Source organism: Micromonospora sp. I033 (assembly GCF_053890995.1).
In genome coordinates this window covers 1-43,565 of record NZ_JBSSLX010000029.1, presented here as the reverse complement: position 1 = coordinate 43,565, position 43,565 = coordinate 1, and the positions used below count along the sequence as shown (strand labels likewise).

Genomic DNA, 43,565 nt, shown 5'->3' with positions numbered 1-43,565 from the left:
GAGGCGAACGGCAACTGTCCAAGATCTCGTTCGGGCACGAGGAGCCGGCGCGCGCGGAAACCCCGGCGACACCGTCCGCCGCCCGTCGTAGGGTGACCGGCGGCCTGTCGTACCCGAGCGGTAGGAAGGCCGACGTGGGCGGAGAACGGGGGTGGTCCACGTGACCGTGGCGGAACGGTCCGGCCGGGCACTGCCCCGGGTGCCGGCCCTGGCGGTGCTCTCCCACCACCTGGTCGGCTACCGCCGGACCTGGCGGGCGGGGGTCTTCTCGTCCTTCCTGCTGCCGGTGCTCACCGTGCTCGGCTTCGGCGTCGGAGTGGGCGCGTACGTGGACCGGGGCGTGGGCGGCGTGTCCTACCTCGACTGGCTGGTGCCCGGCCTGATCGCCTCCACCGCCTTCCAGGTCGCCGTCGGCGAGTCGACCTGGCCGGTGCTCAGCAACTTCCGCTGGATCCGCACCTACCACGCGCAGGTCGCGGCGCCGCTGCGGGTCGGTGACATCCTGGCCGGCCACCTCGCCTTCGTGCTGTTCCGGGTGCTCACCACCACGGCGGCGTTCCTGGTGGTGACGGCGCTGTTCGGGGCCCTGCGCTCGCCCTGGGCGGTGACCGTCCTGCCGGTGAGCCTGCTGCTGGGCCTGGCGGTGGCCGCGCCGGTCTTCGCGTACGCCGCCGCGGTGCCGGGCGACAGCTACCTGGCGCTGCTGTTCCGCTTCGCGATCATCCCGATGACCCTCTTCGCCGGGGTGTTCTTCCCGGTCGAGTCGCTGCCCGGCGGGCTGCGCCAGGTCGCCTACGCGACCCCGCTCTGGCACGGGGTGGACCTCTGCCGGGCCGCCACGCTCGGCGTGGCTCCGCAGTGGTCGGTCACCGGCCACCTGCTCTACCTCGCCGCCTGGGCCGGCGCCGGCTGGTGGCTGGCCCGGCGCGTGTTCCGCCGTCAGCTCGTCGTCTAGGGGAGGGATGTCGTGGTCGGTCTCGTCCTGCCCCGGCTGGTCAGCTTCGAGGGCGCGCCGCGTCGCAGCGCCTCGGTGGCCGAGCGCAACCTCACCGCCCTGCGCAGCGCGTACTGGCTGGTGCTGCTCTCCGGCTTCCTGGAGCCGGTGCTCTATCTGTTCTCGATCGGCGTCGGGGTCGGTGCGCTGGTCGGCGACCTGAGCCTGCCCGGCGGCCAGGTGGTCTCCTACGCGGCGTTCGTGGCGCCGGCCATGCTCGCCTCGTCGGCGATGAGCGGGGCGCTCGCCGAGACCACCTTCAACTTCTTCGGGAAGATGAAGTACATGAAGCTGTACGACGGGGTCATCGCGACCCCGGTGCAGCCGTTCGAGATCGCTCTGGGTGAGCTGGGCTGGGCGATGATCCGGGGTGGGCTCTACTCGGCCGCGTTCCTGGGCATCATGGTGGCGATGGACCTGACCAGCGCCGGCCGGGCCCTGTCCGCGTTCCCGGCCGCGCTGCTGGTGGGCTTCGCCTTCGGCGCGCTCGGCATGACGGTCTCCACGCTGATGCGCAGCTGGCAGGATTTCGACCTGATGGGCTCGGCCCAGTTCACCCTCTTCCTCTTCTCCGGCACCTTCGTTCCCGCCGAGGCCTACCCGGCGGTGCTGCGCTGGGTGGTCGAGGTGACCCCGCTCTACCGGTCGGTGCACCTGATCCGCAGCATCTGCGTGGGCGCGTCCGGCTGGTCCTGGCTGCTCGACGTGGCCTACCTGGTGGCGCTGACGGTCGGGATGCTGGCGCTCGCCTCCCGGCGGATGAGCAGGTTGTTGTACAAGTAGGTGGTTAACCGGCCCTCCCGCCGGGGCATGTCGTGGGGACGACACCGACGACGAGGGAGGGGCCATGGCCGCCGACGAGTCTTCCGCCCGGCACGGGCGCGACCGGACCGGGCCGGTCGGCCCGGACGAAGGGCCGGACAGCCCCACCGACCTGCCCGGCACGGGGTGGCTGGCGACGCTCAAGCGCACGGTCCGGGAGTTCCAGGACGACAGCCTCACCGACTGGGCGGCCGCCCTCACCTACTACGGGGTGCTGTCGATCTTCCCGGGTCTGTTGGTCCTCATCTCGGTGCTCGGCCTGCTCGGGGAGCGGGCCACCGAGGGGGTCAAGGACACCGTCAACGAGGCCGTGCCGCAGGAGAACATCCGCCAGATCATCGAGAGCGCGATCGAACAGGCGGGCCGTTCCGGCGGGCTGGCCAGCATCGCGGCGATCATCGGTGTGCTGGCCGCCTTCTGGTCGGCCTCCGGCTACATCGCCGCCTTCATGCGCGCCTCGAACAGCATCTACGACGTGCCGGAGGGGCGGCCGATCTGGAAGACGCTGCCGATCCGGCTCGGCGTGACCGCGGTGATCGGGGTGATGCTCCTGGCCAGCGCCGTGATCGTGGTGTTCACCGGTGGTCTGGCCGAGCAGGCGGGCGACGCCATCGGGCTGGGCTCGACCGCCGTGACCGTGTGGAACATCCTGAAGTGGCCGGTGCTGCTGGTGCTGGTCAGCCTGATGTTCGCGATCCTCTACTGGGCCTCGCCGAACGCCCGGCACGGCGGCTTCCGCTGGGTCAGCCCGGGCGGGATCCTCGCCGTGGTGATCTGGCTGGTGGTTTCGGGGCTCTTCGCCCTCTACGTGAGCAACTTCGGCTCGTACAACAAGACCTACGGCGCCGTGGCCGGCGTGATCATCTTCCTGGTCTGGCTGTGGCTGAGCAACATCGCCATCCTGCTCGGCGCGGAGTTCGACGCCGAGCTGGAGCGCAGCCGCGCCATTGCGGCCGGGCACCCGGCCGACGAGGAGCCGTACGTCGAGCTGCGCGACGACCGCAAGCTCAGGAAGAAGCGCAACTCCGCCAGCCGCCGCTGACCGGCCGACCGATCCGCCGCCCCCGCCGCGCCTCGCGCGCCGGGGGCGGCGGTGTGTTGTCAGCGCCGCGGAGGGGGTCGCCGGCCGGTCCGGGCGGGAGTTTCCATGATCCACGCCGTGCTTTTGCTCAGATGGACAAAAGTTTGGACCAGATGTGCCGAAGCTATGGACACGTGACCTCGAAGCCTCCTACTGTGTCGGACACGACACATTGGCGTTGCGTCGATGTGAACGACTCCGATGCGGAGGTGAGTCCCGGTGCGGACGGCGGACCCCCTGCACGTACAGCTCCTGCGAACGCTCCGCGACGAGGGGGCGGTCTCCCGTGCCGAGCTGGGCGACCGGCTCCAGATGCCCCGCCCGCGCCTCCTCGCCGAGCTGGAACGCCTGGTCAACCTCGGCTACGTGGCCGAGGCCGGGCTGGCCGCCTCCCGGGGCGGGCGCCGCTCCACCCTGGTCGAGCTGAGCCCGCACCTGCGCTTCGCCGCGGTCGACCTGGGTGCCAGCTCGATCGACGTCGAGGTGGTGAACGGCCGGCTGGAGCCGGTGGCCGCCTACACCGAGCCCGCCGACATCCGCTCCGGGCCGAAGGTGACCCTGCAGCGGGTCAACGAGCTGCTGCACAAGGCCAAGGTGGACGGCGCGTACGAGCGGCTCGACGCCATCGGCATCGGCGTTCCCGGCCCGGTGAGCTTCCGGGACGGGGTGCCCGTCTCCCCGCCGATCATGCCGGGCTGGGACCGCTTCCCGGTGCGTGAGCTGCTCACCCGCGAGCACGGCTGCCCGGCGGTGGTCGACAACGACGTCAACATCATGGCGATCGGCGAGCGGCACGGCGGGGTCGCCCACTCGGTGGACGACTTCCTGTTCATCAAGATCGGCACCGGCATCGGCTGCGGCATCTACCTCAACGGCGAGGTCTACCGGGGCACCGACGGGTGTGCCGGCGACATCGGCCACATCCAGGTCGACCCGAACGGTCCGATGTGCTCCTGCGGCAACCTCGGCTGCCTGGAGGCGGTGTTCAGCGGGGCCGCGCTGGCCCGGGCGGCCACCGCCGCGGCCCGTGCCGAGGTGTCGCCCGCGCTCGCCGAGCGGCTCGCCGCCCGGGGCGCCGTGACGGCGCTCGACGTGGCGCAGGGCGCGGTCGAGGGGGACGTCACCTGCATCCAGCTCATCCGCGACGGCGGCCGCCGGGTCGGCAGCGTGCTGGCCGGCCTGGTCAGCTTCACCAACCCGTCGATGATCGTGATCGGTGGCGGGCTCGCCCAGCTCGGCCACATCCTGCTCGCCGAGATCCGCAGCGTGGTCTACCGCCGCTCGCTGCCGCTGGCCACCGGCAACCTGCCGGTCGTCCTCTCCGAGCTGGGCCCCCGCGCCGGCGTCGCCGGCGCCGCCGTGCTCGCCAGCGACCTCGCCTTCGGGGAGGCGGCATGAACGACAGCGAGGAGGTCGAGGTGACGAACGAGCCGCTGGTCGAGGCGCCCGCCGACACCGTCGCGGGCGAGGTGGTGCTGCGCCTCAGCGACGTGGTGAAGACCTTCCCCGGCGTACGCGCGCTGGACGGGGTGCAGCTGGAGGTGCGGGCCGGCGAGGTGCACTGCCTGCTCGGGCAGAACGGCGCCGGCAAGTCCACCCTGATCAAGGTGCTCGCCGGGGTGCACCGGCCGGACTCCGGCGAGGTGGTGTGGCGCGGCGAGCCGGCGGCCTTCGCCGACCCGCAGGCCGCCATGCGGGCCGGCATTGCCACCATCTACCAGGAGCTCGACCTGGTCGAGGACCTGTCGGTGGCGGAGAACGCCTTCCTCGGCCACGAGCCGCGCCGGCTCGGCTTCGTCCGGCGCGGGCACATGGCCCGGCGGACCCGGCAGATCCTGGCCCGGCTCGGCCACCCGGAGATCCCGCCCGGGCGGCTGGTCCGCCACCTGCCGGCCGCCGGCAAACAGATCGTCAGCATGGCCCGGGCGCTCTCCCACGAGGCTCGACTGATCATCATGGACGAACCGAGCGCGGTGCTCGCCCACGACGAGGTGGGCAACCTGTTCCGGATCATCCGGGAACTCACCGCGCAGGGCATCGCGGTCATCTACATCTCGCACCGGCTGGAGGAGATCCGCGAGATCGGCGACCGGGTCACCGTACTCAAGGACGGTCGCACCACCGCGGCGAACCTGCCGGCCCGCGACACCCCGACCCGCGACCTGGTCTCCCGGATGACCGGCCGGACCATCGAGTACGTCTTCCCGGACCGCCCCACCGACGACCCGGCCGGCGAGGAGCTGCTGCGGGTCGAGGGGCTGACCCGGCACGGCGAGTTCGCCGACGTCTCGCTCGGTGTGCGAGCGGGAGAGATCGTCGGCATCGCCGGGCTGGTCGGCTCCGGTCGCTCGGAGCTGCTGGAGACGATCTACGGGGCCCGCCGGGCCCAGGCCGGCACGGTCCGGATGGGCGGCCGGACGCTGCGCCCGGGCAACGTCGGCGCGGCCGTGCGGGCCGGCATGGGGATGGCCCCCGAGGAGCGCAAGAGCCAGGCGCTGCTGCTCGGCGAACCGATCTACCGCAACGTCACGCTGGCCACCTTCGGCCGGTACGCCCGCCTCGGCTTCACCGACGCCGGGCGGGAGCGGGAGGCGGCGGACCGGATCGCCGCCTCGCTGGAGCTGCGCCCCCGGGACGTCCGCCGGCCGGTGCGCACCCTCTCCGGCGGCAACCAGCAGAAGGTGGTGGTCGGCCGGTGGCTGCTCGGGGAGACCCGGCTGCTGCTGCTCGACGAGCCGACCCGGGGCGTGGACGTGGGCGCCCGGGCCGAGCTCTACCAGGTGATCCGGGAACTCGCCGCGCGGGGCGTGGGGGTGCTGCTGGTCTCCAGCGAGGTGCCCGAGGTGCTCGGCCTGGCCGACCGGGTGCTGGTCATGCGGGAGGGCCGGGTGGTCCGCGAGGCCCCGGCCGGCGAACTCGACGAGAACACCGTGCTCGACCTCGTCATGGCGGGGTCCCTCATGGAAGGCGCGCCAGCATGAGCGAGACGACACCCACGGCCGCCGCGGAGCGGGCGGCGGACCTGCCGGCCCAGTCGCCGCCGGTCGACCCGGCCGAGACCGCGAAGGCCGACGCGTCGGCCCGGCTCTCCTGGTGGCGCGGCGACGGCGGGGAGGGCGTCAAGCGCAACCTCGGCCTGCTGGCCACCCTGGTGGTGCTGGTCGTCATCGGCATCCTGACCCGGCCCGACCTCTACGGCGACGCGAGCTGGGTGTGGGGCAACACGCTCACCATCCTCAAGCTCGCCTCGGTGGTCGGCGTGGTCACCGTCGGGATGACCTTCGTGATCATCGGCGGTGGCATCGACCTCTCGGTCGGCGCGATCGTGGCGCTCGCCGGGGTCTGGTGCACCACGGTCGCGACCCAGAGCTACGGCGCCGGCGGCATGATCTTCAGCGCGCTCACCGTCGGGCTGGCCGTCGGGGTGGTCAACGGCCTGCTCATCTCGTACGGGCGGCTGGTGCCCTTCATCGCCACGCTGGCCATGCTGGTGGCCGCCCGCGGCCTGGCGGCCGAGATCTCGGACAAGCAGACCCAGGTCTCGAACGACACCTTCATCAACGGCATCGCCAGCACGAACGTGCTCGGCATCCCGCTGCTGGTCTACATCCTCGCCGCGGTGGTGGCGGCCGGCTGGGTGCTGCTCAACCGGACCACCTTCGGCCGCCGGACGGTGGCCGTCGGCGGCAACCCGGAGGCCGCCCGGCTCGCCGGCATCAACGTCCGGCGGCACACCCTGCTGCTCTACGCGCTCTCCGGCCTCTGCTGCGGCATCGCCGCGGTCATGCTGACCGCGCAGGCCACCTCCGCCCAGGCGGCGATGGCCAACCTCTACGAGCTGGACGCGATCGCCGCCGCGATCATCGGCGGCACGCTGCTCAGCGGCGGGCGGGGCACCATCATCGGCTCCCTGCTCGGGGTGATCATCTTCTCCACGATCACCAACCTCTTCGCCATCAACGGCCTCTCCACCGAGGCCCAGAACATGGTCAAGGGCGGCATCATCGTCGTCGCCGTCCTGGTCCAGCAGGTGCAGTTCGGCAGTCTCAGCCAGTTCCTCGCCCGCAACCGGGCCACCACCACCTGATCCCACCGCGACCGCCAGACCGCCGTCACCCGACGGTGGTCCGGCCCACCGCACCCGAAAACACCCCACCACCTCATTTCAGGAGGCCGTCATGACAACGCAGGGCAGCGACCTGTCACGCCGCCGGCTGCTCTTCGGCGGGGCCGCGCTCTCCGCCGGCGTGCTGCTCGCCGGCTGCACCAGCAACGAGCAGACCCCGACCGCCGCCCAGACCAAGGCCGCGGCGACCGGCGCCAACAGCGAGCCGGGCAAGAAGGTGACCATCGGCTTCTCCGCCCCGGCTGCCGACCACGGCTGGATCGCCGCCATCACCAACAACGCCAAGGCGCAGGCCGGCGCGTACTCGGACGTGGAGCTGAAGAGCGTCGAGGCCGGCGCGGACGCGGCGGCCCAGCGGGCGGCGCTGTCCACCCTGATCTCGCAGAAGCCCGACGTGATCGTGCTGCTGCCGCACGACGGCAAGGAGCTCAACGCGTTCGGCCTGGAGGCCATGAAGGCCGGCATCCCGGTGGTCAACCTCGACCGGGCCTTCCCGGACGCCAAGGCGTACCGGCTGCAGATCAAGGGCGACAACTACGGCATGGGCGTCGCCGCCGCGACGTACATGATCGAGCAGTTCAAGGCCAAGGGCGTCAGCAACCCGGTGATCGGTGAGATCGCCGGCATGGACGAGCTGGAGCTGACCCAGGAGCGGTCGAAGGGCTTCGCCGACACCCTGGCCCAGGCCGGGTTCAAGGTGGCCAACCGGCGGGCGGCGCGGTTCACCGCCGACACCGGCCAGCAGGAGGCCACCGGGCTCTTCCAGGCGCTGCCGAAGATCGACGCGCTCTGGAACCACGACGACGACCAGGGCATCGGTGTCCTCGCCGCGGTCAACCAGGCCAACCGCAAGGAGTTCTTCATGGTCGGCGGCGCCGGCTCGAAGAAGGCCATGGAGGACATCGCGGCCGACAACACCGTGCTCAAGGCCACCGTCACCTACAGCCCGTCGATGGCCTCCTCGGCCATCTCCCTGGCCCGCCTGATCGGCCAGGGCAAGGGCATGTCCGACCTGGTCGAACTCCAGGTTCCGAAGGAGATCGTGCTCGCCTCCGAGACGATCACCAAGGAGAACGCGGGCAACTACCTGAAGCTCGGGTTCTGACACACGGGGGGAGACCCACCTTGTCCACTCACGACAGCGTCCTCCGGGTCGGCATGGTCGGCTACGCGTTCATGGGCGCCGCGCACTCCCAGGCGTGGCGCACCGTGAACCGCGTGTACGACCTGCCCGCCCGGGTGCGGATGGCGCTCATCTGTGGCCGGGACGAGCCCAAGGTGGCCGAGGCCGCCGGCCGGCTCGGCTGGGACGGGCACACCACGGACTGGCGGCGGCTCGTCGAGTCCGACGAGATCGACGTGGTCGACATCTGCACACCGGGGGACAGCCACTGCGAGATCGCCCTCGCCGCGCTGGCCGCGGGCAAGCACGTGCTGTGCGAGAAGCCGCTGGCCAACACCGTGGAGGAGGCCCGGGAGATGACGGCCGCCGCCGCCCGGGCCCAGGCCGCCGGGGTACGCGCGATGTGCGGCTTCAACTACCGGCGGGTGCCCGCGGTCACCCTGATGCGGCAGCTCGTCGCGGACGGGCGGCTCGGCGAGATCCGGCACGTCCGGGCGGTCTACCTCCAGGACTGGATCGTCGACCCGCAGTTCCCGCTGGTGTGGCGGCTGCAGAAGGACAGGGCGGGCTCCGGCGCGCTCGGCGACATCGGCGCGCACATCATCGACCTGACCCAGTACGTGACCGGGCAGCGGATCGCCGGGGTCAGCGCGATCACCGAGACGTTCGTCAAGGAACGGCCGCTGCCGGCCGGGTCGAGCGGCCTGGCCGCGCAGGCCGACGGCAACGGCCGGGCGACCGGCCCGGTCACCGTCGACGACGCCGCGGTCTTCGTGGCCCGGCTGGACGGCGGCGCGCTCGCCACCTACGAGGCGACCCGGTTCGCCACCGGCCGCAAGAACGCCCTGCGCGTCGAGATCAACGGCTCGCTGGGCAGCGTGGTGTTCGACCTGGAGCGCCTCAACGAGCTGGAGTTCCACGACGCCACCCGGCCCGCCGGCGAGCAGGGCTTCAGCCGGATCCTGGTGACCGAGCCGGAGCACCCGTACCTGTCGGCGTGGTGGCCGCCGGGCCACATCATCGGCTACGAGCACTCCTTCACCCACCAGATGCGCGACTTCGTCGAGGCGGTCGCCACCGGCGTCGACCCGGCGCCGTCGTTCGCCGACGCGTTGCAGGTCCAGCTCGTGCTCGACGCCGTGAACCGGTCCGCCGAGCGGGCCGCCTGGACGGAGGTGGAGCCCGCACTGGCCGAACTGGCCGCCTGACCGAGCCGCCCCGCGGCGCGCCCGCGCCGCCCGACACGTTGTCCACGCGGCGCGTCCGCGCCGCCCGAACGGCTTCCCGGTGCCGACCGGCGAGGGCCCGCCGCGGTTGCGCCCCGCGGCGGGGACGAGGTCGGCTCCCGGGGAGCGTGCCGCCGCCGGAACCCACGGCCGGCACGAAACCAGCACGGCCGTCCGGTGCGGCCGGACCGGGATTCCCCGGCCGCACCGGCGGACCGGTTCGACGACGGGGAGGCAACACGATGCGTACGGGTGTCTGGCTGGTGGGAGCGCGCGGCTCGGTCGCGACCACCAGCGCGGTCGGGGCGCTCGCCCTGCGGGCCGGGCTCACCGACCCGACCGGCTGTGTCACCGAGCTGCCCGAGCTGCGCGGGCCCGCCCTGCCCGCCTTCGCCGACCTGGTGTTCGGCGGCCACGACGTGGTGGCCACCCCGCTCACCAAGCGCGCCGAGGCGCTCGCCGCCGCCGGGGTGCTCCCCGGCCGGCTGGTCGACGCCCTCGCCGGTGAGCTGGCGGAGGTGGAGGCGGCGCTGCGTCCCGCACCGACCGCCGGCAGCCCGGCCGAGCGGGCCGCCGCGGTGGCCCGCGATCTGTCCGAATTCCGCCGCCGGCACGCGCTGGACCGGGTGGTGGTGGTCAACGTCTCCGCCACCGAACCGGCGCCCGAGCCGCACCCGGCGCACCACGACCTCGCCGCGCTGCGGGCGGCGCTGGCCGGCCCCGCCGAGGTGCTGCCGGCCAGCTCGCACTACGCGTACGCGGCGTTCACCGCCGGCTGCCCCTACGTCGACTTCACCCCGTCCACCGGGGCCCGGCTGCCGGCCCTGGCGGCGCTCGCCGAGGAGTGCGGCCTGCCGTACGCCGGGCACGACGGCAAGACCGGGGAGACCCTGGTGAAGTCGGTGCTCGCGCCGATGTTCGCGATGCGGCACCTGGCCGTGCGCTCCTGGTCCGGGGTGAACCTGCTCGGCGGCGGCGACGGCGCCACGCTCGCCGAACCGGCCGCCAACGCGGCCAAGGTGGCCAGCAAGCAGCGGGTGCTCGGGGAGACCCTCGGCTACGTCCCGGAGGGCGACACCCGGATCGACCACGTGGCCGAGCTGGGCGACTTCAAGACCGCGTGGGACCTGGTCACCTTCGCCGGCTTCCTGGGCACCGGGATGCGGATGGAGTTCACCTGGCACGGCTGCGACTCGGCGCTGGCCGCGCCGCTGGTGCTCGACCTGGCCCGGCTCACCGCCGCGGCGCACGCCGCCGGCCGGACCGGGCCGCTGACCGAGCTGGCCTTCTTCTTCAAGGACGGGATCGACGCGCCCACCCACGCGCTGGCCGGGCAGTGGACCCTGCTCCGGGAGTTCGTCGCCGGCCTGCACGCCGGGGTGGCCCGATGACCCGCCTGGCCGACCTCGCCGAGCTGGTCCGGGCACCGGCCGCGCTCTCCGTGCCGGGGGACGTGCTGTCCGGCGCGGCGGCGGCCGGTGCGCTGGGCCGGCGCACGCCCGCGCTGGCCGGGGCCTCGGTGCTGCTCTACTGGGCCGGCATGGCCGCCAACGACTGGGCGGACCGGCGGCTGGACGCCGTGGAGCGCCCGGAGCGGCCCATCCCCTCCGGCCGGGTCCGCCCGGCCGCCGCGCTCGGCGTCGCGGCCGGGCTGACCGCCGCCGGGCTCGCCCTGGCCGGCGCCGCCGGGGGCCGCCGCGCCACCGCCGTCGCGCTCCCGCTCGCCGCCACCATCTGGGGGTACGACCTGCTGGCCAAGAACACCGCCGCCGGCCCGGCCGTGATGGCCGCCTGCCGGGGGCTGGACGTGCTGCTCGGCGCGACGGGCGGCCGGCCGGTCCGGGCGCTGCCGGCCGCGCTGACCGTGGCCGCGCACACCTGGACAGTCACCGCGCTGTCCCGCCGCGAGGTCTCCGGCGCCGACCGGCGGCTGCCCCGGGCCACCCTGGCCGGGACCGCGCTGGTCGCGGCCACCGCGCTGGGCCGCCCCGACCCGGTGCCGGTGGCGCTCGCCGCCGGCTACGCCGGCCGGTACGGCGCCGCGCAGGCCCGGGTGCTGGCCGACCCGTCGCCGGCCCGGGTGCGCGCCGCCGTCGGGGCCGGCATCACCGGGCTGCCCGCGCTGCAGGGCGCGCTGACCGCCCGGGCCGGCGCCCGGCTGCTCGGCCTCGCCGTCGCCGCGGCGGCCCCCCTCGGCCACCGCCTGGCCCGACTGATCTCCCCGACATGACCGCCGACGCGACGAGCCTCCGCTTCGGGTACGGCACCAACGGCTTCGCGAACCACCGGCTCGGCGACGCGCTCGCCGTCATCGCCGACCTCGGCTACCAGGGCGTCGCGCTCACCCTGGACCACGACCACCTGGACCCGTTCACCCCGGGGCTTACCCGGCGGGTGGCCGCCGTCCGGCGGCGGCTGGACGCCCTCGGGCTGGCCGTGGTGGTCGAGACCGGGGCCCGCTACCTGCTCGACCCGTGGCACAAGCACGCCCCGACCCTGCTGCACGACGATCCCGCCCGGCGCGTCGAGTTCCTCCGCCGGGCCGTCCGGATCGGCGCGGACCTGGGTGCGGAGGCGGTCTCGTTCTGGGCCGGCGTACGCCCGCCGGAGGTGCCCGAGTCCGTCGCCCGGGACCGCCTGGTCGCCGGCTGCGCCACCGTCTGCGCCGAGGCCGAGGCGGCCGGCGTGCCGCTGGGCTTCGAGCCCGAGCCGGGGATGCTGGTCGAGGACATCGCCGGCTGGCGGCGCCTGCGGGAGTCGCTCGGCGCGCCGCCCGGGTTCGGCATCACCCTCGACATCGGGCACTGCCGGTGCCTGGAGCCGGTCCCGGCGCCCGACTGCGTCGCGGCGGTCGCCGCGCACCTGGTCAACGTGCAGATCGACGACATGCGCCGGGGCGTGCACGAACACCTGGAGTTCGGCGCCGGTGAGATCGACTTCCCGCCGGTGCTGCGCGCCCTGGCCGCCGCCGGCTACCGCGGCCTCGTCGCCGTCGAGCTGCCCCGGCACTCGCACGCCGCCCCGGCCGTCGCGACCCGCTCACTCGACTTCCTACGTACCGCCGCCCGGGCGGCGGCGGCCGCCGCGACCGCCCCACCCGACCAGCACCAGACCACCGACTCGGCCCCTCTGCTCCGCAGCCGCGGAGGCAGCACCTCCGGATCGCCGGTGCTGCGTGGGGGGCTGCAGAGCGAAGGCGGTGGCTGACCACCTGCCACCCGGCTCAGAGGGGAGACGGCATGACACCCGACCGACTGCGCGCCGCGCTGCGGGGCGTACCCGATCCGCAGTGGCTGGACGCGGCCCTGCGCCGCGTCGCGACCGATCCCGCGGCGATCCCGCGGCTGTTCGTCATCGCGGCCCGGAAGTGCGGCCGGGGGCCGCTGCCCGACCCGCCCGGCTGGACCGTCGACGAGGCCGCCCGGGCGCTGCTCCTCACCGCGCTCCCCGGCGACCACGCCGCGGCGGCCGAGGCGCTCTACCGGCACGGCGACGCCGCCGAGAAACGCGCCGTGCTGCGCGCCCTGCCGCTGCTGCCGATCGGGGCGGAGTGCGTGCCGCTGCTGCACGACGCGATCCGCACCAACGACACCCGGCTGGTGGCCGCCGCGCTCGGCCCGTACGCCCGGCACCTGGAGCAGCCGGCCTGGCGCCAGGCGGTGCTCAAGTGCGTCTTCACCGGCGTGCCGCTGGCCGTCGTCGACGACCTGGCCGGCCGGGCGGACGGCGAGCTGGCCGCCATGCTGGCCGGGCTCGCCGCCGAGCGGCACGCGGCCGGCCGGAGCATGCCCGCCGACGCCACCGACCTGCTCGACCGGCTCGGCGCCGGCTCGCACCCCACCACCGCCAGGGAGGCGTGATGCGCATCTTCGACCCGCACATCCACATGACGTCCCGGACCACCGACGACTACGAGCGGATGGCGGAGGCCGGGGTCCGCGCCGTGGTGGAGCCGGCGTTCTGGCTGGGCCAGCCGCGCACCAGTGTGGACACCTTCGTCGACTACTTCGACTCGCTGGTGGGCTGGGAGCCGTTCCGGGCCGGCCAGTTCGGCGTCCGGCACCACGCCACCGTGGCGCTGAACCCGAAGGAGGCCAACGACCCGCGCTGCCGCCCGGTGCTCGACCTGCTCCCGCGCTACCTGGACAAGGACGGCGTGGTGGCGGTCGGCGAGATCGGCTACGACTCGATGACCCCGGCCGAGGACGCCGCCTTCGCCGGGCAGCTCGCCCTGGCCGTGGCGCACGACCTGCCCGCCCTCGTGCACACCCCGCACCGGGACAAGGCGCGCGGCGTCGAGCGCACCCTCGCCGTGGTCGCCGAGTCCGGCATCGACCCCGGGCGGGTGCTCGTCGACCACCTCAACGAGGTCACCGTGAAGCTGGTCCGGGACACCGGCTGCTGGCTCGGCTTCTCGATCTATCCGGAGACGAAGATGTCGCCGCCGCGGATGGTCGAACTGCTGCGGACGTACGGAACCGAGCGGATGCTGGTCAACTCGGCCGCCGACTGGGGGCGCTCCGACCCGCTGCTCACCCGGGCCACCGGGGAGGCCATGCTGCTCGCCGGGTTCACCGAGGACGACGTGGACCGGGTGCTGTGGCGCAACCCGGTGGAGTTCTACGGCCAGTCCGGCCGGCTGGACCTCACCGACCTCGACGATTCCGCCGCCACCTTCGCCGGCAACTCCATCCTGCGCGGGGGTGAGTGATGCGGCTGCGGCACGCCGACGGGACGACCGTCCACCTCGGCTACTGCACCAACGTCCACCCGGCCGAGGACCTGCCCGGGATCCTCGCCCAGCTCGACACGTACGCCCTCGCCGTCCGGCGGGCGCTCGACACCGACCGGCTCGGGCTGGGACTCTGGCTGGCCGCCCCGGTCGCCGCCGCGCTCGCCGCCGACCCGGCGGCCCGGCGCCGCCTGCGGCACGAGCTGACCGTACGCGGGCTGGAGGTGGTCACCCTCAACGGCTTCCCGTACGCGGCCTTCCAGGCGCCGGTGGTCAAGGGCGCCGTCTACCACCCGGACTGGACGACACCGGACCGGCTGGCGTACACCCTGGACCTGGCCCGGGTGCTGGCCGACCTGCTCCCCGACGACGCGGCCCGCGGCTCGATCTCCACCCTGCCGCTGGCCTGGCGCACGCCGTGGGACGCCGGTCGGGCCGAGGCCGCCCGCCACCGCCTCGACGCCCTCGCGGCCGGGCTCGCCGCGGTGGAGCGGGAGACCGGCCGGAGCGTCCGGGTCGGCTTCGAGCCGGAACCGGGCTGTCTGGTGGAATCCACGGGACAGGCGCGCGAGGTATTGTCAGCCATGGATACCGACCGGCTCGGGATCTGCCTGGATCTGGCGCACCTCGCCTGTGCCTGGGAGGAGCCGGTCGAGGCCCTGGCGCGGCTGCGCGACGCCGGCCTGCCGGTGGTCAAGGTGCAGGTCTCCGCCGCCGTCGAGGCCCCCGACCCGGCGGGGTCGGCCGGGGCGCTGCGCCGCTGGGTCGAGCCGCGCTTCCTGCACCAGACCCGGGGCGCGGGCTGCGCCGGCGCCGCCGACCCGGCCGACCCGGCGCACGCCGCCGACGACCTGGACGCCGCCCTCGACGCGCGGCTTCCCGGGGCGTGGCGGGTGCACTACCACGTGCCGCTGCACGCCCCGCCCGAACCGCCGCTGCGCTCCACCGTGCCGGTGCTGCGGGCCGCCCTCGCCGCGCTCTACGCCGGCCCGGCCGCCGGCTGCGACCACCTCGACGTCGAGACGTACACCTGGGGGGTGCTGCCGGCGGCGCGGCGACCGCGTACCGACGCGGAGCTGGCCACCGGGATCGCTGCCGAGCTGGCGTTCGCCCGCGACGAGCTGGTCAACCTCGGCCTTGCCACGGCGGCGGGAGTGCGCTCGTGAGCCGGCGGCTGGTGGTGCTCGACGTGGTCGGGCTGACCCCGCGGTTGCTGGCGCACATGCCCCGGCTGCGGGCGGTCGCCGAGGCCGGGTTCGCCGCCGAGCTGGGCACGGTGCTGCCGGCGGTGACCTGCTCGGTGCAGTCCACCTTCCTCACCGGCGAGCCGCCGGCGGGGCACGGGATCGTCGGCAACGGCTGGTACTTCCGGGACCTCGGCGAGGTGCTGCTCTGGCGGCAGCACAACGCCCTGGTCGGCGGGGAGAAGCTGTGGCAGGCGGCCCGCCGGGTCGAGCCCGGCTACCGGGTCGCCAACGTCTGCTGGTGGTACGCCATGGGCGCCGACGTGGACTGGACGGTCACCCCGCGCCCGATCTACCACGCGGACGGGCGCAAGGAGCCGGACTGCTGGACCGACCCGCCCGAGCTGCACGACACCCTGACCGACGCGCTCGGCACGTTCCCCCTGTTCACCTACTGGGGGCCGGGTGCCGGGCTGCCCTCGTCGCAATGGATCTGCCGGGCCGCGGAGAAGATCCTGGCCGACCACGCCCCCGACCTGACCCTGGTCTACGTCCCGCACCTCGACTACGACCTGCAACGCTTCGGCCCGTCCTCGCCCCGGGCCGCCGCCGCGGCGGCCGAGCTGGACGCGGTGCTCGCCCCGCTGCTCGACGCCGCCCGGGAGCGGGACGCCACGGTGGTGGCGCTCTCCGAGTACGGCATCACCGACGTCTCCCGACCGGTGGACGTCAACCGGATGCTGCGTGCCGAGGGGCTGCTGCGGGTCTACACGCAGGCCGGCATGGAGTACCTGGACCCGTGGACGTCGCGGGCCTTCGCGGTTGCCGACCACCAGGTGGCGCACGTCTACGTGAAGGACCCGGCCGACGTGCCCGCGGTGGCGAAACTCTGCGCGGCGCTGCCCGGGGTGGCCGAGGTGCTGGACGCCGCCGGCCAGGCCGGGTACGGGCTGGACCATTCCCGCTCCGGCGAGCTGGTGCTGGTGGCCGAGCCGGACGCCTGGTTCACCTACTACTACTGGCTGGACGACGCCCGGGCGCCCGACTTCGCCCGGCTCGTCGAGATCCACCGCAAGCCCGGCTACGACCCGGCCGAACTCTTCTTCGATCCGGCCGCGCCGGGAGCGGCGAAGCGCCGGGCCGCGCTGGCGCTGGCCCGCAAGAAGCTCGGGCTGCGCTACCTGATGAGCGTGGTGGGGCTGGACGCCGGGGCGCGGGCCGTCCGCGGCTCGCACGGCCGGCTTCCCGCCGACCCGGCCGACGGGCCGGTGCTGCTCTGCTCCGACCGGGCCGCGGCCCGGGACCGGGTCGCCGCGACCGACGTCAAGGCGTTGCTGCTCCAGCTCGCCGGACTGGCCCGGGAGGCGCCATGACCGTGACCGTCGCACCGACCGACCCGGCCCTGCTGCGGGACCGCTTCGACGCCGCGCTCGCCGCGTTCCTGCACGAGCGAGGGCCGGGTCGGCCGGACGACGGTACGGAAGCCGTGCACGACGTGCTCAGCCGGTTCGTCCTGGCCGGCGGCAAGCGGCTGCGGCCCCTGTTCTGCTACTGGGGCTGGCGGGGCTTCGGCGGCGCCGACGGCACCCCCATCGTGGTGGCCGCGGCGGCGCTGGAACTGTTCCACGCCTTCGCGCTGATCCACGACGACATCCTGGACCGCAGCGACCGCCGGCGCGGCCGGCCCACCGTGCACCGGGTCTTCGCCGAGCGGCACGCCCGGGCCGGCTGGCGTGGCGACCCGGAGGCGTACGGCCGGCAGGCGGCCCTGCTCTGCGGCGACCTCTGCGCCGCCTGGTCGGGGCAGATGTTCCACGGCTGCGGGCTCGACACCGAGCGGCTGCGCCGGGGCCACGCCCTGCTCGCCCGGATGCGGGCCGAGGTGATCGCGGGGGAGTACCTCGACGTGGTGGCCGCGGCCGGCGACGGCTCGGTGGAGAGCGCCCTCGCGGTGGTCCGGTTGAAGACGGCCCGCTACACGGTGACCCGTCCGGTGCAGGTGGGCGCCGCCCTGGCCGGGGCGGACCCGGAGGTGGTGGCGGCGCTGGCCGGGTTCGGCGACCCGCTCGGGGACGCCTTCCAGCTCCGCGACGACCTGCTCGGCGTCTTCGGCGACCCGGCGGTGACCGGGAAGTCCAACCTGGACGACCTGCGCGAGGGGAAGCCGACCGTGCTGCTGGCGCTGGCCCGGGCGGCCGCCGGGCCGGCCGGGGCGGCGCGGCTGCGGGCGCTGGTCGGCGATCCGGCCCTGGACCCGGCGGGCGCCGCCGAGGTGCGCCGGATCGTGGTGGCGTCCGGGGCCCGGGCGGCGGTGGAGCGGATGATCCGGTCCCGGGCCGACGCCGCGCTGGCCGCGCTGGACCGGCTGCCGCTGGCCGAGCCGGCCCGGGTGGCGCTGGCCGACCTGGCGGCCCGGGCCGTGGACCGGCGCCGCTGATCGCAACTTTTGTCGCAGATCGACGAAAGTCGTTCCGGAACCAGCGGAAGCTATGGACAGGCAGATCGAAAGGTCTTAATGTCGTGCGCAAGCACAGAGCTGTTTCGTCGAGGTGAACCGCCCGCAATCGGCAACCTCGTCGAGGTGACCGCCGGCCGGCCGCAACCACCGGTGGTCACGGCCCACCGAGCCGCACCCGGCGGGCCGGCGCAGCAACCCCGCACGGCATCCGGCGCGACGCGCGCCCGATCCTGGCTGCGCGCGTCAGGAAGGGACAGCAGAGGCATGTCCAGCCCCCACCACACCCCCACCAGACGATGGCTCCCCGCCGGATCGGCGCTGCTGCTCGCGGCGGCCGCCGGCGCGGTCGGCCTGGCCGCGACGCCCGTCCCGGCGTCCGCGCACCCCATCCCCGCGACCGACTTCCAGCAGGTCGAACTCGCCCGCGGCGTCGCCGAGACCGGCGAGCCGATGTCGCTCGCGGTGCTGCCCGACCGCTCGGTCCTGCACACCGCCCGCAACGGCACGCTCCGGCGCACCGACGCCGCCGGCGTCACCACCGTGATCGGCACCCTGCCGGTCTACACCCACGACGAGGAGGGGCTCCAGGGCGTCGGCGTCGACCCCGGCTTCGCGAGCAACCGGCAGATCTACCTCTACTACGCGCCCCCGCTCTCCACCCCGGCCGGCGACGCCCCCGCCACCGGCAGCGACTTCTCCGCGTGGCAGGGAGTCAACCGGCTCTCCCGGTTCACCCTCAACGCCGACTTCACGCTCAACCAGGCGAGCAAGGTCGACGTGCTGGACGTGCCGGCCGACCGGGGCATGTGCTGCCACGTCGGCGGCGACATCGACTTCGACGCCGCCGGCAACCTCTACCTCTCCACCGGCGACGACACCAACCCCTTCGACTCCGGCGGCTACGCCCCGATCGACGAGCGGACCAACCGCAACCCGGCGTACGACGCGCAGCGCAGCGCCGGCAACACCAACGACCTGCGCGGGAAGATCCTGCGGATCAAGGTGAACGCCGACGGGACGTACGCCATCCCCGCCGGGAACCTCTTCGCGCCGGGCACCGCGCGGACGCGGCCGGAGATCTACGCGATGGGCTTCCGCAACCCGTTCCGGATGAGCGTCGACAAGGCCACCGGCGTCGTCTACGTCGGCGACTACGGCCCGGACGCCGGCACCAGCTCGGCCCGCGGTCCGTCCGGCCAGGTCGAGTTCGACCGGGTCACCGGCCCGGGGAACTACGGCTGGCCGTACTGCACCGGCACCAACACGGCGGCCGAGACGTACGCCGAGTGGGACTTCGCCAGCGGCACGGCGGGCGCGAAGTACAACTGCGCGGGCGGCCCGACCAACAACTCGTTCCGCAACACCGGCCAGAGCACCCTGCCGGCCGCGAAGCCGGCCTGGATCCGCTACGCCGGCGACGCCGGCAGCCCGCCCGAGTTCGGCGGGGGCTCCGAGTCGCCGATGGCCGGCCCGGTCTACCGGTACAACGCCGCCAACCCGTCCACCACCAAGTTCCCGCAGTCCTTCGACGGGCAGTTCTTCGCCACCGAGTTCGGCCGGGGCTGGATCAAGCCGATCCACCTCAACGCCGACGGCTCGCCCGGCACGATCGACACCTTCCCGTGGACCGGCAAGCAGGTGATGGACTCCGCGTTCGGGCCGGACGGCTCCTACTACGTGCTGGACTACGGCACCGGCTACTTCAACGGCGACGCCAACTCGGCGCTGTACCGCTTCGACTACCTCGGCGGCGGCAACCGCGCCCCGGTGGCCCGGGCCGCCGCCGACAAGACCTCCGGCGCGGCCCCGCTGGCGGTAACGTTCTCCTCGGCCGGCTCGTCCGACCCCGAGGGCGGGGCGCTCACCTACGCCTGGGCGTTCGGCGACGGCGGCACCTCCACGGCGGCCAACCCGGCGCACACCTACGCGGCCAACGGCCGGTACACCGCCACGCTGACCGTCCGCGACCCGCAGGGCGCCACCGGCACCGCCAGCGTGGTGATCACCGTCGGCAACACCGCGCCGACGGTCACCGTGAACAGCCCGGGCAACGGGCAGCTCTTCGCCTTCGGCGACACCGTGCCGTTCCGGATCACCGTCACCGACCCGGAGGACGGCACGATCGACTGCACCCGGGTCAAGATGACCTACGTGCTCGGCCACGACCAGCACGGCCACCAGATCACCTCGGCGACCGGCTGCACCGGCTCGATCAGCATCCCGGTCGACGGCGAGCACGACGACGCGGCGAACATCTTCGCGATCTTCGACGCCGAGTACACCGACGCCGGCGGCCTGACCACGCACACCCAGCACACCCTCCAGCCCCGGCACCGGCAGGCCGAGCACTTCAAGACCTCCGCCGGGATCAACACCTTCGACAAGGCGACCGCCGAGGGCGGCAGGACGGTCGGTGACATCCACAACGGGGACTGGATCGCGTTCGAGCCCTACCAGCTCGGCAACGTCACCGGGTTCAGCGCCCGGGTCTCCTCGGCCGGGGTGGGCGGCACCCTCCAGGTGCGGGCCGGTTCGGCCACCGGCACCGTGCTCGGCTCGGCCACCGTCCCGGTGACCGGCGGATGGGACACCTTCACCACGGTCACCGGCGCGGTCGCCAACCCGCCCGCCGGCACCACCACGCTCTACCTCACCTTCGCGGGCGGCGCCGGCGCGCTCTACGACGTGGACTCGTTCACCCTCACCACGTCGGCCGCGCGGACCGGGCCGGTCCGGGGGCTGGCCGGCAAGTGCCTCGACGTGCGCAACGCCGCGACCGCCGACGGCACCCAGATCCAGCTCTACACCTGCAACGGCACCACGGCGCAGAGTTGGACGGTGACACCGAACTCGACGATCCGGGCGCTCGGCAAGTGCCTGGACGTCTCCGGCGGCGCGACCGCCGACGGCACGAAGATCCAGCTCTGGACGTGCAACGGCACCGGGGCGCAGAACTGGGCGGCCCAGGCCGACGGCACGCTGCGCAACCCGCAGTCCGGCAAGTGCCTGGACGTCTCCGGCAACAACTCCGCCGACGGCACCCCCGTGCACCTCTGGACCTGCACCGGCGCCGCGAACCAGAAGTGGACCCTGCCCTGATCCGACGGTGCGGGGCCGGCCGGCCCCGCACCCCGTCCGGCCCTGGAGAGCGACATGAGACTCCTCCGCACCGCACTCGGCGCGGCCACCGCCGTCCTCGCCACCCTCGCCTGCACCAGCCCCGCCAACCCGGCGGCCGCCGCCGACGCCCCCTACGACGTGCTGGTCTTCTCCAAGACCGCCGGCTTCCGGCACGACGCCATCCCGGCCGGCATCCAGGCCATCCGCGACCTCGGCGCGGCGAACAGCTTCACCGTCACCGCCACCGAGGACGCCGCCCAGTTCACCACCGCCAACCTGGCCCGCTACGAGGCGGTGGTCTTCCTCAACACCACCGGGGACGTGCTCAACGCCACCCAGCAGGCCGCCTTCGAGGCGTACGTCGGCGCGGGCGGCGGCTACGTCGGCGTGCACGCCGCCGCCGACACCGAGTACGACTGGCCGTTCTACGGCAACCTGGTCGGCGCCTGGTTCGCCTCCCACCCGGCGATCCAGCCGGCCACCGTGAAGGTGGAGGACCGGGGGCACGCGGCCACCGCGCACCTGCCGCAGACCTGGAACCGCACCGACGAGTGGTACAACTACCGCACCAACGCCCGGTCCACCGCGCACGTGCTGGCCACCCTCGACGAGTCGTCGTACTCCGGCGGCTCGATGGGCGGCGACCACCCGCACGCCTGGTGCAAGGCGTACGCGGGCGGCCGGTCCTTCTACACCGGCGGTGGGCACACCCAGGCGTCCTACGCCGAGCCCGCGTTCCGGGCCCACCTGCTCGGCGGCATCCGGTACGCGGCCGGCCGCAGCAAGGCCGACTGCCGCCCGGAGACCGGCTACACGGCGCTCTACAACGGCGCCACCACCGGCTGGTCGCAGGCCGGGCCGGGCAGCTTCACCAACGCCGACGCCACCCTCACCTCGGTCGGCGGGATGGGCCTGTACTGGTACAGCGCCAAGCAGTTCACCAACTACTCGCTGAAGCTGGACTGGCGGCTGGCCGGCGACGACAACTCCGGGGTCTTCATCGGCTTCCCGCCGTCGAGCGACCCCTGGTCGGCCGTCAACAACGGCTACGAGATCCAGATCGACCCCACCGACAGCGCCGACCGCACCACCGGCGCCGTCTACACGTTCAAGTCGGCCGACCTGGCCGCCCGGGACGCGGCGCTCAACCCGGCGGGGGAGTGGAACACCTACGAGCTGCTGGTCGAGGGGGAGCGGCTCCAGGTCCTCCTCAACGGCGTGAAGATCAACGACTTCACCAACACCGACCCGGCCCGCTCGCTCGCCGGCCACATCGGCCTCCAGAACCACGGCACCGGCGACGACGTGTCGTTCCGCAACGTCCGGATCAAGGAGCTGGGCACCACCCCGCCGCCGACCGGGAGCACCACCGTCCAGGCCGAGGCGTTCAGCTCGGCCAGCGGGGTCACCCCGTTCACCAAGGCCGGCGCCAACGGCGGGCAGACCCTGGGGTACGTCGACCCGGGCGACTGGGCCGCGTACCAGGGGCTCGATCTGACCGGGGTGACCGCGCTGCGGGCCCGCGTGGTCTCCGGCGGCCCGGGCGGCACGCTCCAGCTCCGCACCGGCTCCCCGACGGGCCCGGTGCTCGGTCAGGTGGCGGTGCCGAACACCGGTAGCTGGACCACCTTCGCCGACGTCAACACGACGCTGGCCGGCGTGCCGTCGGGCAGCCAGACGGTGTATCTCACCTTCGCCGGCACCGGCTCCGGGCTGTTCGACGTGGACGACTTCACCCTGGTGCGGGGCGGTGGGGGCGGCGGGACCGGCCCGATCCGGGGCCTGGCCGGCAAGTGCCTGGACGTGCGGGGCGGCGCCACCGCGGACGGCACCCAGGTGCAGCTCTACACCTGCAACGGCGGCACCGCCCAGACCTGGACGGTGACCCCGAACTCGACCGTCCGGGCGCTGGGCAAGTGCCTGGACGTGTCGGGCGGCGGCTCGGCCGACGGCACGAAGATCCAGCTCTGGACCTGCAACGGCACCGGGGCGCAGAACTGGTCGGCCCAGGCCGACGGCACGGTGCGCAACCCGCAGTCCGGCAAGTGCCTGGACGTCTCCGGCAACAACTCCGCCGACAGCACGCCCGTGCACCTCTGGACCTGCACCGGCGCCGCGAACCAGCGGTGGACCCTGCCCTGACGAGCGGAACGGCGGACCGGGCGACCCGCGGGATCCGCCCGGTCCGCCGCCGGGCTGCTGCCGTACCTTGACGGTGTGGGACGGCTGGAGCGGTGGCGTCGGGTCGCCCGGGCGCGCCCGAGGGTCGGTGGCGGACTGCTGGCCGCCGTGCTCGGGGCGCTGCGCCGCGACGGGCAGCCGGCGGTCGACACCGGGCCCGCGCCCAGCCTCACCCGGCTGGACGCGCTCATCGACGAATTCGCCGCCGGCCAGGCGGTGCGCTGGCGGGTGGGTGGCCAGCCCCGCCCGCTGCCCGCCGCGGTCGACGTGGCCGCGTACCGGATCATCCAGGACGCGCTGACCGGCGCGCGCCGGCACGCGCCGGACGCGGCCGTCGCGGTCCGGCTGCGCTACGACCCCGCCGGCCTCACCGTCGAGATCCGTGGCGACGGGTCCACCACTCCCGTCGTGGGCACCGGGCCGCGGGCGCGGGCCGAGTCGGTCGGCGGCGCCTTCCACGCCGGCCCACGCCCCGAGGGGGGCTGGCTGGTCCGCGCCGACCTGCCCGCTCCCGAGGACGAGGCCGAGCCGTCCTGACGGCCCCGGGCCCTTCCGCGCCGGCCGCGCCCGACCTAGAGTGAGGGCGGCGACCGCGAGGTGGCCGGTGACCCGACGGGAGGCGCAACCCGTCGGGCCCAGACGCGAACGCGTCCACCGGTGCCGTCGGGCCGCCCGCACCCGGTCGCCCTCGCCCCGGTCCGCTACGGAATCCCCCATCACGACAGGGGAGAAGGACAAATGGCGCGACCCATCACGCTCTTCACCGGCCAGTGGGCCGATCTTCCGTTCGACGAGGTCTGCCGGCTCGCCGCCGAGTGGGGGTACGACGGCCTGGAGGTCGCCTGCTGGGGCGACCACTTCGAGGTCGACAAGGCGCTCGCCGACGAGTCGTACGTGGACCGCAAGCGGGCCACCCTCGCCAAGCACAACCTCCAGGTCTTCGCCATCTCCAACCACCTGGTCGGCCAGGCGGTCTGCGACCACCCGATCGACGAGCGGCACCAGGACATCCTCCCCGCCCGGATCTGGGGCGACGGCGAGCCGGAGGGCGTACGCCGCCGCGCCGCCGAGGAGATGAAGGACACCGCCCGGGCGGCCGCGAAGCTCGGGGTGAAGACCGTGGTCGGCTTCACCGGCTCGTCGATCTGGCACACGCTGGCGATGTTCCCGCCGGTCCCGCCGGCCATGATCGAGCGCGGTTACCAGGACTTCGCCGACCGGTGGAACCCGATCCTGGACGTCTTCGACGAGGTGGGCGTGCGCTTCGCCCACGAGGTGCACCCCAGCGAGATCGCCTACGACTACTGGACCACCAAGCGGACCCTGGAGGCGATCGACCACCGGCCCGCGTTCGGGCTGAACTGGGACCCGTCGCACTTCGTCTGGCAGGAGCTGGACCCGGTCAACTTCATCTTCGACTTCGCCGACCGGATCTACCACGTCGACTGCAAGGACGCGAAGGTGCGCACCGGGGACGGCCGGCGTGGCCGGCTCTCCTCCCACCTGCCCTGGGCGGACCTGCGGCGCGGCTGGGACTTCGTCTCCACCGGCCACGGCGACGTGCCGTGGGAGGACTGCTTCCGCGCGTTGAACGCGATCGGCTACACCGGCCCGATCTCGATCGAGTGGGAGGACGCCGGCATGGACCGCCTGGTCGGCGCCCCCGAGGCGCTCCAGTTCGTCCGCCGGCTCGCCTTCGACGCCCCGGCCGCCGCCTTCGACGCGGCGTTCAGCAGCAGCCGGGACTGACCCCCGCGGGCCTCCGGGGCCGGCACGGCCGGCCCCGGGGGCGGCAGGCGGCGGAACCTGGTCGCCTACCGGCCGGGCCGCGCCGACAACGGCGGCCCTCAGCAGGCCGCGAGGACCTGGTCGCTGACCAGCCGGGCCGCGCCGACCAGGCCGGCCCGGTCGTCGAGGTCGGAGAGGACGATCGGCATGCTGCCGGTGGCCAGCGGGGTGGAGCGCCGGTAGACCACCCCCCGGATCTCCGCGAGCAGGACCGGCCCGATCCCCGGTGCCGCGCCGCCGATGATCACGATGGCCGGGTTGACGAAGCTGACCAGGCCGACCAGCACCTGCCCGAGCCGCCGGGCGGCGTCGCGGACCAGCGTCTGCGCGGCCGGATCCCCGGCGGTCGCCGCCGCGGCCACGTCGGCCACGGTGAGCGCGCCGGCGGCGGCCAGCCGGTCGGCGAGCGCCGTCGAGCGCCCGGCCCGCGCGGCCGTCACCGCCTCCCGCACCAGGGCGGCATCCCCGCAGTACGCCTCGACGCAGCCGGTGTTGCCGCAGCCGCAGAGCGGCCCGTCCTCGGTGAGCTGGAGGTGCCCGATGTCGCCGGCGCCGCTGGCCGCGCCCCGGTAGAGCGCCCCGCCGAGCACCAGACCGCAGCCCACCGCGTCGCCCAGCTTCACGTAGAGGAAGTCGTCGAACGGCCGGCCGGTGCCAGCGTGCCGCTCGCCCAGGGCCATCACGTTGGCGTCGTTGTCGACCTGCACCGGGCAGCCCAGCTCGGCGGCGATGGTGTCGCGTACCGGGAACTGGTGCCAGCCGGGCAGGCCGGGCGGGGAGACCGGGCTGCCCTCCCGGACCGCGACCGGCGCGGGCAGCGCCACCCCGACGCCGGCCAGCCGGGCCAGCCCGGCCTCGGCCCGCAGCTTGCCGAGCAGTTCGACCGCCCGGCCGACCACCGCCTCGGGGCCGAGCCGGACGTCGACCGGCTCGTCGTGCCGGGCGAGCAGGGTCAGCTCGCCGTCGGTGAGCGCGACCTCCAGCCGCCCGTCGCCGACCCGCACCGCGCCGAAGCGCACCTGCCTGCCGATCCGCAGCAGGGAGGAGCGGCGCCCGCCCCGGGACGCGGCCGGCCCGGCGGTCTCCACCAGGCCCTGCGCGGCCAGCCGGTCCGCCTCGGCGAGGAACCGGGCCCGGGGCAGGCCCAGGGCGTCGGCCAGTTCGACCCGCGAGCGCGGGCCGTCGTCGCGCAGCAGGCGCAGCAGCCGCGCCTGGTCCGCGCTCTCCGGTCCGACCATCGTCATCACGATCACCTCCCCCCGAATGTGCCACACCGCCGTCACGGCCGCGTGACGCGAGGGGGCCGCCCCGGTTTCCCGGTGCGGCCCCCTGCGGTCGAACGGTCGGGTCGGTCAGCCCCGCAGACCCGACATGTGCTGGTAGCTCACCTCCGCGTAGCGCAGCGACCGGCCCGGGTCGGCGGCACCGCCCGGCGCGTTGTCCTGCTCCCACATCGGGTTGTGGTAACCCTTCGCGCCCATGTTCGCGAAGAAGTTCCCGTAGTCGATGTCGCCCTCGCCGAGCGGCACCATGGCGTAGCCGGCGGCGGTGTTGGGGTCGTACGTGCCGTCCTTGGCGTGGAACAGCGGGAACCGGATGGGCTGGGCGGCGACCACGGCCAGCGGGTCGAAGACGTTGGTCTGGGTCACCCCGTCCGGGTCGGTGTAGCTGCGGAACCGGTGCTGGGCCACGTGCGCCCAGTAGATGTCCATCTCGAACCAGACCCACTCCGGGTTGGTCCGCGCGATGAAGTACTCCAGCTTGCGGACCCCGGAGGACCGGGTCGGCCGGCCCAGCGCGTCCAGCGGCCCGCTGTCCAGCAGGAAGTTGTACGCGGCGTCGTGGTTGTGCGTGTACAGCTTCAGGCCCCGGGCCGCGGCCATCTCGCCGAAGGTGTTCCACCGGTCCACGGCGGCGTCCCAGTCGGCCTTGTAGTTGCTGCCGGTCGGGTCGCTGCCGGTGCCGATGTGGGTCATGCCGAGGATCTCGGCGGTGTCCAGCGTCCGCTCGAAGGCGGCGATGGTGTCCGGAGTGACCGTGCCCGGGATCGAGGCGTGCGAACCGTTGGCGCGCAGCCCGTTGTCGTCGAGGATCTTGCGGATCTCCTCCGGGGTGATCTGCCGGCCGAGGATCGAGGTGTGCTGGGTGTACCCGGCGAACTCGACCTCCTTGTAGCCGATCTCGGCGAGCCGGGCGAGCACCCGCTCGAACCCGTACGGCACGCCGGTGGCGTCCGGGGCGGCGCTGATCCGGTCGCGGACGCTGTAGAGGATGATGCCCCGCTTGCCGGTCGGGACGAGCAGCCCGTTGCCGGCGAAGGCGGCCGACGGGAGCCCGGCGGCGCCGACGGCGACGGCGCCCGCCGCCCCGGCGATGGTGCCGAGCATCCGACGGCGGCTCATCCCGTGCGCTGTGTCGTTCATGGCTGACTGCCTTTCTGACGGTGCCGGTGGTGTGGGAGGAAGAGGGCGGGTGGGGCCGCCGGGTGGCGGCCCCACCCGGGCGTCACGGGGTGACGCCGATGCCCTGGCCGGTGAACTCGACCCAGTTGAGGTTGCCGAAGCCGCTGGCCGGGCCGCCGGGGACGGTGGTCAGGACCAGGTAGAGCTTGTGCGTCCCGCCCGGGTCGGTGACCGGCACGGTGGTGCTGGTGAAGGCGTTGTTGCCGGTGGTCGCGTTGACCGTGGCCGTGGCCAGCAGCGGGCCGGTGGGGGAGTCCAGCCGGAACTGGACGCCGAACCGGGGCTGCCCGGCGGTGGCGGCGCTGCCCCCGGAGGTGCGCAGCGTCACCGACTGCATGTTCGTGAGGTTCACGGTGTTGTTGATCGCGATCCAGTCGCCGGGGTCGAGGCTGCCGCGCTGCTGCCCGCCCCCGGTGTCCGCGCTGGTGCCGACCGTCGTGCCGGACTCCTCGGTGGCGAACTCGACCTCCTGGCGCTTGGCCTGGATGATCTGCTGGTCCACCGTGGTCAGGGCCGGCTGGCCGTTGGCGCCCTGATCGGTGTACGACGCGCTGACCACGCCGTAGATGTAGCCGCCGTGCGAGGCGTCGTCGGCGTCCGTGGGCAGCACCCCGGAGCAGCCGAACTGGTTGGCCTCGCCGTGCCCGTGGCTGTCGTGGCCGAGCACGAAGGTCACCTCGACCCTGGCGCAGTCGACCGGCCCGTCCTCCGGGTCGGTGACCGTGACGGTCCACGGGATGTCGTCGCCCCAGCTGAAGAAGCCGCCTTCGAGCGGGGTGGTGACGGTGACGGTCGGCGCGGTGTTGCCGACCGTGATTGTGGTGTTCGCCGACGCGGTCTTGCCGCTGGAGTCGGTCACCGTGAGCCGGGCGGTGTAGACGCCGTTGGTGGTGTAGGTGAACGACGGGTTCGGGTCGATCGAGTCGGTGGTGCCGTTGCCGTCGAAGTCCCAGGCGAACGAGATCGAGTCCGCCGGGTCCGGGTCCTTCGAGCCGTCGCTGGAGAAGGCGACGGTCAGCGGCGCCCGGCCGTTGGTCGGGGTCGCGTTCAGCACGGCGGTCGGTGCCCGCAGGCCCTTGACGTAGCTGAACTTGAGCATCGCCGCGTCCGGGTTGACGTTGAAGAACCCGTCGCCGTACGTCAGCAGGTAGAGGTTGCCGTCCGCGCCCCACCGCATGTCCATCGGGTTGTCGCAGAGGAACGGCTTGGTCGGCGTGGTGGGCGCCTGCCCGCAGTTCAACACGTTGTTGATCTTCAGGATCTCGCCCTGGTCGTCCAGCCGGATCTCCTTGAGCGTGTCCCGGGTGAACTCACCGAAGATGATCGCGTCGTCGTAGTACTCGGGGAACTTCGTCTCCGACCTCAGCTCCGGGTCGAAGTCGTACTTCGCCGCGCCGTGCGGGCCCACGCCGCCCGTGCCCAGCTCCGGGAAGAGCACCGGGCAGGTCTGCGTCGGAGTCGACAGGTAGGACTCCGGGCAGGGCGTGGGGGCCTGGAACGAGTACCACAGCTCCGACTTCTCCACCCGCGGCAGGTCGGTCAGGCCGGTGTTGTGCCGCGAGGTGTTCTTCGGTGCCGCACAGTCGAACGGGGCCACCGGGGAGATCGGGCTGGTGGTCCAGTTCATCTCGATGTACGGCAGGTTCGGCTGCACGCACATCGGCCAGCCGTAGTTCGCCGGCTTGTCGACCACCATCATCCGGCCGGTGCCCGCCGGCCCGCGGCCGACCGCGGCGGTCGAGGAGTCCGGCGAGTAGTCGGTGATGTAGGCGACGTCGTCCTTGTCGAGGGTGATCCGGAACGGGTTCCGGAAGCCCATCGCGTAGATCTCCGGGCGGGTCCTGTCGGTGCCGGCCGGGAACAGGTTCCCTGCCGGGACGGTGTACGACCCGTCCGCGCCGACCGTGATCCGCAGGATCTTGCCGCGCAGGTCGTTGGTGTTGGCCGAGCTGCGCCGCGCGTCGACGAACGGGGCCTGGTAGACGCCGGTGGCGCTCACCGAGTCGTTGTGCGGCGAGAAGCCGCCCGACCCGCCGCCGCCGGCCGGGGTGTCGTCCCCGGTCACCAGCCAGAGGTTGTTCTTCGAGTCGAACGCGATGTCACCGGCGACGTGGCAGCAGGCGCCGCGGTCCACCGGGACCTGGAGGATCTTCTGCTCGGTGCTCAGGTCCAGCGACGGGGTCTCGCCGTCGACGAACTTGAACCGGGAGAGCTGGAAGTAGCCCTTCCACTGGTCCCACGCGGCCGGGTCGGTGCTGGTGGTCGGCGCGCCGCCCGTCGGGGTGTCCAGCGGGGGCGCGTAGTAGAGGTAGACCCACTTGTTGGTGGCGAAGTCGTGGTCCACCGCCGGGCCGTACATCCCGTCCTCGCTGTGGGTGTAGACCGGGATCTGGGCCAGCACCGTGGTCGCGTTGGTGGCCGGGTCGTGCAGCCGGACGCCGCCGCGCCGGTCGGTCTGGATCACCCGGCCGTCGGGGAGCACGTCGAAGCCGATCGGCTCGTTGACGTTGGGCTGCGCCCCGACCACCGTCATCTGGTAGTTGGCCAGCACGGTCGCGCCGCAGTCGCCGTCGGTGACGCCGGCCGCCCACTGGATCGCCCCGCCGAGGTGGGCCCGAAGGTCGGCGCTGCCGTAGCTCTCCGGGGTGGCGCCGAGTCCGGTGTAGAAGGAGCGGCCGCCCTGGTAGTCCTTGCACCAGGTGACCGGGTGGTCGAAGCCCATGCTGCCGCCGGCGTACGTCTTCTCGTCCACGGTGGCCAGCACGTGCGAGACGCCCCGGACGTTGGCCGCGAAGTTGTACCACCGGTCGGTGGTGGACCAGCGCTGCGGCAGCGTCTCCGAGGCCGGGTGGACCCGGTCGGCGACGGTGACCGTCGCCCGGCTCGCGGCGGTCGGCGCGCCGGTGGCCCGTGTGCCGAGCACGTTGGTGAGGAACGACCAGTCGGGCTCGGCCTCGATGGCGGAGTGGACGCCGACGAAGCCGCCGCCGTCGCGGTAGTACGCCTCGAAGGCGGCCTGCTGGGCGTCGTTGAGCACGTCGCCGGCGGTGTTCAGGAACACCACGGCGCGGAACTGCTTCAGGTGGGCCTGGTCGAACTTGCGCGGGTCGTTGGTGACCTCGACGGTGAAGCGGCGGTCCCGTCCGAGGTCCTGGACGGCCTGCACACCGGCCGCGGTGGCGGCGTTGTTGCCGCCGGCCGACCGGGTGAAGACGAGCACCTTGTACTGGATGCCGTTGCTGACGGGTGCGGGAGCGGTGAGCACCGGCGCGGCCCGCGCCGGGGTCGGGGCCCGCTCCGCCGTCGCGACGAGCGTCGCGGCGACGAGTGTGAGCAGGCCGAGATAGGTGGCGGCCCTGCGGCCGAACGGTCTTCTGCGCATCGAACCTCGCTCTGGTCGGGCGGGTCCGCCTCAGCGCCGGGACGAGGCTGAGGAGGTCGCTGGAAGGTGACGAGAGCCTGGCCAGGTTCTACGCGAGACGATATTTGCGCCCGGGACCAAAGAGAAGAGGTTGAAGCCAAAAGTTTTCGATGATCCGCTCCCACTTTTGCTCATCCTGAACAAAAGTGGGAGCGGGGTCTCGTTCGGACAGACGAGAGCGGGCCGGTCGCCCGATGGCGACCGGCCCGCTGCCCGGTTGGCGTCAGAGGTTGGTGCTCGTGCCGGACGACCTGGTGGTCGACGACCCGGTCGCGCTGGTCGAGCCCGTGCCGGTCGAGCCGGACTTGGCGCCGACGGCGGCCGGCGTGCCGGCGAACGGCTTGTCGGCCTCGGTCAGCCCCTGCTTGCTGCCGTTGCCGGTGCCCAGCTTCTCGCCGAGCTTGGTCTGCCCCAGCTTGTCCTTGCCCTCCGAGTAGAGCCGGGTCGCCTGAGCCTGCGCGACACCCGCCGCCTCCTGGACGGTCGGGTGGTCGAGCACCTTGCGGCCCCGGACCACCAGCTCCTCGTACTTCTCCCGACCGGCACGGGCGCCCAGGACGAATCCCGCAGCCAGCCCGCCAAGAAACATGATCTTTCCGCGCATGGCGGCTCCTTCCGTACCTGACGCGCCGCCGATCCCGTCCGGGTGCCCCGGGCGGGAGCGACCTTCTCGCGCCTGCGTTCTCTGTCGGCGGCTAACTACCCATCCTGCTCTCGGCTCATACCTCCCTGTGCCGAGATGGCGATTTGTCCGGTATTTTGATGGGGTTGCCCGGCCCCCGACCGGGCGGGGGAAGTGGGGTAGCCCCCTGGCGCACCACCCCCCGATGTCCTGTACTCTTGTCCCCGTCGCACGGCGCGGAGAGATCCGCAGCCGGGTGACCTACGGTCCCCCGTAGCTCAATTGGCAGAGCAGCCGGCTGTTAACCGGCAGGTTTTTGGTTCGAGTCCAAACGGGGGAGCTCCGCTCCACACGACGCCCGCCGGCCCCTGGCCGACGGGCGTTTCTCGTTGCCGCACCTCCGCCCGCCGCGGTGCCGGTTTCCGCCCGCCGGCGCCGCTTCGCCCGGCAGGATGGTCGATGTCGACTTAGACTCGCGCTGCGTCGATTGCCGCGTCGATTCAAGGGTGGATGGGATGGCCGGAGGGCGGAGCCGCTGGACCGCGACGCTTATCGCGGTCGTCGTGGTGCTGGGCTGGCTCGTCGTCGGCGGCGTCGCCGGGCCCTACTCCGGCAAGCTCGGCGACGTCGCCACCAACGACAACGCCGCCTTCCTCCCCGCCGACGCCGAGGCCACCCGGGCGCAGGACCTCGCGGCCGGCTTCGTGGACCGGGAGACCACCCCGGCGCTCGTCGTGTACGAGCGCACCTCCGGCATCACCCCGGCCGACCAGCATCGGGTCCAGGCCGACGCGGCCCGCTTCGCCCAACTGCCCGGCGTGGTCGGCCCGCTGCCGCCGCCGATCGTCAGCCAGGACCGGCAGGCCGTGCAGGTGGTCGTCCCGATCGACGCCGCCGAGGGCGAACAGATCGGCGCGGTGGTCGACCAGCTGCGGGAGATCGCCGGCAGCGACCGGGACGGGCTCACCGTGGACGTGGCCGGCCCGGCGGGCCTGCTCGCCGACCTCATCGAGGTGTTCACCGCCATCGACGGGCCGCTGCTGCTGGTCACCCTGGTCGTGGTGCTGGTCATCCTGCTGATCGTCTACCGCAGCCCGGTGCTCTGGGTCTTCCCGCTGCTCGCCGCCGGGATGTCGTACTCACTGGCCGCGCTGTGCGTCTACCTCCTGGCGAAGAACGACGTCATCAAGCTCAACGGGCAGGCCCAGGGCATCCTCACCGTCCTCGTCTTCGGCGCCGGCACCGACTACGCGCTGCTGCTCATCGCCCGCTACCGGGAGGAACTGCACCGGCACGAGCGGCCCTGGGACGCCATGCGGGCCGCCTGGAAGGGCGCCGCCCCGGCGATCATCGCGTCCGGCGCCACCGTCATCGTCAGCCTGCTCTGCCTGCTGCTGTCCAGCCTCAACTCCAACCGGGCGCTCGGCCCGGTCAGCGCCGTCGGCATCGCCGCCACCCTGCTGGTGATGCTGACCTTCCTGCCCGCCCTGCTGCTGCTCGGCGGCCGGTGGGCGTTCTGGCCCCGGCGACCCCGGTTCGACCAGGCCGACCCGCGGACCGAACACGGCATCTGGGGGCGGGTCGCGGGCTTCGTGGCCCGGCGGGCCCGGACCGTCTGGATCGTCACCGCCGTGGCCCTGGCGGCGCTCGCCGTCGGCGTGACCCAGCTCGGCGCCACCACGCTCGGCCAGTCCGACCTGTTCACCCAGCGCACCGACTCGGTGGCCGGCCAGGAGGTGATCGCCCGCCACTACCCGGCCGGCACCGGCAGCCCCGCCACCATCTTCACCAACCAGGCCGCCGCCCAGCAGGTCGCCCAGGTGGCGCAGGGCGTACCGGGGGTGTCCTCGGTCCGGCCGTTCAGCCAGCAGGGCCCGGCCGGGCCGCCCCAGGTGGTCGACGGGCGGGTGCAGCTGCAGGCCACCCTCACCGACCCGCCGGACAGCGACGGCGCCGAACGCGCCATCCGCGAGCTGCGCGCGGCGGTGCACCGGGTGCCCGGCGCGGACGCGGTGGTCGGCGGGTTCACCGCCATCAACGTGGACACCGCCGACGCGTCCACCCGGGACCGCAACGTCATCATCCCGGTGGTGCTGCTGGTCATCGCGGTCATCCTGGCCGTGCTGCTGCGGGCCCTGCTCGCCCCGGTGCTGCTGATCGCCACCGTGGTGCTGTCGTTCCTGGCCACCCTCGGCCTCTGCGCGCTGATCTTCCGGTACCTCTTCGACTTCCCCGGGGTCGACCAGTCGTTCCCGCTGTTCGCGTTCGTCTTCCTGGTCGCCCTCGGCATCGACTACAACATCTTCCTGATGAGCCGGGTCCGCGAGGAGTCGGTCCGGCGCGGCACCCGCGCCGGCGTGCTCACCGGTCTGGCGGTCACCGGCGGCGTGATCACCTCCGCCGGCATCGTGCTCGCCGCCACCTTCTCCGCGCTCGCCGTGCTGCCACTCGTGGTACTCGTCGAGCTGGGCGTGGCGGTCGCCGCCGGGGTGCTGCTCGACACCATCGTGGTCCGCTCGCTGCTGGTGCCCGCGCTCGCGTACGACATCGGGCCGAAGGTCTGGTGGCCGGGCCGGCTGTCCCGGACCAACCGGGACGGCGACCGGGCCGGCGCGGAGGTGGAGCGTGCCCGCTGACACCGACGTCGTCATCGTCGGCGGCGGCCTGGCCGGCCTCGCCGCCGCCCGCCGGCTGCACCGGGCCGGCGTGCCCTGGCGGCTGCTGGAGGCCGCCGACCGGCTCGGCGGCCGGATCGCCACCGACGAGGTCGACGGCTACCTGCTGGACCGCGGCTTCCAGGTGCTCAACACGGCCTACCCGCGGCTCGGCGGCCTGGTCGACCTCGGCGCCCTCGACCTGGGCTGGTTCACCTCCGGGGTGCTGGTCCGCCGCGGCGACCGGCTGGACCGCCTGGTCAACCCGCTGCGCGACCCCGCCGGTGCCCCCGCCACGGTCACCGCCGGCGTCGGGTCACTGGCCGACCGGCTGCGCTTCGCCGCGCTCGCCACCGGCTGCGCCACCCTGCCGGTGGGCCGGCTGCTCAACGCGCCCGAGACCACCACCGAGTCGGCGCTGCGCCGGGCCGGGCTCTCCGCCGCGTTCATCGAGGAACTGCTCCGGCCGTTCCTCTCCGGCGTGCTGCTCGACCGCGAGCTGGCCACCTCCAGCCACGTGCTCGCCGTCCTCCTGCGCGCGTTCGCCCGCGGCCGGATCGGGCTGCCCGCCAGCGGCATGGCCGCCCTGCCCGCGGCCGTCGCCGGCCCGCTGCCCGCCGAGCTGATCGACCTGGACACCCCCGTCGCCGAGGTCGCGCCGGGCCAGGTCCGCACCCCGACCGGCGAACTCACCTGCCGCGCCGTCGTGGTCGCCGTGGACCCGCCGGCGGCGGGCACCCTGCTGCCGCGGCTCCAGCGGGTACGCACGCACAGCTACACGACCTACTACCACAGCACCGACACCGCGCCGCTGGCCGAGCCGATCCTGCTCCTCGACGGGGAGCGGCGGGAACTGGTCGCCAACACCGTGGTGGTCAGCAACGCCGCACCCACGTACGCGCCGGCCGGGAAGCACCTGGTGGCCACCTCGGTGGTCGGCCCGCAGGCCCCGCCCGAGCCGGTGATCCGCCGCGAGCTGGACCGCCTCTACGGGCGCCCCACCGCCGACTGGACCCACCTCACCACCGTGGCGGTGCCGGACGCGCTGCCCGCCGCGCCGCCGCCGCAGGGCCGGCTGCGCAAGCCGGTCGAGCTCGGCGAGGGGCTCTTCGTCGCCGGCGACCACCGGGACAGCCCGTCCATCCAGGGGGCCCTCGCGAGCGGCTGGCGGGCGGCCGGGGCGGTACTCGCGGAGCTGCGCGCCACGGGCTGAGCGGGGCAACCGACGGCAGGAAGATCACCTATTATCCCGCCGTGCCTCCCCCGAGACCCCACACGCTGGACGCGGAAGCCGCGTACCCGGAGGTGGCGGCGCTGCGCCCGGCGCTCCGCGACCACGACTGGGCGGCGCTGCGCGCGGTCTTCGCCGGCGCCGACGCGGCCACCGCCACCCAGCTGGTCGGTGCCGTCGCGGCCTGGGGTGGGGCGGAGAGCCTCCTGCAAATGCGGCTCCAGCGCGAGCCGGCGGACCGACTCGCCCAGACCCTGCTCGGGGCGACCCTCGTGCACACCGGCTGGCGGATCCGGACCAGGGCGACGGCCGCCCGGGTCAGCGAAGACCAGTTCGCCCGGTTCCATGACCACCTGCGGCGCGCCGAACGGATCCTGATCGACGTGACGGCGCGGTGGCCCGACGACGTGGCGGCCTGGACCCAGCGGATCACGCTGTCCCGCGGCCTGAGCCTGGGGCTGGCCGAGACCCGCCGGCGGTACGACCGCCTGGCCCGGCACGAGCCCCACCACCTGGCCGCCCAGGCCGAGATGCTGCAACAGCTCTGCCCGAAGTGGGGCGGCGACTGGGCCGCGGTCGACGCGTTCGCCCGTGACCGCACCGAGGCGGCGCCGCTCGGCGCCCCACAGGCGGTCCTGATCGCCCAGGCACACCGCGAGCGCGGCATGGAGTACGACGACCTGCGCGGCCTCCGGGACTACCTGCGGACGGCCGAGGTGGCCGACGAGATCCACGCCGCGGCCGACCGGTCCGTGCGGCATCCCGACTTCCGGCACACCATCGGCTGGGTGCGCGTGCGCAGCACCTTCGCGCTGGTGTTCCACCTGATGGGGGACCACCCGGCGGCCCGGGAGCAGTTCGAGGCACTCGACCCGTACGGCGACCCCGCCGTCTTCGGCGGCTCCGCCGCCTGGTTCGCCGAGGCCCGCGCCGAGGCGTACGCGAAGGGCGGCGCCCGATGATCCGGCAGCTCGACGTCGACGGCGTGCCGACCCTGCTGGCGCCGGCCCCCGGCCCGGTCCGGGCCGGGCTGGTGTTCCGGGTCGGCGTCGCCGACGAGACCCTGGCCCGGCGGGGCGTCACCCACCTCCTGGAGCACGTGGCGCTCGCCCCGTCCGGCCCGTTGGACCACGACGCCAACGGCGTGACCGACGCCCTGTTCACCAGCTTCGTGGTCCGCGGCGGACCGGCCGAGGTCACCACGTTCCTGGCGACGGTCTGCCGCCACCTGCACCAGCCGTCGGCCCGCGCGCTCGCCGTCGAGCGGGAGATCCTGCGGGTCGAGCAACGGGGCCGGGGTCGCGCCGGGCTGGACGAACTGCCCCTCTGGCGACACGGCGCGCGGGACCACGGCCTGGTCAGCTATCCGGAGTACGGCCTCGCCGGCCTCACCGAGGACGACCTGCGGGAGTGGGCCACCCACCGGTTCACCCGGCAGAACGCCGTCCTCTTCGTCACCGGCGACGACCTGCCGGCCGGGCTGCGGCTGGAGCTGCCCGACGGAACGCGGCAACCGGTGCCCACGCCGTCGTCGGCGTTGCCGGACACACCGGCGTACTTCCCGGCCGGCGCGGGGCTGGTCGCCCTCGACGCGGTCGTCCGGCGGCGGGCGGCCGGGGCCGTCTACGCCGGCGTGCTCGAACGGGAGCTGTTCCGGTCGCTGCGGCAGGAGGACGGGCTGTCCTACCTGGTCACCGCTGGTTACGAGCCCCGGCACGACGGCACCGCCATGGTCCGGGCGATGGCCGACGCGCTGCCGGACAAGCAGGACGCCGTGCTCGGCGGCGTGATCGACGTGCTGGCCGCCCTCCGGGTCGGCCGGATCATGTCCGCCGACCGGGACGTGGTGGTGACGCGGCACCGCGAGGCGCTGTCCGCCGCGCACGCGGACGCCGACCGCCTGCCCGGGTGCGCGCGTGACCTGCTCACCGGGCAGTCCGTCCGCGACCTCGACGAGCTGCGGGCGGAACTCGACGCCGTCACCGTCGACGACCTCGTGGACGTGGCCGGTGAGATGGCGGCCTCCGCCCTGCTCCTCGTGCCGCAGGGCCTGACCGCCGACTGGGCCGGCTTCACCGCGGCACCCACCACCTCCGAGGAGGCGGTCGAGGGCCGCGTCCACCAGGGGACCGACGGCGAGGCGGAACTGACCATCGGCCCGGACGGGATCACCGTGACCTACGGCGACGCGCACTCCACCGTCCGGTACGCCGAATGCGCCGCCCTGCTCGCCTGGCCCGACGGCGCCCGCCGGTTGGTCGGCGAGGACGGCATCACGCTGCACGTCGAACCGAACCTGTTCCAGCCGACGCCGGACCTCACCGTCGCCGACGCGGCGGTGCCCCCGGAGCGTCACGTCGGCATGCCGGCCCGGCACGCCGAGCAGATTCCACCGCCGCCGTCCGTCGTCGGGCGACTCACCCGGATCCGGCGTGCCGTCCGGGAGGCCACCAACACCGCCGGCGCCTGGCTGTCGGCCGTGTTGCTGGATCCCGGGCGGTGACAGCGGGCACGAGGCCGCCGCTGCGCGTTGTTATCCTCGCGTTGCCCACCGTGGTGGCCGGATCTTGACGCTGGCCCGTCGGGTGATGGCCGGTGATCCGTCGGACGGGTTACGATCCGGCGCGGTAACGGGGCGGTAGCTCAGCGGGTTAGAGCAGGGGACTCATAATCCCTCGGTCGCGGGTTCGAGTCCCGCCCGCCCCACCACGAAAACATCCAGGTCAGGCATGGTGCCGACGACCCGGGCGGACGGCGTCAAGATCGGGACCGATGCCGTCAGTCCGCAACGAGGCCGCAGTAGCGCGAGCCGCCGCCCGGTCGAGGCGCTCCGCCACCTGGTCCGGGTCGTCCTCGAAAGGTCGGCGTATACGAACAGCGTCCTGGCGGCCGAGGCGTGCCCGAGCATCCGCTGCACCGCCTTCACGTTGGCGCCCTCGGCCACTGCCAGACTGGCCGCAGTGTGGCCCACCCGGCCGCGTCAAGGGCGCTGCGCGTCGGCACGCCGATGGCCTACGGCCACCCTTGACACCGGCCGGGTGCCGCAGTCTTTGGCACCTGTGCGGGGGATGGGCGAAGACTGGCGGCCACCTTCCGCCGAGAGACGGATGGCCTGCCACTGTCCGACGCGGCTGAACCCGGGCGGTCAGGACTCCCGGCCGGGCGCGACGTAGCGCAACGCGAGGAATGACCCGTACTGGTTGGTCTCTGCCAAGGCCCACGGCGTGTACGCCGCTGCGTGCAGCAGTCGGGTGCCGGCGCCGACCAGGACTGGTGCGACACCGATGTGCAGCTCGTCGACGAGGTCGGCCTGCACGAACTGGGTCGCAAGCTCCGCACCGCCGAGGATCCAGACGTTCTTTCCCTTCGCCGCTTCGACAAGCTGCTGGTGTACCTCGGTCACCTCGCTGTCGGTGAAGCGTAGGTCAGCGCCGTCATGGCGCGGCAGCTTGCGATGGGTGAAGACCCAGGTAGGTCGGTCGGCGTAGAACCAGGGGGCGTGATGGCGATGGATGAACTCGTACGACCGCGCCCCCATCGCGATGGCACCTACCTGATCGAAGAACCGCTCGTAGCGCCGCCGTTTACCCTCCAGGTTGCTGAACTGGGAGAGCCAGTCAAGCTGTTCGGCGGGTTCAGCGATGTACCCATCGATGCTCATCGCAACGAAATACTGCGTCCGGGTCATGCACGGACACTAGGACCACGCGCTCGGTCCCGCTGTCTGGCCGGCCCGCCCCCTGACCGCCGAGGCTATCGTGGATCGGATCGGATCGGCCGCGCCACCCACAGGCCAGTAACCGTGGCGTGCAGCGGTCAGGAGCGGGCACGAGCGGCATTCGGCTCGCCGCCGGCGGTAGGCATTTCGGGCCTCACGGCCCGTTGAGCGCGCTCTTCCAAACTGACGCTTTCGCGCCGCCTGACCCGCAGTCCGCATCCAGTCCGCAAGACGTCGACCCACGACGGGGGAGTGATGCGAGATGTCAGAAGGCGTTTCCGCTGCTAGACCCCCATACCTTCAGGCCGGCGGGACGGGCGTTTTGATCTCATAGCCCCTCGGTCGCGGGTTCGAGTCGCGCCTGCCCCACCATGGAAACATCCAGGTCGGGCATGGTGCAGCCGACCCGGACGGACGGCTTCAAGATCGGGACCAGCGCCCTCTGCCGGCCTTCGGCGCTCAGCGTGCGACATAGCCGTCTGGAGAGGCCGAATCGAAGCGCCTCGATGTCGGCGCCACCGCGGTGTTGGCGGACGCCCGGCTCGATGCTGTGGACGACGCGGCCAAACCCCTTCTCCCGCCGGGTGTGGCCCGCCCACCGGCAAGCCCCCTCCCGCTCGTCGAGCTTGTTCGTGGCGAAATCGACGCCTTCCTGGTCGAGCGCTACCACATCTGGGACCACGCGCCATGGATTCTTCTCGTCGAGGAGGCGGGCGGCCGTTTCACCGACCGAACCGGAGGGCATGCGGGCGATCGAGGCGGTGGCCTGTACTCCAACGCCAACCTGCACAGTCAGTTGCTCACCGCGCTTCGATACCCGGCGCGCCCCTGACCGCCGGGATCACGCGATCTCCACGGCGTCGGTCGTGGCCGTCAGTCGAACAGGCCGGCAGGCGGCAGGAAGCGGCCCTCCTTGACATGGGAGTAGTCGCGGGCCTCGGCCACCAGACCCTCGTCGTTGAAGCGCAGCAGCGTGCAGCCGGAGATGGTGAGCGGCCGGTCATCCGGATAGGTCACCGCCCAGTACTCCACGGCCGCACTGTCACCGTCGACCTGCGGCTCGCCGAACCACACCTCAGCCGGGCGGGTCTCCTCGTCGAAACACTCCTGGACGTAGGTGCGCAGTCCGGCACGCCCGCGGTAGGGGCGGAACATGGACGCCCAATGGTCGCCGTCCTCCGCTTGCAGGCTGACGATGCCTTCGACGTTCTTCGCGGGCCAGGCGTGGGTCCACATGTTCGCCCACCGGGTAGCCGCGTCGCGCATGTCCACGATCCATCCCCTCACGACAACGCTTGCGGCACTTCTACCAAGCGGCTCCGACAATCCGAGTAAGCTCCGTCCGCCGCGAGCAGACCGAAGGCGGTACAGCGTCAGTGCGGCCAACGAGGGCGCGTCCACCAGCTGCCCGGTGACTATCAGCTGTGCGATCTCCTCATCGGTGAACGCCCGATGCCGCATGTCCTGTTCGCTGACTGGTCTCGGCGACGCCCTCAGTCCGGGTGCGCACAAGTCGATAAGCGAACACACCTACGGTCCGGTCATCGCCGCGATCACCCAACTGCTCGACGCGGGCAAACGCGACGGCAGTATCCGCGCCGACGCCGACCCTCGTGACTTCCTCCAGCTCACCGGTGCTCTCTGGCGGGCCGCAGCGGGACCGGACGACCGATCGCAGCCCATGCTGGCGTTGATCCTCGACGGGCTGACCGCGCACCAGCGCCAGTAGCCAGATCGCGTTCCTCCGGAGCTGCGCCCGGTGCGGGGCGATCATGATCCGGAGCGGAGTCGTCGGTGTCCCGCCCTAGAGTCGGGGGATGCTGATCCGGATCGAGGGCACCGACCTGCCGGGGCGGCGCGCCGGCGCTGAGGCGGACCTGCTGCGGCTCCGTAACGTCCACGTCGGGATGCAGCGCAAGGCCGAGGTGGTCGACCGGATACCTGCCGACGCGCGGGAAGCGGTCTGGCGGGTCGAGGTCACCAGCCGCGAGGTGGACGGGTTGCTCGACGTCGGCGGGCCGTGGGTGCACGGGCGGGTGGGGGCGCGGTTCCTCTATCTGAGCTGGGGCGCCGTGACGGACGGTGGTTTCGAGATGTTCCGCCGGGCGAAGCTCATGTTCGGTGACATCCCGTCCGAGCGGCTCCGCGCCGGGCACGAGGGTGCCGGTGTGCTGGTCGGCCGGCTCGGCTTGACCGACGCCGAGGGTGGGCTGCTCTGCGCCCGGGTCCGGCCGCCCGGCATCACCTGGACGCTGACGTGAACGAAGAAGGCAAGGGGGATGTCGACCGGGGTGTGCCGGAGCTGAGGCGCAGTGACGCGACGGGCGGGTCGCAGACCGCCTCTGACGCATGGAACGAGGAGTACCGACGGGGCCGGTACGTCGACGAGCCACCGGTGGCCTTCGTCGACGACATCCTCGCGGCCGCCGGCAGGGAAGGCACCGGCTCCGGCCTGTACGTCGGCTGCGGCAACGGCCGGAACCTCCTGCCCCTGGTCGACGGCGGGATCGACGTCCTCGGCCTGGACGTCTCCGACGAGGCGGTCCGCCAGCTCGCGCGACGCCGGCCCGACCGGGCGGATCGGCTCTGGCACGGCGACCTGGAGTCCCTGCCGGCCGGCCGGACCTGGCCGCTCGTGATCGGGATCCAGGTGTTCCAGCACGGCAACCGCGAGCAGGCGCACCGGCATGTGCGTGCCGCGCAGCGGCGGGTCGAGCCCGGCGGCCTGTTGTGCCTCCGGGTCAATGCCACCGGCACCGACGTGTGGCCGGCCCATGAGGTCACCGACCGCAGCTCCGATGGAGGGTTCACGGTGCGCTACACCGCCGGAGCGAAGAAGGGGCTGGACATCCACTTCTTCAGCGGGGCGGAACTCCAGCAGCTGTTCGAGGGTTGGCCCGCGCTGCTTGCCGTCAGGGCCGACCGCACCGCACGCACACCGCCCGCACCTGGGCAGTGGACGCAGTGGGAAGCGATCTGGCGACGGCCGGTCGATCAGTGACCGCAGTCAGGATGCCCGCTGAGCCGGGCGGCCCCCGGACGGCCGAGTTGGCCGAGTTGATCGCGGCATGTCCGTGGTTTCTCCACGTGCTGCTGGTCATGCGGGATGCTGGTCTACCGGACGCGTGGGTCGGGGCGGGTGCCCTCCGGGATCTGGTCTGGGGCCGGCGGTACGGCGGCGGCTTCGACCCACGCGATGTCCGGGACGTCGATGTGGCCTTCTTCGATCCCGACGATCTCACCCGGAGCGGTGACGTCGCCGCGACCGAGCTGCTGCGACGCCACGATCCGGCGATCGCGTGGGAGGCCACCAACCAGGCCGCCGTGCATACCTGGTACGACAGCGTGTTCGGTGGCGGCACGGTCGACGCGTTGCGCTCGACAGCCGAGGCCGTGGCGACCCTGGCCCGAGACCGCCACCTCTGTCGCCGTGCGGCTCGACGCTGCCGGGACGCTGCACGTCTGCGCCCCGCTCGGACTGGACGACCTGCTCGACGGGGTATGGCGGCGGAACCCGCGGAGGGTGACGGTCGAGCTGTCCCGCGCCCGCCTGGCTCGCCACGATCCCGCCAGACGGTGGCCCGGGGTACGGATCCTGCCGCCGTAGCGATCCGCGACCCGAGTACGCATGCTCATCCGTGTGGCGGCGCGACCCGGCAGGATCGGGGCCGTGACGAAGACGACGCGTACCCTGCTCGGCGGCCTGCTCCTGGCCGCGGCGACGGTCGGCGCCTGGTGGGCCTGGCTGGGCTGGGAGTCCGGCTACACGGTGGACCCGGAGACCGGCGCGACGAGCGGCCCATACGCGGTCTGGCAGGTGGCCGCCGCCGTGCTCACCCTGATCGTGATCGCCGCCGTGGGTGGCTGGTTCTGGAGCCCGTGGCTGGTGGCGCCGGTGATGACCGTGGCCTTCACCGCGGTCTGGGCGGCGCGGGCCGCGTCGACCGACGACACCGGGCTCTGGGCGGTGGGGGCGGCGCTGGTCGCCATCGGCACCGCGATCGGTGCGACGGTGGTCAGTGGCGCCGCCGGCTGGCTGCGCCGGCGCCGACAGGCCCCGCGGCGCGACGGATGACAGCGGGCGCCTGAAGCGATCCGTGAATCTCAGGCGCCGCCGGATGCCGGCGCCGGCGGCGGGCATACTTGCCCCCGATGTCTGATCACGCACGGCCGCAGGTGGTGTCGCCGATGCTGGCCGCGCTGCGGGCCGGCACCCATGAGCAGCATGCGGCGCTGGAACGCGACCTGGATTTGCCCGCCGGGATTCGGACCCGGGCCGACCTGGCGGCCGTGCTCGCCGCGCTGCTCGCCGCGTGGGCCCCGCTGGAGCGCGACCTCGCCGCCGCGGACTGGTCCGGGCTGGGGCTCGACCCCCGGCTCGGCGCGGCGGCCGACCTGCTCCACGCCGACCTGGCCGCCCTCGGCGCCGCGCCGACGGCCGCCGCCGGCGGACCGGACGCCGGCGTACGGTTCGACGCCCCGGCCCGGGCGGTCGGCGGCCGGTACGTGCTGCTCGGCAGCGCGCTGGGGGGCAGCGTCATCGCTCCGGTGGTGGAGCGCCGGCTCGGTCTCGCCGAGGGGGAGGCGACCGCGTTCTTCCGGCGTGGCGGCCGGGCGCCGAC

General features: G+C 73.5%; 37 protein-coding genes, 2 tRNA genes and 1 pseudogene. 34 read left to right on the top strand and 6 right to left on the bottom strand.

The features are described from left to right. The first annotated feature begins 160 nt into the window (after positions 1-160). The 20 genes from ACW0Q9_RS08000 to ACW0Q9_RS07905 all read left to right on the top strand — a co-directional run bounded on the left by ACW0Q9_RS08000 (position 161) and on the right by ACW0Q9_RS07905 (position 24,796). Positions 161-955, top strand: coding sequence for an ABC transporter permease (locus tag ACW0Q9_RS08000; protein ID WP_456179373.1), 795 nt, complete (start codon positions 161-163; stop codon positions 953-955). 12 nt (positions 956-967) lie between these two features. Continuing rightward, complete coding sequence (locus tag ACW0Q9_RS07995; protein WP_456179371.1) at positions 968-1,777, top strand: ABC transporter permease; 810 nt, start codon at positions 968-970, stop codon at positions 1,775-1,777. 64 nt (positions 1,778-1,841) lie between these two features. Further along, the gene (locus ACW0Q9_RS07990) at positions 1,842-2,858 is read left to right on the top strand and encodes a YihY/virulence factor BrkB family protein (RefSeq protein WP_456179370.1); all 1,017 of its coding nucleotides are present in this window, start codon (positions 1,842-1,844) and stop codon (positions 2,856-2,858) included. A 258-nt stretch (positions 2,859-3,116) separates the two neighbouring features. Continuing rightward, positions 3,117-4,295, top strand: coding sequence for an ROK family transcriptional regulator (locus ACW0Q9_RS07985; RefSeq protein WP_456179369.1), 1,179 nt, complete (start codon positions 3,117-3,119; stop codon positions 4,293-4,295). Then, positions 4,292-5,878, top strand: a complete 1,587-nt coding sequence (locus ACW0Q9_RS07980) for a sugar ABC transporter ATP-binding protein (protein ID WP_456179368.1) — start codon at positions 4,292-4,294, stop codon at positions 5,876-5,878. The genes ACW0Q9_RS07985 and ACW0Q9_RS07980 overlap by 4 nt, the downstream gene beginning before the upstream one ends. Continuing rightward, positions 5,875-6,984, top strand: coding sequence for an ABC transporter permease (locus ACW0Q9_RS07975; protein ID WP_456179366.1), 1,110 nt, complete (start codon positions 5,875-5,877; stop codon positions 6,982-6,984). The genes ACW0Q9_RS07980 and ACW0Q9_RS07975 overlap by 4 nt, the downstream gene beginning before the upstream one ends. A gap of 91 nt (positions 6,985-7,075) precedes the next feature. Continuing rightward, complete coding sequence (locus ACW0Q9_RS07970; RefSeq protein ID WP_456179364.1) at positions 7,076-8,128, top strand: substrate-binding domain-containing protein; 1,053 nt, start codon at positions 7,076-7,078, stop codon at positions 8,126-8,128. 20 nt (positions 8,129-8,148) lie between these two features. Next, positions 8,149-9,354 carry a Gfo/Idh/MocA family protein gene (locus tag ACW0Q9_RS07965; protein ID WP_456179362.1) on the top strand — a complete coding sequence of 402 codons (1,206 nt, stop codon included), beginning with the start codon at positions 8,149-8,151 and terminating at the stop codon, positions 9,352-9,354. Between the two features lie 260 nt (positions 9,355-9,614). Next, the gene (locus tag ACW0Q9_RS07960; RefSeq protein ID WP_456179360.1) at positions 9,615-10,763 is read left to right on the top strand and encodes an inositol-3-phosphate synthase; all 1,149 of its coding nucleotides are present in this window, start codon (positions 9,615-9,617) and stop codon (positions 10,761-10,763) included. Beyond that, a complete protein-coding gene (locus ACW0Q9_RS07955) occupies positions 10,760-11,602 on the top strand; it encodes an SCO3242 family prenyltransferase (RefSeq protein ID WP_456179358.1) in 843 nt (280 codons plus the stop codon). Before ACW0Q9_RS07960 ends, ACW0Q9_RS07955 begins: the two co-directional genes overlap by 4 nt. After that, complete coding sequence (locus ACW0Q9_RS07950) at positions 11,599-12,579, top strand: sugar phosphate isomerase/epimerase family protein (protein ID WP_456179356.1); 981 nt, start codon at positions 11,599-11,601, stop codon at positions 12,577-12,579. The genes ACW0Q9_RS07955 and ACW0Q9_RS07950 overlap by 4 nt, the downstream gene beginning before the upstream one ends. 32 nt (positions 12,580-12,611) lie before the next feature. Then, on the top strand, positions 12,612-13,232 hold the full coding sequence (locus ACW0Q9_RS07945) for an EboA domain-containing protein (RefSeq protein WP_456179355.1): 621 nt from the start codon (positions 12,612-12,614) through the stop codon (positions 13,230-13,232). After that, positions 13,232-14,083 carry a TatD family hydrolase gene (locus ACW0Q9_RS07940; protein WP_456179354.1) on the top strand — a complete coding sequence of 284 codons (852 nt, stop codon included), beginning with the start codon at positions 13,232-13,234 and terminating at the stop codon, positions 14,081-14,083. Before ACW0Q9_RS07945 ends, ACW0Q9_RS07940 begins: the two co-directional genes overlap by 1 nt. Further along, on the top strand, positions 14,083-15,270 hold the full coding sequence (gene eboE / locus ACW0Q9_RS07935; protein WP_456179352.1) for a metabolite traffic protein EboE: 1,188 nt from the start codon (positions 14,083-14,085) through the stop codon (positions 15,268-15,270). Before ACW0Q9_RS07940 ends, eboE begins: the two co-directional genes overlap by 1 nt. After that, positions 15,267-16,661 (top strand): alkaline phosphatase family protein, encoded by a 1,395-nt coding sequence (locus tag ACW0Q9_RS07930; protein ID WP_456179351.1) that lies wholly within the window; start codon positions 15,267-15,269, stop codon positions 16,659-16,661. Before eboE ends, ACW0Q9_RS07930 begins: the two co-directional genes overlap by 4 nt. Further along, the gene (locus ACW0Q9_RS07925) at positions 16,658-17,725 is read left to right on the top strand and encodes a polyprenyl synthetase family protein (protein ID WP_456179349.1); all 1,068 of its coding nucleotides are present in this window, start codon (positions 16,658-16,660) and stop codon (positions 17,723-17,725) included. Before ACW0Q9_RS07930 ends, ACW0Q9_RS07925 begins: the two co-directional genes overlap by 4 nt. A gap of 285 nt (positions 17,726-18,010) precedes the next feature. After that, positions 18,011-20,845, top strand: coding sequence for an RICIN domain-containing protein (locus ACW0Q9_RS07920; protein WP_456179348.1), 2,835 nt, complete (start codon positions 18,011-18,013; stop codon positions 20,843-20,845). A gap of 54 nt (positions 20,846-20,899) precedes the next feature. Beyond that, positions 20,900-23,008 (top strand): lectin, encoded by a 2,109-nt coding sequence (locus ACW0Q9_RS07915; RefSeq protein ID WP_456179346.1) that lies wholly within the window; start codon positions 20,900-20,902, stop codon positions 23,006-23,008. A 75-nt stretch (positions 23,009-23,083) separates the two neighbouring features. Then, entirely contained in the window at positions 23,084-23,584 is a 501-nt protein-coding gene (locus ACW0Q9_RS07910; protein ID WP_456179345.1) for a sensor histidine kinase, read from the top strand. Positions 23,585-23,785: 201 nt separating this feature from the next. Continuing rightward, positions 23,786-24,796, top strand: a complete 1,011-nt coding sequence (locus ACW0Q9_RS07905) for a sugar phosphate isomerase/epimerase family protein (protein WP_456179343.1) — start codon at positions 23,786-23,788, stop codon at positions 24,794-24,796. 98 nt (positions 24,797-24,894) lie between these two features. On the opposite strand, the gene ACW0Q9_RS07900 is transcribed toward ACW0Q9_RS07905, so the two are convergent. From ACW0Q9_RS07900 to ACW0Q9_RS07885, 4 genes are all read right to left on the bottom strand, one after another. Continuing rightward, positions 24,895-26,079 (bottom strand): ROK family protein, encoded by a 1,185-nt coding sequence (locus ACW0Q9_RS07900; protein WP_456179342.1) that lies wholly within the window; start codon positions 26,077-26,079, stop codon positions 24,895-24,897. Between the two features lie 108 nt (positions 26,080-26,187). Continuing rightward, positions 26,188-27,258 (bottom strand): sugar phosphate isomerase/epimerase family protein, encoded by a 1,071-nt coding sequence (locus ACW0Q9_RS07895; protein WP_456179340.1) that lies wholly within the window; start codon positions 27,256-27,258, stop codon positions 26,188-26,190. 82 nt (positions 27,259-27,340) lie between these two features. Beyond that, positions 27,341-30,679: a ThuA domain-containing protein gene (locus ACW0Q9_RS07890; protein WP_456179339.1), complete on the bottom strand. Its 3,339-nt coding sequence runs from the start codon at positions 30,677-30,679 to the stop codon at positions 27,341-27,343. Between the two features lie 262 nt (positions 30,680-30,941). After that, positions 30,942-31,322, bottom strand: coding sequence for a hypothetical protein (locus ACW0Q9_RS07885; RefSeq protein ID WP_456179338.1), 381 nt, complete (start codon positions 31,320-31,322; stop codon positions 30,942-30,944). Positions 31,323-31,607: 285 nt separating this feature from the next. Between ACW0Q9_RS07885 and ACW0Q9_RS07880 the strand changes: the two genes are divergently transcribed. The 6 genes from ACW0Q9_RS07880 to ACW0Q9_RS07855 all read left to right on the top strand — a co-directional run bounded on the left by ACW0Q9_RS07880 (position 31,608) and on the right by ACW0Q9_RS07855 (position 37,934). After that, positions 31,608-31,680 (top strand) — tRNA-Asn (locus ACW0Q9_RS07880). 175 nt (positions 31,681-31,855) lie between these two features. Then, the gene (locus ACW0Q9_RS07875; protein ID WP_456179337.1) at positions 31,856-33,976 is read left to right on the top strand and encodes an MMPL family transporter; all 2,121 of its coding nucleotides are present in this window, start codon (positions 31,856-31,858) and stop codon (positions 33,974-33,976) included. After that, positions 33,966-35,207: an NAD(P)/FAD-dependent oxidoreductase gene (locus tag ACW0Q9_RS07870; protein WP_456179335.1), complete on the top strand. Its 1,242-nt coding sequence runs from the start codon at positions 33,966-33,968 to the stop codon at positions 35,205-35,207. Before ACW0Q9_RS07875 ends, ACW0Q9_RS07870 begins: the two co-directional genes overlap by 11 nt. Before the next feature lie 41 nt (positions 35,208-35,248). Beyond that, positions 35,249-36,187 (top strand): hypothetical protein, encoded by a 939-nt coding sequence (locus tag ACW0Q9_RS07865; protein WP_456179334.1) that lies wholly within the window; start codon positions 35,249-35,251, stop codon positions 36,185-36,187. Continuing rightward, positions 36,184-37,728, top strand: a complete 1,545-nt coding sequence (locus ACW0Q9_RS07860) for an insulinase family protein (RefSeq protein WP_456179332.1) — start codon at positions 36,184-36,186, stop codon at positions 37,726-37,728. Before ACW0Q9_RS07865 ends, ACW0Q9_RS07860 begins: the two co-directional genes overlap by 4 nt. 129 nt (positions 37,729-37,857) lie before the next feature. Beyond that, a tRNA-Ile gene (locus ACW0Q9_RS07855) sits at positions 37,858-37,934 on the top strand. Positions 37,935-38,370: 436 nt separating this feature from the next. Here ACW0Q9_RS07855 and ACW0Q9_RS07850 read toward each other — a convergent pair. Beyond that, positions 38,371-38,913: a dihydrofolate reductase family protein gene (locus ACW0Q9_RS07850; protein WP_456179331.1), complete on the bottom strand. Its 543-nt coding sequence runs from the start codon at positions 38,911-38,913 to the stop codon at positions 38,371-38,373. A gap of 553 nt (positions 38,914-39,466) precedes the next feature. Between ACW0Q9_RS07850 and ACW0Q9_RS07845 the strand changes: the two genes are divergently transcribed. Next, the gene (locus ACW0Q9_RS07845) at positions 39,467-39,775 is read left to right on the top strand and encodes an inositol monophosphatase family protein (protein ID WP_456179329.1); all 309 of its coding nucleotides are present in this window, start codon (positions 39,467-39,469) and stop codon (positions 39,773-39,775) included. Positions 39,776-39,816: 41 nt separating this feature from the next. On the opposite strand, the gene ACW0Q9_RS07840 is transcribed toward ACW0Q9_RS07845, so the two are convergent. Then, positions 39,817-40,209, bottom strand: a complete 393-nt coding sequence (locus tag ACW0Q9_RS07840) for a nuclear transport factor 2 family protein (protein ID WP_456179376.1) — start codon at positions 40,207-40,209, stop codon at positions 39,817-39,819. Positions 40,210-40,354: 145 nt separating this feature from the next. Between ACW0Q9_RS07840 and ACW0Q9_RS07835 the strand changes: the two genes are divergently transcribed. The 7 genes and pseudogenes from ACW0Q9_RS07835 to ACW0Q9_RS07805 form a co-directional block, all read left to right on the top strand. Further along, on the top strand, positions 40,355-40,672 hold the full coding sequence (locus ACW0Q9_RS07835) for an SbtR family transcriptional regulator (protein WP_456179328.1): 318 nt from the start codon (positions 40,355-40,357) through the stop codon (positions 40,670-40,672). Between the two features lie 88 nt (positions 40,673-40,760). Then, the gene (locus ACW0Q9_RS07830) at positions 40,761-41,204 is read left to right on the top strand and encodes a DUF5990 family protein (RefSeq protein ID WP_456179327.1); all 444 of its coding nucleotides are present in this window, start codon (positions 40,761-40,763) and stop codon (positions 41,202-41,204) included. Between the two features lie 134 nt (positions 41,205-41,338). Continuing rightward, complete coding sequence (locus tag ACW0Q9_RS07825) at positions 41,339-41,944, top strand: class I SAM-dependent methyltransferase (RefSeq protein WP_456179326.1); 606 nt, start codon at positions 41,339-41,341, stop codon at positions 41,942-41,944. Positions 41,945-41,955: 11 nt separating this feature from the next. Continuing rightward, positions 41,956-42,285 (top strand): annotated as a pseudogene (locus tag ACW0Q9_RS07820) (nucleotidyltransferase family protein); the annotation flags it as partial. Beyond that, the gene (locus ACW0Q9_RS07815) at positions 42,194-42,550 is read left to right on the top strand and encodes a nucleotidyltransferase family protein (RefSeq protein ID WP_456179375.1); all 357 of its coding nucleotides are present in this window, start codon (positions 42,194-42,196) and stop codon (positions 42,548-42,550) included. The pseudogene ACW0Q9_RS07820 and the gene ACW0Q9_RS07815, both read left to right, overlap by 92 nt. A gap of 63 nt (positions 42,551-42,613) precedes the next feature. Further along, a complete protein-coding gene (locus tag ACW0Q9_RS07810) occupies positions 42,614-43,018 on the top strand; it encodes a hypothetical protein (protein ID WP_456179325.1) in 405 nt (134 codons plus the stop codon). A gap of 77 nt (positions 43,019-43,095) precedes the next feature. Next, positions 43,096-43,565 (top strand): hypothetical protein (locus ACW0Q9_RS07805; RefSeq protein ID WP_456179323.1); only part of this gene is annotated, 470 nt, incomplete at its 3' end.

What these genes read in the sequence shown, in the direction of transcription:
- ACW0Q9_RS07990 (WP_456179370.1), top strand. Translation starts at nt 1,842, where the DNA reads ATGGCCGCCGACGAGTCTTCCGCCCGGCACGGGCGCGACCGGACCGGG.
- ACW0Q9_RS07980 (WP_456179368.1), top strand. Translation starts at nt 4,292, where the DNA reads ATGAACGACAGCGAGGAGGTCGAGGTGACGAACGAGCCGCTGGTCGAG.
- ACW0Q9_RS07975 (WP_456179366.1), top strand. Translation starts at nt 5,875, where the DNA reads ATGAGCGAGACGACACCCACGGCCGCCGCGGAGCGGGCGGCGGACCTG.
- ACW0Q9_RS07970 (WP_456179364.1), top strand. Translation starts at nt 7,076, where the DNA reads ATGACAACGCAGGGCAGCGACCTGTCACGCCGCCGGCTGCTCTTCGGC.
- ACW0Q9_RS07960 (WP_456179360.1), top strand. Translation starts at nt 9,615, where the DNA reads ATGCGTACGGGTGTCTGGCTGGTGGGAGCGCGCGGCTCGGTCGCGACC.
- ACW0Q9_RS07955 (WP_456179358.1), top strand. Translation starts at nt 10,760, where the DNA reads ATGACCCGCCTGGCCGACCTCGCCGAGCTGGTCCGGGCACCGGCCGCG.
- ACW0Q9_RS07950 (WP_456179356.1), top strand. Translation starts at nt 11,599, where the DNA reads ATGACCGCCGACGCGACGAGCCTCCGCTTCGGGTACGGCACCAACGGC.
- ACW0Q9_RS07945 (WP_456179355.1), top strand. Translation starts at nt 12,612, where the DNA reads ATGACACCCGACCGACTGCGCGCCGCGCTGCGGGGCGTACCCGATCCG.
- ACW0Q9_RS07940 (WP_456179354.1), top strand. Translation starts at nt 13,232, where the DNA reads ATGCGCATCTTCGACCCGCACATCCACATGACGTCCCGGACCACCGAC.
- eboE (WP_456179352.1), top strand. Translation starts at nt 14,083, where the DNA reads ATGCGGCTGCGGCACGCCGACGGGACGACCGTCCACCTCGGCTACTGC.
- ACW0Q9_RS07925 (WP_456179349.1), top strand. Translation starts at nt 16,658, where the DNA reads ATGACCGTGACCGTCGCACCGACCGACCCGGCCCTGCTGCGGGACCGC.
- ACW0Q9_RS07920 (WP_456179348.1), top strand. Translation starts at nt 18,011, where the DNA reads ATGTCCAGCCCCCACCACACCCCCACCAGACGATGGCTCCCCGCCGGA.
- ACW0Q9_RS07915 (WP_456179346.1), top strand. Translation starts at nt 20,900, where the DNA reads ATGAGACTCCTCCGCACCGCACTCGGCGCGGCCACCGCCGTCCTCGCC.
- ACW0Q9_RS07905 (WP_456179343.1), top strand. Translation starts at nt 23,786, where the DNA reads ATGGCGCGACCCATCACGCTCTTCACCGGCCAGTGGGCCGATCTTCCG.
- ACW0Q9_RS07900 (WP_456179342.1), bottom strand. Translation starts at nt 26,079, where the DNA reads ATGACGATGGTCGGACCGGAGAGCGCGGACCAGGCGCGGCTGCTGCGC.
- ACW0Q9_RS07895 (WP_456179340.1), bottom strand. Translation starts at nt 27,258, where the DNA reads ATGAACGACACAGCGCACGGGATGAGCCGCCGTCGGATGCTCGGCACC.
- ACW0Q9_RS07890 (WP_456179339.1), bottom strand. Translation starts at nt 30,679, where the DNA reads ATGCGCAGAAGACCGTTCGGCCGCAGGGCCGCCACCTATCTCGGCCTG.
- ACW0Q9_RS07885 (WP_456179338.1), bottom strand. Translation starts at nt 31,322, where the DNA reads ATGCGCGGAAAGATCATGTTTCTTGGCGGGCTGGCTGCGGGATTCGTC.
- ACW0Q9_RS07875 (WP_456179337.1), top strand. Translation starts at nt 31,856, where the DNA reads ATGGCCGGAGGGCGGAGCCGCTGGACCGCGACGCTTATCGCGGTCGTC.
- ACW0Q9_RS07860 (WP_456179332.1), top strand. Translation starts at nt 36,184, where the DNA reads ATGATCCGGCAGCTCGACGTCGACGGCGTGCCGACCCTGCTGGCGCCG.
- ACW0Q9_RS07850 (WP_456179331.1), bottom strand. Translation starts at nt 38,913, where the DNA reads ATGACCCGGACGCAGTATTTCGTTGCGATGAGCATCGATGGGTACATC.
- ACW0Q9_RS07840 (WP_456179376.1), bottom strand. Translation starts at nt 40,209, where the DNA reads ATGCGCGACGCGGCTACCCGGTGGGCGAACATGTGGACCCACGCCTGG.
- ACW0Q9_RS07830 (WP_456179327.1), top strand. Translation starts at nt 40,761, where the DNA reads ATGCTGATCCGGATCGAGGGCACCGACCTGCCGGGGCGGCGCGCCGGC.